Origin of the sequence: Polaribacter sejongensis, from assembly GCF_038024065.1 — a bacterium.
GTDB lineage: Bacteria > Bacteroidota > Bacteroidia > Flavobacteriales > Flavobacteriaceae > Polaribacter > Polaribacter sejongensis.
In genome coordinates this window covers 2,018,872-2,076,542 of sequence record NZ_CP150667.1, presented here as the reverse complement: position 1 = coordinate 2,076,542, position 57,671 = coordinate 2,018,872, and the positions used below count along the sequence as shown (strand labels likewise).

Here is a 57,671-nt window from a genome sequence, read left to right as displayed (position 1 = left end):
TTTTGTACATTATGATTCTCCGGATGATAGAGGGATTGATGTAGCACTTTTATACAATAAAGAAGTATTCGAATTGATAGACTCAGAACATTTTCCGTTGTATTTAGAAGGAGATGAAGGAAAGAGAGATTATACAAGAGATATTTTAGTGGTTTCTGGGAATTTAAAAGGAGAATTAGTCCATGTTTTGGTAAATCATTGGCCCTCTAGAAGAGAGGGAATAGAAGAGTCTGAACCAAAAAGAATTGATGCAGCAAAATTAGCAAGAGTAATTATAGCAGGAATACAAGCTAAAAATTATAATGCAAAAATTTTGATTATGGGTGATTTTAACGATGATCCAACCAGTAAATCTATTAAAGAATATTTAGTGACGGATGATTTTTACAATCCGATGGAAAAGATATTGGATAGAAATGCTATTGGTTCTTTAACCTATGAAGGTAAATGGAATTTATTTGATCAGATAATTATTACCAAGAACTTTTTAGATAAAAAAGAAGGTCAAATCTATTTTAAGCATGCGGAAGTTTTTAATAAGAAATGGCTTAAAATATTTAAAGGAAAATTAAAAGGAAGTCCGTTTAGAACGTATATTGGTCCTTGGTATCAAGGAGGTTTTTCAGACCATTTTCCTGTGTATTTGTATTTTAAAAAGGAAGATTAATAGAAATTTGATAGATATAGTCCTTTGGCCTTGTAAACTCTGATACTATTTTTTTGAAATTCACTTGTTGTGGAACGAGCGAGACGCTCGCACTAGCGTTTATGTTTTGTTCCGTTTTCGCTAACGCAAACGTCTCGCTCGTGTGAAAACTGATGCGTTCTTGTTTTTTTAACGCATTCATTTTGGTATACGGTAAAATTATTAAAAGGAGAACTAATTAATCCTTTCCAAAACCTTTAAAAGCGGCCTTTAATTTTTCATCATTTAAAATATACTTCTTGTATTTTCCATCTCTGTATCTGTAGTAAATAAAGAAAGGCATAAATAGAAAAGAAAAGTAAAAGACACCTAAGCCCATTACAATTTGTGCTTTTTCGTGACCTATATTTATAAGGTACATTCCAACTGCCATCCAAATTAAAAAGATGACAAACATTATTTTTAACATTAACTTCATATTGCAAAATTACAAAAGTTATATCTTTAATTGATATATTTTATAGAAATGAACTCAATTTCATTATTTTTGATTGGTTTGCTACTTTTTTCTTGCAATTCACCTAAAAAAGAAACGAATATGGATACTAAAATAGTGATTGCTCACAGAGGTGCTTCTGGTTATTTGCCAGAACATACTATGGAAGCCAAAGCGATGGCGTATGCTATGAATCCTCATTTTATTGAGCAAGATTTGGTGTTGAGTAAAGACAATGTACCTATTGTAATTCATGATATTTATTTAGATGATGTAACGGATGTTGCTGTAAAATTTGCTGATAGAAAAAGAAAAGACAATCGATTTTATGTGATAGATTTTACTTTTGATGAATTGCAAACGCTAAAGGTAACGGAGCGTTTTAATCATGAAACAGGCGAACAGTTTTACCCAAACCGTTACCCGAAGGGAAAAGGGAATTTTAAACTGCATTCTTTTGAAGAAGAAATAGAACTGATACAAGGTTTAAATAAAGCTACTGGAAAGAATATCGGAATTTATCCAGAAATTAAAGAACCAGCTTTTCATCAAAAAGAAGGAAGAAAGATAACCGAAATTGTTTTAGAGATACTTGCTGATTACGGTTACAAAACAAAAAAGGATAATTGCATTTTACAATGTTTTGATGCAGCAGAGCTAGAGAGAATTCGTGTAGCATTAAAATCTGACTTATTTTTGGTGCAATTAATAGAATTTGAAGAAGAAGCAAAACAATTGACACATTTTGCAACGTATGCAGACGGAATAGGTCCTTGGTACAAGCAAATATTAGATAAAAAAGTAGGAGAGAAGTGGCAGTTTACCACATTAGTTTCCGATGCGCATAAATTGGGTTTAAAAGTGCATCCTTATACTTTTAGAGCCGATTCTTTAGATGAGTTCACTACCTTTGACCAGATGATGGAAACACTCTTAATAGAAGCAAATATTGATGGTGCTTTTACAGATTTTCCAGATTTGGTAGTCAATTTTTTAAAAGAAAAGTAATTCAATGAACACTCATTTATATAAAATAAAACACTTTAATAATACTTTAGATCTTTTTTCATCCGAAGAAAAATTATACACATCTAAGTGGTTTATGGATTTTGGGAAGTTTGGTTCTGAGGTTTTTAATTCAGACGATAAAATAATTTATAAGATTACCAAACAATTTCAATTTTGGAAATGGAAAATGGTATTTACCATAAAAAATAGTCAGGACGTTTTAACCGAATTAATTTCTCAGAATAATAGAAAAACCATCTTTTCTATAGATGTTGATGAGGTTACTTATGAAACGAATATCCATTTTAAAAAGAAAATATCGATTCTAAAAAACGGAGAAAAGATTGCAGAAATTGATGAGTCTTTTTCTGATAATGATTTTAAAGACAGTATTAAATTACAGCTTTTAGATAAAAATGATTTAGCCGTTTGTTTCTTATTATTTTCTTGTTTAAAAATAGAAGCAACTGAGCAAGACTATAAAAGTATTATGCCAAGTCAGAAGCAATTAGAGCCTAATGAAGAGCCTTGGAACTAGTGTTTTAATTTTTTTTTAGTGCGAATTTTCTTGATAATAAATTTAGGTATTTTGCACTATTTTTCATAGAATCTTCTAAGTCCTTCGCGTAATTTATAACAGCATCGGTATATTGAATTCCAAAATCTTCTGGTTGTTTTCCGTCTAAATCTATAGCGCCACAAAAAGCAGCAACTTTTATTTTTTTGGCTACTGCGGAAGTCAACACGCCTTGAATTGTTTTGCCAGACATAGTTTGTGTGTCTAGTTTTCCTTCACCAGTAATAATCCAATCTGCACCTTCAATTTGAGCATCAAAATTTGCGATATTTTTTATCAATTGAATACCAGGTTCTAAAGTTCCGTTTAAGAATAATTTACTAGCAATTCCCATTCCACCTGCAGCACCAGCACCTTTTACAGACTGAACATCGATTGTGAAAATAGCATTTAGAATTTCAGGAAAATCTTGTAAGCCTTTATCTAACATTATAATTTCGTCTTTCGAGGCTCCTTTTTGTGAACCATAAACATAGGCTGCACCATTTTTTCCGTATAATGGGTTGGTAACATCGCAAGCTATTTTAAAATCTACAGCGCTTAATTTAGGATGAACATTAGTAACATCTATCGATTTTATATTCGATAAATTTGCGCCAATAGGTTTTACTTTTTTATTATTTTCATCTAAAAACTGATAACCCAAAGCCGTTGCCATTCCTATACCGCAATCGTTGGTTGCACTGCCTCCAATACCTATAATAATAGTTTTAGCACCCTTATTAATCGCTTCAACAATCATTTCTCCTGTACCTAAGGTAGTGGCATTTTTACAATCGAATTGTGCTGGTTTTAAAAGTTTAAGGCCAGAAGCTTCTGCCATTTCAATAAAAGCTGTTTTTGTTTTTTCTGAATAAATGTAAGTTGCATTTATAGTTTCAAAAAAAGGGTTATTCACTTTTACATTTATGGTACGTCCTTTTAGGTAGTATTCTACAATTTCAATAGTACCATCACCACCATCTGCTAGTGGTAATTTAAGAATTTCTGTATTCGGGAATTCTTCTAAAATTCCTTTTTCAACAATAGTGCAAAACTCTAACCCTGTTAAAGAGTTTTTAAATTTATCTGGAGCTAGTACTATTTTCATTTCCCTTCTTTTAATTTATTTAAACAGAAAGAAAGCTATTGTTCTAAATTTTGAGTTAAAAAAAGTAGGAAAATAAGAGCAAATACAATTAGCATAGAAATACCTAATATTTTCCATATTTGTTTATTCTGATGAACTAAATATTTTCCTAAATGGGTATTCCAGAAATATTCTGTCAACACAGCGTAACCTATAACATTCAATATTAAAGTTGTGAAAATAGATTTGGGTAGATAATTTAAAAGTATCGTAGAGCAAAGAGTATATACCAATCCAAAAATAAGAACTTGATTTCTTACTTTGGGCTTGTTCATCTGTTTTAAGTTTTGCATTAGTAAAACAGCACCAAATATGGTGGAAAAGAAAATGGTAAAACCGAGGATTGCATTTTTAGAATATAAAACAGGTACTTCTAATTCTTCAAAAGGACTCTTATTACTTTCTATTTTTTCTTTAGGAATAGGAGACTCAGATGCGGTGCTTTCTGTAGGCGTATCCTCTATAACAATGGTAGGTTTTTCTAATATGTTTCTATCCTCTAGTTCCCAGGTAACAGCTTGCAAAGCTTCTTCTGTATATTTATCTTTTTCAGTGAGAATGGTTGCTAACTCTTTGTTAGATTTTGTTCTCATATTTGTTGAAAAACTATTTTGCCTCATTTTCTTCTATAGTTTTATGACGTAACTTCTATTAGTTTATTTCTGTAAGCCGTTAATAATTTTGATTTAGAGATAAAACCAATATATTTTCCTTCTTTAACAACTGGTAAGTTCCAAGCACCACTTTCTTTAAACTTCCTCATAATATCTGTCATTTTATCTAGACCTATGATAATTATTTCTGGAGGATGCTGCATAATATCTCTAGCAAAAATGGTTTTATATAAGGTTTGATCAAACATAATAGGTCTTAAATCGTCTAGTAAAATAATACCTGTTAGTTTATTATTTTTCTTATTAATTACAGGGAAAATATTTCTGTTAGATTTTACAACTGCTTGTTTAACCATACTTTCTAAATCCATATCTGAATAAACAGGAACAAAATTATTTTCAATAACTCTATTAATATCCATTAAAGTTAAGACAGCATGGTCTTTGTTATGTGTAATTAATTCTCCTTTTCTACCTAACTGCATTGCGTACACAGAATATGGATGTACATATTTAGCTATTAGGTAAGAAATTGTAGCGGTTAGCATTAACGGAATAAAAAGTTCATAGCCTCCAGTTAATTCCGCAATTAAAAAGATAGCAGTTAAAGGAGCATGTAGCACCCCTGCCATTAAGCCAGCCATTCCTACCAAAGTAAAATTACTTTCAGAAACATTAGATAAACCAGTAGTATTAATTATTTTAGAAACACAATTTCCTAAAAGACTTCCCATAAATAAAGTAGGTGCAAAAATACCACCAACTCCACCTGCGCCAAAAGTTAAGGCACTTGCAATCACTTTAAATAAAACTAAGCCAAATAATAAGATAATAACAACCCAAACATTAGTTAAATCTAAGTTCATAAAGTTGTTTTTTAAAGCTTCTTGTGGGTTTCCTGCAATTAAATTATTAATAACCTCAAAACCCTCACCATATAAAGGCGGAATAAAAAAAATTAATACTCCTAAACCAATTCCACCAACTAATAAACGTTTTACTGGAGAGTCTATTTTGTCAAAAAGTTTCTGAATTCTATCATAAACCTCGGTAAAGTAAATAGAAGCTAAGCCTGTTGCTGTTGCTAAAATTAAGTAATAAGGAATGTTGCCAATTGTAAAAACATCCGTTATTTCAAACGGAAGTAAAACATCAGAACCAAAAAAGAAACGAGAGGTTATAATTGCAGATAATGACGCTAAAAGTAAAGGCATCATAGAGGCAATTGTTAAGTCTAAGCTAAATACTTCTATGGCAAAAATAATAGCGGCAATTGGTGCTTTAAATATGGCTGAAAGCGCAGCGGCAGATGCACAACCAATTAATAAGGTTCTTGAAGTCTGATTTAAATGAAACAACCTGGCAACATTAGAGCTAATTGCTGCACCTGTTGCAACAGTTGGTCCCTCTAGTCCAACAGAACCACCAAAACCAACGGTAATTGGCGCTGTTAAAATAGAACCAAACATTTGGTAACGCTTCATAATTCCTTTTCTTTTGGAAATAGCATATAGCGTAGAAGGAATACCGTGACTTACCTTGTTTCTAATCACATATTTTATGATAAAATATACAATTGTTAAACCAATAATCGGAAAAAGAAAGTAAAAAGCATGGTGATAATCTCTTACCAGATTTCCTTCTAAAAGATGCTGAAAAAAGTGTGTTAAATTTTTTAAAATAACAGCTCCAAAACCTGCTAAAAAACCAACAAGGATGCTAAGTATGTATATGAATTGCTTTTCAGAGATGTATTTATATCTCCAAATTAATATTTTTCTGTAAATGTTTTTTGTTGTTGGCACTTGTTTTATCGATAAAAAATTATTTATAAATTAGTTTTTTTCTTGATGCTTTACATCCTTTAATAAGTCCATCGCAAAGTAGGTTATTAAAACGCCTACAAAAATAATACAAACCCACATAAAAAAAGCCGTTTCCCAAAAAGGTTTCTCTTTTATAATTACAGGTGTTGCTTTGGTTTTAATAAAATTATTTACGGATACTTCTTCTTCTATAATTGATGTTTTTTCTGATATAAAATTACCTAAGTCATAAAAAGGTTTAGAGAAGGTAGTATCTATTATTAGTTGATATTGTTCCTTCTTTTTTAAGTCAGATATAATATAAACAGGCTTTTGTAATAAGGTAATATTCGTAATTTCTAGACTAGGGTTATCTTTATTTTCGATTTCTATAATAAATTCTTTTTCATTTAAATTATTTAAGAAAAAGGTGTTTTCTGTTTTAGAACTTAACTGAAAGTTAGAAATTACTTGTTGATCAATTTCTACTCTTTTCTTTATTTTACGTTCTTTATTTATAATTAGTTTTGCATTACGTTGATAAAAAGCGGTGTTAATATCAAATGAAATACTATTAATTTCATGAGATTTGTTAGCTGTAAATTTAATCTGTGTAACCTTTCTGTCTTTTAAAAGTGTAATTTTCTGACTATAATCTGTAAGTGTAATTGGTGCTTCAGAAAAATAGTTGTTGATGTATTTACCAACACCCAAAATGTTTATTGGTAAAGAATTTTTATCGTTAAAGGCTATTTTTAAGAACTGATACGTTGTTGTTGGGAAGTCTATCCTTTTTTCTAGGGATGATTTATTGGCAACGTTCTTAAAGTATAGACTGTTGTTAGATGTAATTCCAAACCATGTTTTGGCGTCATTGCTTCCATAAAGATGATATGTTTTAGAAATATCTGTATTCGCAACCTGAAGAATAAGGTTTGTTAATTTTTCGTTCGTTTTATTTTCTAGAATAACAGCAGTAATAGAATCTTTAATTCTTTCGTTTGATAAAATTTTGATAGGTGAAAAAGTAGAAAATAATTGATCTGAATGATATTTTAAAACATAAGGCACTTCTTTGTTTGCGCTATCTTTTATTCTAATAAAATTAAAATTATTTTTACTTGCAGACCTTATTTCTGGAGTCAACATTATTTTATGTAAACCGTCTTTTTCAACACTGTTTAAAGAGCCTTTATAATTCTGACTAAAACAAGTTAGTCCGATAAAAAAAACGATTAAAAAGCTATATCTCTTCATCTTCTTGAGTTTTGTCATTTACTAATTTTTTAATTTTCTGATACACAAACGAAATAATCAAGATTAAAACACCTAATAATATAAAGGCGACTATTTTTCCTGTTTCAGAAGCATTTTTAATATCGTACGCAAATAGTTTTATAATGGTTATTCCTAATAAAGAAAGTGCAATAATTCTTAAGTTTTTCCACTGTTTCTTAATTCCGATAATTAAGAATATAAAGGAGAAAATTCCCCATAAAATAGGATACCCAATTTTAATTATTTGGTCTTGTACTGCATCTATTTTGTTATCTATAATATCGTATTTTGAGTAATCATTTGTTTGTGCATTTAACTCAGTAATAATTGATGAATTATCAGAAAAATGAACTCCATGTACCATCACTTCATTACTTAATGTGTACACAATAGCAAATACAAATACCCAAGGCAGCCATTTACTTTGTTTCGGTTTTATGTTAAATAAAGTAGTTGTCTTTTTAAATAATTGAACTCCAAAATAAATAAGACATGCTAAAATTATATAATGCAAATAGAAAGCATAATTGCTATGTATAGAAAGGGCAAGGTTTTCTGCAACTTCATCTGTTGGTAGCTTGTAGAAGTTACCTATATAAACGAAAATTGAAATGCAACTGATTAATAAGATTGCTTTTTCTATGTTTTTCTGCTTTAATTTTTCTGTAAAAAATAGTAAGAGTGCCACAAATACAAAATGATATGCAACAGGAAAAGATAATGCAGATGCAGTGTTTTCTAAAAATTGATGAGCCTGATAATCAATTTCTAAAGCACCTGTAAAATACGCAACTAAAACAAAAGCAATAAATACAATTTTCTTGTAAACGTTTATCTTTAAAGTGAAATATTTAGTAACCATATTTCCTTCTTTTTTTAATAACCAATAGGTTAAAAATAGAGAGACACTAACTACAAAACCAGCTATAAATAACGGATTAAAAACTACCGATAATTCTTCTGAATACGCGTACAATTCCCAATCTAGCAGCAAACTAATAATAGATAAAACTTGTACTATAATTGCACCAAATTTAAAAGATTCAATTTTAGATTTTTTAGATAACCAAAATAATAAAACTACTTCTGCAGCCCAGAAAAGAGTAATCTGGTTTCCGTTAAACTGAATAGGAATGGTTAACGTAACAAATGTTAGTGCCAAACCAATTAGAATATAAATGGCGTTTTTGTCTAAACCGAATTTCTTATACAAAATAGTTGCATAAGCTACATTGTAAACTGCCAATAATAACGTAAATAATCCTGTGAAGTTAGACTCTAAATCTTTAAGAATTAACATTCCAATTCCGAAGAAAATAAATGTATTTGCTATTAAAATAAAATATTCAATTTTAGAAAATACACCTTTATTTTTTAAGTTATTTAAAACAATAGTAAGACTAAAAATAAAGTAAAAAATGGTAGCAAAAGTTAAAGCGCCATTATGTTCAAAATTATCTTTATTGATATTTAATAAACACCAACTACCAAATAAAATAATAGTAAAAGCAAAATCTACAATGGTTGCTATTTTCCACTTTTTAAAATAAGAAATAGCAAGAATACCTAAATTTAAAATACCGATATAACTAAATAACACCACATAATTTCCTTCTCCAGTACTTAGCATAAAAGGAGCTGCAAAACCACCAATTAAAGATAAGATTGCTAATTCTTGTCTGTTATAAGAAACGGAAACTAAGGCACTAAAAGCCGTAATTACTGCCATAATACAAAAAGCAACGGTCTGACTAAATAATTGGTATTCATGGAAAGCAATATAAATAGTAAGATAAAAAACACTAATTGCTCCGGCTACTAAAACAGAACTAAAGGAAGCATAATTTTTCTTTAATTTATGTGCAATCATCATAATTAAAGATCCACATAAAACACCAATTCCTACTCTTGCAGGTTCGTTAATCCAATCTTTATCAATAGCAAACTTTACAAAGAAACTAATTCCTAAAACAAGAATTAAAACTCCTATTTTGTTAATTAAGTTTTCTCCAATAAACTTCTCTAAATCTGGGTTTTTTTCTTTAAAAGCGGCTATCCAAGATTTTTTAGGAATCGCTTTTTCTTTCTTTTTCTCTTCTTTTGTATTTAATTTTTTATCAACAACTATTGGCGCAATTTTAGCATCAGTATTTAAAATAGGTTTTACTACTTCTGGTATTTCAGAAACAAAAATAATAGGTTCCTCTTTTGCTATAACTATTGTTTTTTCTAAAGGTTCCGGTTCTTTTTTAGAAACAGGTTCACTTTTAGTTTTTATAACCTCTTCCTTCTCTTCTTGTTTAAAAGTAGATTTTTGCTGTAGGTGTTGTAATTTATCATCTAATTGAAAAACAGAAGTTTGTAAATCTTTCAATTTAGAACTAATTTTTTTGTTTGTAATTAGTAGATAAATAACGATAAAAAGGAGTAGTACTATTTCCATACTTAAGAACATATTTTTTCTAGAATTAGAATAAAGTTAAGTGTTGCGTAGTCTTTATTTTTGTGATGATAAAATATCGGTTCCTAAATAACCATCATCTTTATTATAATACCAAGCTCTATTTTTGGGCATTTTAATATTGTTGATTGTTTCTAAACCAGAAAGTAAAATGTATTCGCCACTATCTTTTTTCTCTTTAAAAAACTGATACACTTCCATCGCATACGTGCTTGGATCAAAATAAAAGTACCAAGTATCCTTGCCAACTTCTTTAGAATACGTTGCTTTTAAAACCAAATATTCTTTTCCTTTAAATGTTTTCTTTGCTACTTTTTGATCAATAATTGTACCTTCATCCTTTAACTTCATCGGTAAACCGAACAAATACGTATAATAATTTTTATACATTTTGGCACGTTCAGCATTTAAATTAAATTTCTTTTTAATTGCTTCAGACAGATTGTTATCACCATTAAAAGTAAAACTAGAAATGCCTTTGTCTACAGTGTATTCTGTAGTAATTGTGTCTCTAGTTGCTTTTACAGAAAAATATTCTTTGGGTAAATTAATGCCTATTTTACTTTTTCTACTCGATTTTTCAGGAATTTCCATGGTAACAAAAAGTGTTCCATTAAAGGTATCCCAATTTCCGTTCGGATCATGAAATTGAATTGATTTTTCTAACAATTCATCACCTGTAATTTCTTGAGAAAAAGAAGCGATAGAAGTAAAAAGGAGTAAGAATATAATTAGTCTTTTCATAGCGGAAAGGATTAAAAAATCCCGCAAAAGCGGGATTTAAATTATTTATTTTTGAATGTTTAATTTCAAGCTTAATTCTTTTAGTTGATCATCATCAATAAATGCAGGCGCATCAATCATAACATCTCTACCAGAATTATTTTTAGGGAATGCAATAAAATCACGAATTGTTTCTTGTCCGCCTAAAATAGCAACCAATCTATCCAATCCAAAAGCCAATCCACCGTGAGGAGGCGCTCCGTATTCAAAAGCATCCATTAAGAAACCAAACTGCGCTCTAGCATCTTCTTCAGAAAAACCTAAATGTTTTAACATAGTTGCTTGCATTTGCTTGTCGTGAATTCTAATAGAACCACCACCAATTTCGTTTCCGTTTAAAACCAAATCGTACGCATTAGCTTTCACTGCTCCAGGATCTGTGTCTAACAGTTCCATTTGCCCAGGTTTTGGAGAAGTAAACGGGTGATGCATTGCATGGTAATGCCCAGTTTCTTCATCTAATTCTAATAAAGGAAAATCTATTACCCAAAGCGGAGCAAATACTTTAGGATCTCTTAAGCCTAAACGTTCTGCTAATTCCATACGTAAAGCAGATAATTGTGCTCTAACTTTATTTGTTTCACCAGATAAAACACACACTAAATCACCAGGTTTTGCACCCGTAATTTCTGCCCATTTTGCTAAATCTTCTTGATCGTAGAATTTATCTACAGAAGATTTAAAAGATCCATCTTCGTTTACACGCGCATAAATCATTCCTAAAGCACCAACTTGCGGACGTTTTACCCACTTAATAATATTGTCTATTTCTTTTCTTGTATATGCATTTCCTCCAGGTACAGCAATACCAACTACCAATTCTGCGCTATTAAAAACACCAAAATCTTTATGTTGTGTAACTGCGTTTAACTCGCCAAATTCCATTCCAAAACGGATATCTGGTTTGTCGTTTCCATACAATTTCATTGCATCGTCATATAACATTCTCGGGAATTTCTCCACCTCAACATTATTTACTTCCTTTAGTAAGTGACGCGTTAATCCTTCAAAAATATTTAAAATATCTTCTTGCTCCACAAATGCCATTTCACAGTCAATCTGTGTAAATTCTGGCTGTCTGTCTGCACGTAAATCTTCATCTCTAAAGCATTTTACAATCTGAAAATATTTATCCATTCCACCAACCATCAACAGTTGTTTAAAGGTTTGTGGAGATTGAGGTAACGCATAAAATTGACCTTCATTCATACGAGAAGGAACCACAAAATCTCTTGCGCCTTCTGGCGTAGATTTTATTAAATAAGGTGTTTCAACTTCAATAAATTCAGCATCAGATAAATACTTTCTAACTTCCATTGCCACTTTATGACGGAAAATTAAACTGTCTTTTACCGGATTTCTACGGATATCTAAATATCTGTATTTCATTCTAATATCTTCACCACCGTCCGTTTTATCTTCAATTGTAAAAGGAGGCGTAACAGATGCGTTTAAAATTTCTAACTTAGAAACCAACACTTCTACAGCACCCGTATCCATTTTAGAATTCTTAGCTTCACGCTCAATAACAGTACCAGTAACTTGTATTACAAACTCTCTACCTAAAGACTTTGCTTTTTCAATCATTTCTTTTGGCGTACGCTCTTCATCAAAAATAAGTTGCGTAATTCCGTATCTATCACGTAAATCTACCCAAACCATAAACCCTTTATCACGGCTTTTTTGTACCCAACCTGCTAAGGTTACCTCTGTATTTATATGCGATGCTCTTAACTCGCCACAAGAATGACTTCTATACATTTCTTTATTTTTATATTCTTATCTGCCATTTTCTAAAAGGCAGAAGTCTCATTAATTGAAGCTGTAAAAATAATCATTTTCTATTGAATATGAGTTTTTTGGGCGTTCATTTCTAAAGAGAAATATCCCGCTTTCCGCACTCGCTTTTTTTATTCCGAAAAAGAATAAAAAAGAGCTCAAACATTATTTTATACTGAGCGTAGTCGAAGTACTGCAATCGGTAACGCAAAATCCGTCTAATGCTCTTTATTTATGTAACGTATTGGTGCCTTTTTTTATAGATAAAGCTATTACACGTATCAATTTTTTTTATGAAATAAGAATTTTAAAAAGGACAATATTACGTGTAAAGCAACTTAATCTAAAATTATGAAATTAAATTTAAAATATTGATAATGAGTATTTAAGTTTAAAATGATGTGGCAGTATGACGAAAAAATGTTATCTTAAGGAATTGGAAAAATGAAAAGTTCAGACTAAAATAAATGTTTCCTATTTATTGAGATTACAAATATGCATTAGAAGGTCTGTATTAGTCATATAGAAAGTATAATCTTTTAAAATAGCATCTCATGAAAAAATTAGTCATCACACTTATAATTATTCTGTGTAGTTTTTCTATAAAGGCACAAAATCCGAATCTTGTTGGCAGCTGGCTTATAACCAAAGTAGAATCAGCTAACAATACGGAACATCCATTTAAGATTATAGAGTTTGCAAAAGGCGGAAAAACATTGATGAAAGGTAAATTGGTTGCAATTTGGCGTTACAATAGTAAAAGGAATGAAATTAAAATGAGATCTAATGTTGAGGTAGATTTTAATGGCATCAGTAAAATTGTAAGCAGTACCAACAAAGAGCTTGTATTAGAAAAAGAGGGCATAAGTACAACCTATTTAAAGTTGAATTTTAATGAGATTGCTAAAGAAAATGCAGAGTCTAAATTCATCGGAACATGGACCATAGTAAATGATTTTGAGGATACTCAATTGCTAAAAATGGAACTACCAGATACTTTTTCATTTTCTACAATTTCTTCAATAGGAAAATTAAAATCAACAATAAATGGTACTTGGATGTACAACTCTAAAGAAAAAGCAATCACTTTTATAGGCGAATCTAAATTGTTAAGGGGGAAAAGTTTTCTAAAAGAACAATCAGAAAATACATTTATACTAAATAAAAGCGGAAAAGAAATCACAGCTAAAAAAGAAAAAATTGCTGCAAAAGATATTTCATCCACTAGTTTAGAACGTTTAACTTTTAATATTAATAATTTTCCAGCAAGATCAAACGAAAGTTCTCCTTGGTCAGATTTTGATTCTTTATTAGTCAAATTAGAACATGTAAACTATTTAAAGTATAAACGAAGTATGTTAATACCAAGCACAAAAAGTTTTAAAGAAGATATTTTACTGTCTAAAATCACTATTAATAAAGAAAGAAAAAGTATCACCTTAGATAATTTAATCATTACCGAAAAGGACACTCTAAAAGATACTGAAAGTTTTAAAGGAGGTCTATTAAATATGAAAAATGATTTTTTTCCTCAAGAAGATCTAGGCCCGTTTAGAGTAATAGCCACAGAAACGATAAAAGTGTTTGCAGGAGAATTTAAATGTAAAGTTGTGGAAGGTTTTTACGGAGAAGCAAAACTTAAATATTGGATGATTATAGACAAACCAGGTGTTTACGCTAAGGTAATTCGTGAAAACATAAACATTTTTGATAAGTTAGATTATCAAATACTAGAGTTGATAGAATTAAAATAAGAGTAATAAATAGTTTATGTTTTTGTCGTTTAAATCACTTTCTAAAAAAGAGACAACTTATGTAAGTGCCACTATTTCTGTAAAAGTCTATTTAAATTCAACTATTTGTTTTTGAGTCCAATTTGAAACCTTAAATTTGAAACTTGAAACCGAAACAATGAGCAAATTATATTTAGTGCCTACTCCAATAGGTAATTTAGAAGACATGACTTTTAGAGCAATAAGAATTCTAAAAGAAGTAGATTTTATTTTAGCAGAAGATACACGTACAAGTGGTAAACTTTTAAAACACTTTGAGATTGCTACACAAATGCACAGTCACCACATGCATAACGAGCACAAGTCTTTAAAAGGAGTTGTACAAAGAATACAAAACGGAGAAACTTGTGCCTTAATATCAGATGCCGGAACACCTGCAATTTCAGATCCTGGTTTCTTACTAACCAGAGCTTGTGTAGAAAATAATATAGAGGTGGATTGTTTACCTGGAGCAACTGCTTTTGTACCCGCTTTAGTAAATTCTGGTTTGCCAAATGACAAGTTTGTGTTCGAAGGTTTTTTACCAGTAAAAAAAGGAAGACTAACACGTTTTTTACTATTGGCAGAAGAAACAAGAACCATGATTTTTTACGAATCTCCACATAAATTAGTAAAAACGTTAGGGCATTTTGTAGAGTATTTTGGTGCTGACAGACAGGTTTCTGTAAGTAGAGAATTAACAAAAATGTTCGAAGAAACGATTAGAGGAACTGCAACTGAAGTTTTAGCACATTATACTGCAAAACCACCAAAAGGTGAAATTGTGGTTATTGTAGAAGGGAAGAAGTAGATATTTTACTTACCTCAGGCCTCACAGGTTTTTAAAACCTGTGAGGTCTTTGAACAACATTTATCCATTTTTTATTGAAATCAAAAATGTCATTTCGAAATGAGTTTTTTAACGATTGAGAAATCTATAGATTCATTTTTGTAATATTACCTTTATCCTAAAAGGGTGTACCTATTTCTAAAGAATCAACCAAATTATTTCTAGAAACCAAATAATGAAAAGTAAAATAAGCTTTATCATTTTATTAAATTATCAGCCAAAGGCTGAGGTTTTTATTATTGTTTAAATAAAAAAGAAATTAATCTTCTTCAATATCAAACAAATACTCTACAGTTACCTCAAAAAGACGCGCCATTTTAATTGCTAAAGTTACAGACGGATTAAATTTATTATTTTCTATTGCATAAATAGTTTGTCTAGAAACATCAACCTTTTTTGCTAAATCAGCTTGAGTTAAATTATGTCTTGCACGCTCTACTTTTATTAAGTTTTTCATTTAGTAAATACGTTTTTTAAGTGCGAAAATTATGAGATAAAACCAAAGAAAAAGAATAATAAAATAATCTAAGGTTAACTTTATCTCTTCTGAAATTGAATAAGAAATTATAGTTATTGCTAATCCAATGAAAGACGTTAATTGAAATGATTCTAGTCGTAATTTATTGATATAATCATCTTCTATTTTTTCCCTAGACATTAAATATATAACCATACCTAGAATTGAGCCAATCTCTAATAGGTGAATAACTGAATTGGAAAATAAGTTTTCAAAATAATTAAATTTTGTGGCATCTAGTGCTCCAGTAAATCCCATCATAAAATCCTTATAGCCAGAAATTATAAAACCAACAGTAAATATTAATAATCCTAACTTTTTACACCAATTGGGTAACATTTTAATTTTCATAATGCTATTATTTTTATACAAATGTAAACAATACTTTACATTAAAATAATAAAAGTTGTCTTTTTTTGTTGTTTATGTTTGACGAATTAAAAAAAATAAGTGACCATCCAACAACTCAAAACAAAACTAAAAGTAAGTCCAATAGAAAATAATTTCACAGAAATACTGTAAAAAATTAAGAATTTCTATAATTTTACGACAAACACTTTTACAGGTATAATTATCAAAAAATATAATAAGAATGAATTACAGGAAATTAGGAAAAACGAACTTAAACATCTCAGAAATAAGTTTAGGAACCTGGCAAGTTGGTGGAAAATGGGGAAGTGACTTTAGTTTCTCGAATGCAGAAAAAATTATTAATACAGCCATTGATAATGGAATTAATTTTATTGATACTGCAGATGTTTATAGTGATAGATTAAGTGAAAAAGTGGTCGGTGAAATTGTACGTGCAAGTTCTGAAGAAGTATTTATTGCTACAAAATGTGGTCGTCAATTAAATCCTCATGTAAATGCATCATACACAACTGCTGCTTTAAGAAAATTTGTGGAAGATAGTTTATCTAATTTAGGCGTTGATAGAATTGATTTAATTCAATTACATTGTCCTCCAACAGAAGTATACAGTCGTCCAGAAATTTTTGGTTTATTTGATGATTTAACTACAGAAGGTAAAATTAGAAATTACGGAGTAAGTGTAGAGAAAGTTGAGGAAGCTTTAAAAGCAATAGAATTTGAAGGAGTAAGTACTGTTCAACTTGTCTTTAATATGTTTCGTCAAAAACCGAGTGAAATATTTTTTGAAGAAGCAAAGAAAAAAAATGTTGGACTTATAGCTCGTGTTCCATTGGCTAGTGGTTTGTTAACAGGGAAATTCACTAAAACAACAACGTTTAACAAAGAAGATCATAGATTCTTTAACCGTGACGGAGCTGCCTTTGATAAAGGAGAAACGTTTTCTGGTATAGATTATAATTTAGGTTTACAGGCTGTAGAAGAGTTAAAAACAATTTTTAATGAAGACGAAAGTCTTGTGCATAAAGCATTACAATGGATTTTGTCTTTTAATGAAATAAGTTGTGTAATTCCTGGAGCTTCTAGCGTAGAGCAATTAGTTTCTAACTTAAATACAAGTAGTATAAGTCCGATTTCGGATACCCAATTAGCGCAAACAAAAAGTATTTACGATAAATATATTAAAGCAGAAGTGCAAGATTTATGGTAAAATAGTTAGAACAAACCTAAATAGAATTAAACATTTTACAATCTTTAGATATGATAATACAAGAGTTTAAAACAAAACTAAAAGCAAATCCAACTTCAATCTTATTTGCAGATACGATGCAAGTAATTGAGGACAATTACAATTTTACTCCAACATCTTTTACAAACGGAGATATCAAAAACAAAGCAGGAGAGAATTCTGGTTCATGTAAGTTATTTGCATTTGCTAAAATTCAAAAAATGACAAAAGAAGAAGCTTTATTTTGTTTTGGAGAACACTATAAAAATGTTTTAGAAGATGAAAATGGAGACTCTCACCAAAATATCAGAAATTTTATGAAGTCTGGTTTTGAAGGTTTGTCTTTTGAAAAAGAAGCTTTAGAGTTAAAGTAAGATTTTTTTAGAGTTCGATTGTCATTTCGAAATGAGCTTTTCGCCTTTCGACTCCGCTCAAGATAAACTAATGAGAAATCTCATAGTATTGTTACTGTTTAGATTCCTCTTCCTTCGTCATTCGGAACGACATTCGTTTTTTCATTTAGACATGAGTTTTTTTGATCTTTCAACTCGGCTCAAAATAAACTAATGAGAAACCTCATATTATTACGGTTTAGATTGCTCTTTCTTTATTATTCAGAATGACATTCGAATTTGTCATTTCGAAATGAGTTTTTCAACGATTGAGAAATCTTATTACTCATTTAGAAAGATAATTTTGACTATTTTTATAAAATGCAAAGCCTTTTATCAGAAATAAAAAAATGCACTATTTGCGAACCGCATTTAGATTTGGGAGCAAACCCCGTAGTTACAGGTCATAAAAAATCTAAAATTGTAATTATTGGTCAAGCTCCAGGAACAAAGGTTCATAAATCTGGAATTCCTTGGGATGATGCAAGCGGGAAACAATTACGAAAATGGTTAAATGTTTCAAGTGAAGAGTTTTACAATGTAGAAAACTTTGCTATTGTACCGATGGGTTTTTGTTATCCAGGAAAAGGAAAAAGTGGAGACAAACCGCCTAGAAAAGAATGTGCTCCTCAATGGCATCAACAAATATTTGAGTTAATGCCAAGTTTAGAACTGATTATTCTAATTGGAATGTACGCTCAGAATTATTATTTAAAAGATAAAGCGAAACGTACTCTCACAGAAACGGTAGATAATTATCCGGAGTATTTGCCTAAATATTTTACATTGCCACATCCGTCTCCCAGAAATCGGTTTTGGTTGACTAAAAATCCTTGGTTTGAGAAAAATGTAATTCCGGAATTAGAAAATAGGGTTCAAAACATCATTAGGAGAAAATGAAAGAGAAAGTCTTGTTTTTCGATTTTCAATCTTTTGATATAAAGTATTAAAAAACTTTTGTCTTTCTACAGAGGCATCACCAGAAAGGTTGTTAGAAAACTCTATTTGCGTTTTAAAATGTTGTTCAATCTGGTTTGTTGTATTTTCATCACTTATTCTAAAATAACTTAAATTAGTATAGGGCACAAAAATCTTTTTTTGGGTTTCAGATTTCATAATTACCGTATTTAAAAGTGGAACTAAATTGTTGTGGTATAATTGGTAACTACTTTCACTATGGTTTCTTTTTTGATTTTTTGCTTGTTCTTCAATTACCTTTAAAGATTCTACCAAACTATCAGCAATCATTATTGACTCTGGTTTTGTGGTAAGACCTATGTCAAAAAAATATTGAATTTGATTTAAAATATTATCTATCGTAGAATCACTCCATATTTCTGTTAATGATATTTTATTGTATCCTTTTAAAAAAGTCTTGTGTTTTTTTAAAATTTCAGAAGAGGGCGTAAATCCCGAAAAAGGCATTTTTTTAATATTAGAATCTTTAGTAGATATATTAATTAAAGCAAATATTCTAAACATAGAAAAAAAACCACTGCCCGCATGATATAGAGGGTAGTCTTTAAGAGAGTTTATTAATAATGCTTCTCCCGATTCCTGTAATTTTTCAATTTCATTAGATGATTTATCTAAAAAAGTTTGTAAATAATCATCTTCAATTAAATGATGAGTTTTCTCTACAATAATCCTTTTACTATTATTGGTGGATAATAATAAGGTGTTTAAATCTATATTGTAATGATTTGCGAGTTTTAAAGTTTCAGCTAAATTTAATGCTGTTTTTCTATTAACTCTTCTATATGCAGCATCATAACTTAAATCTAAAACCTCTGCTATTTTATCTATAAAAGAAACGTTTTTAGGGAGTTTCTGTTTAATGTAATTAAATAATTCTTCTTCTGAACTTTTCATTTAGGCCTTTTTTTTCGTACTTAAAAATCACAAAAAAAACATTTATTTTTTGTGAAATACACAATTTTAAAACTAATGTTTTCTTTACTTTTGTGTACTAAATTTGAAAAGGTTGGGGGACCTTAATAATTTATTTTGAATCTCCTCACTTTTATAGTGAGGAGTTCTTTTTTTTTTTTGAAAAATAAATGTACTGCTTTTTATTGATGTTTACCAACTTCAAAACCATGTTTTCCTAAATATTGATCTCCGCTATCAATAGCATCTTTTTCTAAAGTTGTTCCCATAGAATCATTCCAACGATTTAAGTATCCAAAAAGGGAAATAACACCTAACATTTCTACAATTTCACCTTCATCCCAATACTTATATAATTCATTTTTAATTTTTGCATCCACTGCATTTGGCACCATAGAAGCAGCTAAAGAAAAATCTAATGCAGCGCGTTCAGCATCAGAAAAAGCAGGGTGTGTTTTGTATTCCCAAATATTATCTAATTGCTCTTGTTCTGCTCCGTAACGTTCTGCAGCTCTAATGGCGTGCGCTTGGCAATATCTACAACCGGTAGCATTACTAGAAACCCAAGCAATCATTCTTTTTAATGCAGATGTTACCCTGCCTTCATTTGCCATAACAGCCTTATTTAAGTTGATGAAAGCTTTAGAAATTGCGGGTCTGCGCTGCATTGTTAAAACAGAATTTGGGCAAAAACCTAAGGTCTCATTAAAGAATAGTGCTAATTCTTTTGTTTCTATATCGTGTTCTGAAGATAATGGGGTTACTAATGGCATATTTATGATTTTAAATTTATTTATGGAATTCTATTTTTATAACTTTACGATAAATATAACTGTAAAAAAATGGAAATAAAACTGCATTCTTATAATCTTCAATTAAAACACACTTTTACAATCTCTAGAGAGTCTCATGACTTTCAGCCAAGTTTAGTTGTAGAGTTAATTTCAGATGGATTTTCTGGTTTTGGAGAAGCAACTTCAAATCCTTATTATAATATTACTGTCGAAAACATGATGGCTACTATTCAGCAAAACTTACCTTTTATTAAGTCTTTGTCGGGAGAAGAACCTGCTGATTTTTGGCAAAAGTTACAACCTTTATTTGCTAAAAATATGTTTGCATTATGTGCTTTAGATATTGCTTTTAATGACTTAAATGCGCGTAAACAAGGAAAAAAACTATATGATGTTTGGGGTTTTAATACCGATAAAAACCCAATGACAGATTATACCATTGGTATCGATTCTGTAGAGAAAATGTTAGCGAAGATGAAAGAACTTCCTTGGCCAATTTATAAAATAAAATTAGGGACTAAAAATGATATTGAAATAGTAACTGAATTAAGAAAACATTCTGATGCAATTTTTAGAATTGATGCAAATTGTGGTTGGACTGCAGATCAAGCAATAGAGAATTCTTTTAAATTAAAAGAATTAGGTGTAGAGTTTTTAGAGCAACCTTTAAAAGCGGATGATATTGAAGGTGCTAAAAAATTATTCGAAAATTCTGCTTTACCAATTATTGCAGATGAAAGCTGTATTGTAGAAAGTGATGTAGAAAAATGTTTTGGTTTGTTTCATGGTGTAAACGTAAAGTTGACAAAATGTGGTGGGGTAACGCCTGGTAAAAGAATGTTAGAAAAAGCCAAAGAATTAGGCTTAAAAACAATGGTTGGTTGTATGACAGAGTCTACCGTAGGTATTTCTGCAATAGCACATTTATTACCGCTTTTAGATTATGTAGATATGGATGGTGGTTTGCTATTGAAAAAAGACATTGCTAATGGAGTTACCATAGATAATGGTGTAATTTCTTATGCTGATGAAAATGGAACTGGAGCTTCATTGTTATAAATATGCAATTAGAAAAAGTACCAACTACAACAGCTTTTTTAAACGGAAAAGAATACTTGTATTTTAGTGGCACTTCTTATTTAGGAGCTGCTGCTTTACCTGAGTTTCAAGAATTACTTTTTAAAGCTATTCAGAAGTGGGGAGTTTCTTACGGAAGCTCTAGAAGTGCAAATATAAAATTAGCTGTTTATGAAAGAGGTGAAACTTACTTGGCTAATTTTTTACAAACAGAAGCTGCTGTAACAGTTTCATCAGGTACTTTAGCAGGTCAATTTGCTATAAAAACATTAGGGACGTTTGTAGATGCTTTTTATTTTATGCCAAAAACGCATCCGGCAATTTTGCCAGAAAATGCGTTGTCTGTTTTTAGTGATTCAGAATTACACTCATCTTTAAAATCAATAAAAAATAAAAAAATAAGCATTGTTTTAGACGGAATTGCAGCATTTGAAACAACACCGTTTTCTTTCGGTTTTTTAGATGAAATTGATATTTCTAATACTATTTATTTGGTGATTGATGAATCTCATAGTTTAGGGGTTTTAGGCAAGAATGGAAACGGAATTTCAGAACTTGTACCAAAAAGAAAAAATATAAAAGTGATTATTAGTTCTTCTTTAGGAAAATCTTTTGGAGTTAATGGAGGTATAATTGCAGGAGATTTAAGTTTTATCAATCTTATCAAAAAAGACAATCTTTTTATTGGTTGCGCAGGTATGAGTCCTGCTTTTTTGGAGGTTTTTATAAATGCACAAGAAATTTATAAAAAGCAATTGGTAAAACTGAAAAGTAACATGGAGTATGTGTATCATCAATTAAAAGATAATACTGCCGTTACTATTGATAACTCTTATCCTGTTTTCTTTCATTCTGATGAAAAAATAGAACAAATTCTATTGGATAAAAATATTTTAATAACCTCTTTTTATTATGCTACAAGCACAAAAAAGTTTAATAGAATTGTTATCAATGCAAATCATACGAAAGCGCAATTAGATTTTTTAATTAACTCAATTAATATTAAAGTAAAATAATTAGCAATGAAAAAAATATACCTTTTATTACTGTTTATTAGTGTTGTTTCTTGTAAAGATGATCTTAAAATTATAGACAAGCCAATTGAGTTTGGAGAGTTAAGAGAGCAGTTAACTTTAGAGTACATGGAATCTCATTATGGGATTGTTCAAGATTCCCCAACAATTGAACCTAAAATGGTTGTGATCCATTGGACAGCAATACCAACATTAGAAAAATCTTTTGGTGCATTTGTAAATACCAAAATAGGGGACCACAGAACAAAAATTAATACAGCTAGCCAATTAAATGTTTCTTCTCAGTTTTTAGTTGATTTAGATGGAACTATTTATAGGCTAATGCCAGAAAACGTTATGGCAAGGCATGTAATTGGTTTAAATCATTGTGCTATTGGTATAGAAAATGTTGGAGGCACGGCATCAAAACCTTTAACCGAAAAACAATTAGAAGCGAATATTAAGCTTGTTACTTATTTAAAAAATAAATACGAAATTGATTACGTTATTGGTCATTATGAATATACTAATTTTGAAAACCATGAGTTATGGTTGGAAAAAGATAATGGTTATAGAACAGTAAAAACAGATCCAGGAAAAGATTTTTTAATGAAAGTTAAAAATGCTACAAAGAGCTTAGAGTTTAAAGAAGTTCCTGTTAAATAATATTTAGCAAAACAAATAGAAGAAAAAAAAGCATCAGAAATTATTTCTGATGCTTTTTCTATTTTACTTAATAAATTATAGTCGATTACTCAGCTACATTCCACCATACAGGTGTTGTTAATCGAACACTAGCTGTGTTGTCTGGCATGTTTTCGTAATTTCTATCCTCTTCATTATATTCATATACCATTGCTTGAATCCAATCATTTTCACCAGGGAAAATAGCTAAATTTACATTTATTGGTCTTTCTAAACCAGGATAAATTGTGTTACTATAATCCATTCTTCTTAAATCAACCCAAGTTTCTGGATCAAACAACAATGTAATGTATTTCTGAATCATAATATGTGATAATGTAACACCAGATTCTCCTACTTCAGCATCCATCTTAGCTAAATAATCAGTTGTCTCAGTAGCAGTTGCTTCTGCTTTTTCAAAATCTGCCTGAATTCCAGCTTTCAGAGCTGTATAAGCACCAGAATTATCTCCTTTTCTTAATCTAGCTTCCGCTTCTATGTATTTTACTTCACTATAAGTCATCATGTAAGTTGGCGCAGTAGGACTGGTGTAAAAACCACCATTTCCAACAGAATAATCATCACCACCATCTTCATTATTAGGTAAAGGACCTTCTCCAGTTCTAACACCTTGGTATCCACCATTTACAGCTTCTGGTACAATAATTTTAAGACGAGGATCTTCATAAGGAGTGTCTAAATCTAATGAGTTTTTTAATAATTCTACAAAAAAGTGAGAAAAATAATCTACTCTAGAGCTTCCGTAACCTCCTGTAGCGTATGGTTGACGGTCGTTTTCTGCTTCTCCACCACCATAACTTCTCATAGCATTATCTGCATTAGATTGTAAAGCTTTAGAACACGCTTCTATAATTGCATCTGCGTCATACGCCATGTCTCCAGAATTTTTCTTAGATAAATGGTTTAAATAACGAGCTTTTAAAGCGTAGGCTAATCTAATCCATTGTTCTTTATTTCCATTATAAAAAACATCACCACCATTGGAATTTAATTCAATGTCACTTGGTTGATTAATTTGTACAATTGCTTCATCTAACATTGTGATGATTCCTTGATACACCGCTTTTTGAGTTTCAAATTTAGGAGTTAAGTTTAATGAAGATTTTCCGTCATACGTTTCTGTAAAAACAATATCTCCATATTGGTCTGTTGTTGTACCAAAACCATACGCTCGTAAAATTTTACCAACAGCGATAAAGTTTGGAGAATTATGCTTTTCACCTAAAGCTATTAAATCTGCAGTATTTGGTAAAGAATACACGTATGCATTTTGCCATAAAAAGTAACTTCCTGTAGTCATAAAACTACTCCAAGTCTCTGAATAATAGTTGGGAACGTTTTGTGCACCGTGTTGAGTGATGCCTAAAACTTCTCTACTACCTCTATAGATAACACCAGTAAACATGTTTTCTATAGCACCTTTTATACGGTATTGAGGTTCTAATGACTCTGTTGTTGGTGCTGTTACAGAACTATTTACATCGAAATAATCTTCTGAACACGATAAAAATACCACACTAACTAATAGTATAAAAATTGTATATTTTAAATGTTTCATTTTTTATATTTTAAAAAGTTAATTTAAGACCAAGATCAAAACCTTTAGTATTTGGGGTACCAAGATTATCTACACCAACAGAACCAGCTCCAGGAACTCCTCCTCCAAATGCATTTATTTCAGGATCTACACCACTATAATTAGTAAAGGTTAATAAGTTTCTACCTGTTAAAGAAAATTCTAAGTTAGAAACAGGTAAACGCTCTAACAATTTTTTGCTTAACTTATAATTTAAACTTACATATCTTAAACGTGTATAAGAACCGTCTTCAACAAAGTTCTCTGAGTTTAAAGCATAATAATTTTGATAATACTCTTGGTTTTTTGTTACCGAAATATCATTTGCTGTTCCATCTGCTTTTACTCCAGAAATAATTGTTGTTTGCCCTCTATCTAAAGTACTTGTACCTACACCATAATAAGCCAATGCAGATGCAGTAGCATTATAAACAGTATTGCCTTCTACAATGTCTAATAAAAATGATAACCCAAAGTTTTTATATCTTAAAGTACTTGAAATACCTAATGTAAAATCTGGTTGTCTATCAACATCCGCATAGGTTTCGTCTGTTAAAGTTGGGTAACCGTCAGTTCCTATTAAAACTTCACCATTTTCGTTTTTGATAGCTCTCTTTCCTCTAAGCGAGAATAAAGACGCATCTAAAACACCTGCACCTGCAGCAGAGTTTAAAAATGTCCAAGAATCAGATAAATAAACCTCGTTTAGTTCTCCTGGTAAATCAATAACTGTTGTTACGTTACTACCAAAATTAAAATTCATGTCCCATTGAAATTCAGATGTAGATGGCATTAATTTTACAGATAATAACGCTTCTATACCCTTATTTTCTATTTCTCCACCGTTTAAGGTTGCGTAAAAAGTACCTGCTGTTGGAGGAACACGTATATCTGACAATATTTGATTATCTGAAATACTCTTATAATACGTTGCATTAAAACTTAATCTATTATTTAAGAAACTAGAATCGAAACCAAATTCCCAACTATTGGTAAACTCTGGTTCTAAAGCAGCATTACCAACATCTACTCCGTTGTATGCGTAACCTGTACTACCAAGTCCATTAATCTGAGTTACCAAGTAACTTTCTAATTGACCAATTGGTGCATCTTTACCTACTTGAGCCCAAGTACTTCTTAATTTTAAATAATTTAATCCATTACCTTCAGATTTAATATCAAATAAATCTGTAAGAACAGCAGATGCTCCTACGGAAGGGTAAAAGAAAGATCTACTCTTTGAAGGTAGTGTAGAAGACCAGTCATTTCTACCAGTAACATTTAAAAATAATGCATCTTTATAACCTAATTTTATTTCTCCGAAAACTCCCACATTTCTTTTTCTAGCAATACGCTCTAATATGGTTTGATTTTCTGTTGAAACATTACTGATATTATAAATACCTGGAGCTAAAAAACCATTACCAGTTAAGTAGTCTGTTTTTACATTACTATCTTCTATAGTATTACCCGCTAATAAGTTCAATTCAAATTTCTCTGATAACTTTTTAGTATACGTTGCTATAAAATTTGAAGTATATTTTTTATACAATCTTTCGTATTGAGAAATATAACCTTCATCTCTAGATTCGTTTAAAGAACCATTTGCGGTTATTCTTCTACTGTGTTGATCGTAAATATCTGCTCCAAACTTATAAGATAGATTTAAATTTTCGTTAATAGCATAATCTAGTCCTATAGAACCAATAAATCTGTTTAACTCATTTGTATTTGGGCTGTTATCTAAACTCCAATAAACATTGTCAGATTGTTGACCTGTATAAAAACCTTTTTGAGTACCGTTTGCATTTGTGTAATCATTAATATCTACATTAGAAGGATAATTTAATAAACTAGTAATACTACCACCAGTTGCATTTCCTTGTAGGGTACTTTTAATATTTGTTCTAACATAGTTACCTAAAACAGATAAAGTAAGTTTCTCTGAAATTTTCGAATTTTGATTAATTCTAAAAGTAGTTTTATTGTAAGAAGTAGATGGTATAATTCCTTGATTATCTAAATTACCTATAGAAAAATACGTATTTCCTTTAGCATTACCTCCTGTATAACTTGCAAAGTAATTTTGCGAAATTCCTGTTTTATAAAAGTCTTTTATATGGTTATATGTTTTTGTACCAGGAGATATTGCTTCTCCCCAAGAAAGTGGACTTTCTAAATTATAATTAACACTACCATCGGTCTGAACAATTTGTTCACCTTGACCATACATTTGTTGAATGTCTGGAGTTCCCATAACATTGTCTACAGAAAGAGATGAAGACAGAAAAACTTTACTCATACCTTCTTTTCCTCTTTTGGTTGTAATAATAACAGCTCCTTCTGCGGCTTGTATACCGTATAAAGCAGCAGCGGCAGGCCCTTTAAGAACCGTAATGCTTTCAATATCTTCTGGGTTTAAATCAGACGCTCTATTTGTACTTGCAACTTCAGAACTAGAATCTGTAGAATTGTCTATAGGTAATCCATCAACAATCATAAGTGGTTGGTTATTTCCTGTTATAGAAGTACCTCCACGAATCATAATTACAGCAGAAGACCCAGGTGCACCACCAGAACTAGTAACTGTAACACCAGAAACTTTTCCTTGTAAAGAGTTTACCATATTACTTTGGTTTCCTTCTAAAAGTTCTTCAGATTTTAATGCTTGTGCAGCGAAACCTAAAGATTTTTTTTGTCTTTTAACACCGAAAGAAGTTACTACTACCTCATTTAATACATTAGTATCTTCTTCTAATACAACATTTAATGTAGCGGAATTTACTTGAACTTCTTTTCTTTTAAAACCTAAAGAAGTAAAGACAATTGTTTCTCCTTTTTTTGCTGTAATAGAATACATTCCATTAAAATCGGTACTTGTACCTATTTTAGTGCCTTTAATTAACACACTTACCCCTGGTAATTCTCCTGTGTTATCTGTTACTTTTCCTTTGACATTAATTTCTTGAGATTGAATATTTAATGTAACCATAAAGATAAGTGAAACTGTAAAAAAAAGTTTTTTTATCATAAAAATGTTTTGTTGGTTAATATTTTGATAAAATTAGCTAAAAAAAAGATAATTCTCTTAAATAAATTAATAAAACAGCAGAAAAAAACAAAAAACAGCATTAAGTGTGCAAAAGGTCATGAAAAAATGAGAATCTTCTAAAAATAGACTTAAAATTAAGAGTTATTAAAAATAGCATAAAGACTGTACTTTTTAAAAGAAACATTCTAATTATTTTAACCATTAACTACTGTGTGTTTTCTTATTTTTGTAAGAATAAGCACAGATTACTATTTCAACTTTTAAAAATCTATACTAAAATCATTTAATATGACTACAAATATTGTAAGAACTACCTGGAAAGAAAACATGCAATTTGAATCTGATAATCCGAGTGGGTTAAATTTAACAATGGATGCTGGCGAAGAAAGTGGGGGAGAAGGAAAAGGGTACAGGCCAAAAGCTTTAATGTTAGCTTCATTGGCGGGGTGTTCTGGTTTAGATGTAGTGTCATTATTAACAAAAATGCGTGCAGAAGTTGCCGATTTTAAAATTGATATAACTGCAGAGTTAACAGATGAGCATCCAAAGTTTTATAATAAAGTAAAAGTAGATTATCATTTTACTGATACAGATTTAAAACCAGAAAAAATTCAGAAAGCTGTAAATTTATCGGTAACAAAATACTGTGGTGTTATGGAGATGTTTCGTCAATTTGCTGAGGTAGAAATTGAAATTCATTTACATAAAATTGAAAATTAAGAGATAAATAGCAATGAGATGGACGTTAAAACCAAAAGCAGATAAAGAAAAGGTAGAAAAATTAGCAAAAGAATTGCAGGTTGATAAAACCATAGCCGCAATTCTATGTCAAAGAAATATTGAAACTTTTGAAGATGCTAAAAATTATTTTCGTCCAAGTTTAGATGAAATTCATGATCCTTTTTTAATGAAAGACATGGATCTTGCAGTTGCAAGAATTGAAACAGCAATTGCTAACAACGAAAATATCTTAGTTTTTGGTGATTATGATGTAGACGGAACTACAGCAGTTTCTTTGGTTGCGTCTTATTTAAAAACGATTCATCCAAACATTGCTACTTATATTCCCGATAGATATGCCGAAGGTTACGGCGTTTCCTATATGGGAATTGATTTTGCTCATGACAATGATTTTTCTTTAATTATTGCCTTAGATTGCGGAATAAAAGCCATCGATAAAGTTGCGTATGCAACCGAAAAAAATGTCGATTTTATTATTTGCGATCACCATAAACCTGGTGATGAGATTCCGAAAGCAGTAGCCGTTTTAAATGCAAAAAGAGAAGATTGTAATTATCCTTTCGATGAGCTTTGTGGATGTGGAGTTGGGTTTAAATTGATTCAGGCTTTGGGAAGTTCTAGAGGTCAAACCATAGAAGATTTTGTTCCGTATTTAGATTTGGTTGCTACGGCAATTGCTGCAGATATTGTACCTATGAATGGTGAAAATAGAGTTTTAGCGTATCATGGATTACAGGTTATTAATAGAAGTCCGAGAAACGGAATAAAGGCAATTATTCATCAAACTAAAAAGTCTGAATTAACAATTACCGATGTTGTTTTTACCATTGCGCCAAGAATTAATGCGGCTGGTAGAATGAAGCATGGTAATTATGCTGTAGAATTATTAACAGAAATGGATTTTGATTCTGCCGTGGAGTTTGCTGCTGCCATAGAAATTTTTAATGCGGATAGAAAAGATTTAGATAAGAAAATTACAGACCAAGCTTTAATTCAGATTATTGATAATGAAGAAGAAGACCGTTTTACTTCGGTTGTTTTTCAAGAAGATTGGCATAAAGGAGTAATAGGTATTGTTGCTTCTCGTTTAATTGAAAAATATTACAGACCCACTTTAGTTTTTACCAAAAGTGGCGATAAACTAGCAGCTTCCGCTCGTTCTGTAAAAGGTTTTGATGTTTATAATGCATTGCATGCTTGCGAAGAGTTTATAGAGCAATTTGGCGGACATAAATATGCCGCAGGTTTAACTTTAGCACCGGAAAACTATGAGAACTTCAAAAATAAATTTGAAGAAGTTGTAAAAGCTACAATTGATAAAGAGTTGTTAACTCCGGAGATTTCTATAGATGCAGAAATAGATTTGTTAGAAATTACACCGAAGTTCTTTAGAATTATTCAGCAAATGGCACCTTTTGGTCCTATGAATATGCGACCGACTTTTAAAACAAGTTGTGTAAGAGATAATGGTTACGGAAAACAAGTTGGAGCGGATAAAACACATTTAAAACTAAATGTTTTTCAGGGTGATAATAAAAGAACTTTTAATTCTATTGGTTTTGGTTTAGGTGATAAAATGGAGTTTGTGCAAAACGATTTTGATATCGTATATGGCTTAGATGAAAATGATTGGAATGGGAATAAATCGATACAATTATTATTGAAAGATTTAAGATAGATAGCAATTGTCATTCCGACAGAGAGACGCAGGAACGACGAGGAATCTAGAGTTTTTTAATTATAGTTTTAGATTCCTCAATCGGCAAAAGGCCTCATTTCGGAATGACATGTTGAGTTTTTAAGTTTAATTTATCGTTCCAATGTCATTCCGAAAGAGAGACGTAGGAACGACGAGGGATCTAGAATTTTCGTAATTGTAATTTAGATTCCTAAATCGGCAAAAAGCCTTATTTAGGACTTACATTCTAACTTTTTAAATATTCATTTCAATAAAAAACCCACTCCTAAATTAGAAGTGGGAAAATTGCTATGAAAAAGAAAATGATAAGAAAGTATCTTACCATAATCAATAAGACGACCCTTTTTATTAAAACTTACACTTTATTTTAAAATAATTTAAATTAATTTTCCATTGACATTAAAACCATTCTTAACTCCATGAAAGTAAAAGATTTATCTACTTTCTCTTTTAGGTCTGTTAAGCTTTTAAACTCTGTATCTTCTATCGCATTTACAATCTTCTTATACTTTTTAGTGTCAATTAACTCTAAAATGTCAACATCTCCAGAAGGAATGTAACTAGCCAGGTGACTTTCTATAGTTCCGGTAGTTAAGCTTCTTTCTTTAACGATTTCTTTAATTGAAAGCCCAGATTTAAACAGCTCAAAAGTAATTTGTTTGGTAGGTTTTTTATCTTCTTTCTTTTGCTCGTTTAATTTATTGATTCCGTTTTTTTTACAATAATCTTCAATGACTTCTAAAATCTGCTCACCATATTTTGTTACACGAGTTTTTCCCATTCCAACAGTGCTTAACAATGCTTTTTCTGTTCTAGGTAAGTCATCGCACATGGCGTATAAAGCTTCTTGTGTAAATATTTGAAAATGCGGAATTCCTAAATCTTTAGAAATATCATCTCTTAGTTGACGTAGTTTTAACGCTAAAATTGGGTCGCGTTTAGAGGCTACTGTTTTCTTTTTAGTTGGAGCCGATTTTTGTAAAACAGCATTTGCTCTTACTTTTAAATAGTCTCGCACTTTAAAACCATTGTTTATTTTTTGAAGGGCAAACAGTTTTTCTAATAGCTTTTCTTGTAAGCTGTCAAACTGTTTGGTAAAATCACTTTTTACTGTTTTATTATCTGTAGAAAACTGAATTGCATTTAAAGGTTTTAGGATATTTCCTTTTGTTTGTGTTACAAAATAATCTACTGCTTTTGTAAAACGTTCTTGAATTTGAGAACTATTTTCTGGCAAGACATTGTCTTCACAAATTTGTGCTAATTGATTTTTAAACCCGTTAGAGACTTTCATTAAAGCCACAACACCATCATCTTTTATGGTTTGTAAATGATCTATAACATCTCCTTTTATACTTGTATGATTCTTGTAGAAAATATCTATCAATCTAGAAACGGGATATAAAAATGGCTGGTAATCGAATAACTCAGAAATTAAATTCAGCTGAAAGTGTTTTTCAGATTCGTTTAAAACATGTTCATCTGGATGATTTTCTTCTACACTTTCATTAAAAACACTAACCGTTCTGTCATTAATAATTGCACTGCTTGTAATTGGTGTTTTTAAAACCAAACCTTCTAAAGAAGTACATCTACTTAAGGCAACATACGTTTGTCCGTGTGCAAAAGAAGCTTCTGCATCTATAATGGCTTTTTCAAAGGTTAAACCCTGACTTTTATGAATGGTAATTGCCCAAGCCAATCGCAATGGGATTTGGGAGAAAGAACCAGAGATATCTTCTTTTATTTCTTTTGTTTCTTCATCAATAGAATAATTGATGTTTTCCCAGGTTTCTTTTTCTGTAACAATCTCATCAATTTCATTAGGACATTGTACCGTTACATTTTGTAGCGAAATATCTGTTATAATTCCTATTTTTCCGTTGTAATATCTTTTATCGGGTGATGAATCATTTTTGATAAACATTACTTGTGCTCCCATTTTTAACTCTAATTTTTCATCATTAGGGAAAGCGTTATCATTGAATTTACCAGAAACATCCGCTTTAAAAAAGTAGCTTTTGGTGTTCAGTTTATTTAATTCTGAACTGTTAATTAAATTGGCTCTATTGTTATGTGTTGTTAAGGTAATATAACCATCATCTTTAGTAGGAGAGAAGGTAGGATCGTAATTTCTATTTAAAATTTCAGCAGATTTTTCTGATAAGGTATCTGTTCTAATTTCATTTAAGATGGTAATGAAATCTTCATTTTTCTGACGATAAATATGTTTCAATTCTATGGAAACAACATCTGCTTCTTGATACGCTTTAGAACTAAAAAAGTATACAGTATTATAATGTTGTTGCAACAAACTCCATTCATTTGGCCTAACTACTGGCGCTAATTGTTGTAAATCTCCAATCATTAAAACCTGTGCACCACCAAAAACTTTATTTCTGTTTTTATAACGACGCATCACTTGGTCTATTCCGTCTAACAAATCGGCACGAACCATAGAAATTTCATCAATAATTATTAAATCTAACGATTTTATAATATCAATCTTCGTTTTAGAAAACTTACGTTGCTGGTTTGTATTTGCAATTTGATCTGGTAAAATAGGACCAAAAGGCATTTGAAAAAAAGAATGAATGGTAACTCCTTTTGCGTTAATTGCTGCAACACCAGTTGGTGCTACAATAACCATTCTTTTTAAAGATTCCTTTTTAATTTGATGTAAAAAAGTAGTTTTTCCTGTACCTGCTTTTCCTGTAACAAAGATATTTCTATCTGTTTTATCAATAAATTGTAATGCAAGTTCTAGTTCAGGATTTTTAGACATTTTTTACTTTTTGGTGCAAGGTAAATAAACATTATTATAAATAATAAAATAATTATTCTTGATTTAACATGTAATTTAATCAATTATAAAAGAATACTATTGTTTACTTTTTTTAATATTATAGTGATACACTTTAATGCTGTTTATTTTAGGTTGTTATGATATCGTTGTGAGAATAGCTAACAAACAAGTTTAGCCCTGATTGAGCCTTTCGTCAAGCTTAAGACAAGCTATTTGTTTGAGCTCTTTTTTGAGGAATGAAAAAAAAGTGAGTAGAGAAAGCAGGAAATGGCTTCAAATAAAAAATCCCAAGCAAAAGCTCAGGGTCTTGTTATAAATAAGTTGAAGGAGAAACGCTATTTATTAACATCTATAAATTTAAGTATCTCTTTGTAATTCTTATTCCATGGCCAAAAGAATTGGCTCATCATTGGTATGTGTTTTTTTGACTGAAAGTTGATGTTAACACTTGGTTGAAATTTATGTAACTTTTCTAGAAATTCTTTATTTTGAGAAATAATAGACGGGAATGTTTTTGTCCCAGTCATCATAAAAATTGGTGGTGTTTTTTCTGATACAAAATAAATGGGTGAAGCATCTTTCCAATTTTCTTCTTTGCTTGTCCAAGTTACATCATAATTATGTTCTTTAGTTGGTGGATATTTCTTTAAATAAGAATACATATCTAATCCTGCAGCATCATTTAAAATGATTCCTTTAACCATCTCTTTATTGTTTAAATATTTAGGATTCGTTCCTACCAATGCAATTAAATGTCCGCCTGCAGAATGCCCCATTAAAAATATTTGATCAGGATTCCCGTTGTACTTTTCGATGTTTTCATAAGTCCATTTTATGGCTGCAGTAACTTCTTCTGCCATCGTATCGTAACTACCATTAGGACTTAACGTATAGTTAGGAATAACGGTTACCACGTCTTTCTTTGCAAAATTTCTACCTAAAAATCCGTAGATTTCTTTTTTACCTTCATTCCAGTAGCCACCATGTATGAAAATTACAACGGGGTTGTCTTTAGACTTTCGAGTCTTGTATACATCTAATTCTGGAAAAGATGTTACTAAAGCTTTTGAATCTTTTATATAAGAAACATCACTTGTTTTCTTAGACGCACAACTAGATAAGAAAAGGATATAGAAAACAACTGTTAACACTTTAAAAAAAAACTGTATATGTATTGATGTCGTTAATTTGTTCATCATTTTTTATTTTGATAGTGTGTACATTATTCTTTTAAAACTATTAAAGAAGTTTTTTAATAATATTAAAGTATTTAAAAGGGATGTATTTTAAAGGTAAATCTATCCAAGTTGGGTTGGTTACAACCGCTCTTTTATGGCTAAAAGCAAAAAAACTGTATTGTCCGTGGTAGTTTCCTAATCCGCTATTTCCAACACCTCCAAAAGGTAAATGATGGTTGCTTACATGCATTAATGTATCATTTATACAAGCGCCACCAGATGAGGTTTTTGCTAAAATATCTTTCGCATTTTTGTTTTTTCCAAAATAATAGAAAGCCAAAGGTTTTTCATTTTTATTGATGTAATCTATAGTTTCATTAATATGACTAAAACTCATTACAGGTAATATTGGTCCGAATATTTCTGCTTGCATGATTTTAAAATCAGGCTGAACGTTATCAATAATAGTAGGAGCAATAAACTTCTCTTTCATATCGATTTCTCCACCTGTATGTATGGTTCCTTGATCTAATAAACCACTTAATCGTTCTACAGCACTTTGGTTTACAATACGTGGATAAAAACGACTTTGTTTAATATCATCACCATACATGTCTTTGATGTTTTTGGCAATTTTATTTAGTAATTCGTCTTTAATAGATTCGTGTGCAAAAAGGTAATCTGGCGCAATACATGTTTGTCCTGCATTGATTAATTTTCCCCAAATAATTCGTTTTGCGGCAATATCTATATTTGCATCTGCATCTACAATACACGGACTTTTTCCACCCAACTCTAAAACGACTGGTGTTAGATTTTCTGCAGCAGCTTTCATTACTACTTTTCCTACTCTTGGACTTCCGGTAAAGAAAATGATATCGAAACGTTGTGCAAATAATATGGTGTTGGTTTCTTTTCCTCCATGGACAACACTAATGTAACTAGAGTCAAAGTTTTCTAAAATCATCTCTTCCATAACCTTTGCAACGGTTGGTGTATCTGGAGATGGCTTAAGTACGCTACAACAACCTGAAGAAATTGCACCAACTAAAGTGTTAATTAGTAATTGAAAAGGATAATTCCAAGGCGCAACTATTAATGCTGTACCTAAAGGTTCGTAAATAATTTTGCTAGAAGCAGGAATTAAATGTAGCGAAGAGGTAACCTTTTTAGGTGCTGCCCATTTTTTTAAATGTTTAATATGGTTGTCAATTTCACCAATAACAATACTTATTTCTGTTAAATAAGCTTCTTCTGGTGATTTATGTAAATCTTTCCATAAAGCAGTTTCAATTTTTTGTTGATATTGAAGAATGGCTTTTTTTAACGTTTTTAATTGCGTTAATCGAAAGCTAATATCTTTTGTTTTATGTGTTGCAAAAAATGACTTATGTGCTGCTATGTTTTTTAGAATTATTTCTTTTGATGTTTCTTTCATGGTAATATATCTAATTACTGATTGTTGAAATATTTAAGAATTGTAAAAGCATTCTTTATCACTAAATTAAATAGAAATTAGTGGATTATGACTTTTAAATGCTACTATTATTTTTGTCGTGATTTAATTTTATTTATTACAGCCAAAATTGAGTTATGCTATTTAAACTTTATAAAAGGAAAAACTCTAGATTACTCGTTGTTCTTACGTCTTTCTTTGAGAATGACATTATCATTATAAAAGAATATTCAAACAAGTCTAGCCCTGATTGAACCTTTCGTCAGGCTCAAGACAGGCTATCTGTTTGAGCTCTTTTTTGAAAAATGACAAAAAAGCGAGTAGTGAAAGCAGGAAATAGCTTCAAATAAAAAAAACCTTTCTGATTTCTCAAAAAGGTTTTTAATATCTAAAAGTCTAAAAGTCTAAATTTCTAATTATCTAGAAATCGAACTTACATTTCTAATGCTTTTGCTGGATTGTTGTCCATCAATAACTCAACTGGGTTTTCTAAAGCTTCTTTAACAGCTACTAAGAAACCTACAGATTCTCTACCATCTACAATTCTATGATCGTAAGATAAAGCAACGTACATAATTGGCTGAATTACAATTCCGCCATTTACAGCCATTGGTCTGTTTACAATGTTGTGCATTCCTAAAATTCCACTTTGTGGAGGATTTAAAATAGGAGTAGATAACATAGAACCAAATACACCACCGTTGGTAATTGTAAAAGTTCCACCAGTCATTTCATCAATAGTAATTTGACCGTCTCTTGCTCTAATTGCTAAACGTTTTACTTCAGATTCTACACCTCTAAAAGATAAGTTTTCTGCATTTCTAATAACAGGAACCATTAAACCTTTTGGTCCAGAAACTGCAATAGAAATATCTTGAAAATCATTTTTAATTTGATAATCTCCATCAATCATAGAGTTTACATCTGGAAATAATTTTAAAGCTCTAACCACGGCTAAAGTAAAGAAAGACATAAAGCCTAATCCAACACCGTGTCTTGCTTTAAAAGCTTCTTTATATTCTGTACGTAAATCAAAAATAGGTTGCATGTTTACTTCGTTAAAAGTAGTTAACATAGCCGTTTCGCTTTTTACAGCTACCAAACGTTCTGCAACTTTTCTACGTAACATAGACATTTTCTTACGCTCTGTTCCTCTAGAACCACTAGCAGGTTGCGTTCCCATAGAAGGTACTGCTTTTACAGCATCATCTTTGGTAATTCTACCATCTTTTCCACTACCTTTTACAGCAGAAGGAGCAATTCCTTTTTCAGCTAAAACTTTTTTAGCAGCAGGAGAAGCTGTTCCAGTTGCGTATGTAGCAGCTTTTGGCGCTTCTTTTACTTCAACTTTCTTTTCTTCTTTTGGCGCTTCTGTTTTTGCAGGTGCATCACCTTCTGGTTTTGCAGCACTTGTGTCAATTAAACAAACAACTGCACCAACGGCAACAGCGTCACCTTCTTCTGCTTTTAAAGTGATAATTCCACTTTCTTCAGCAGGCAATTCTAAGGTTGCTTTGTCAGAATCTACTTCTGCAATAGGTTGATCTTTTTCTACATAATCACCATCTTCTACTAACCAAGTTGCAATTTCTACTTCTGTAATTGATTCCCCCGGAGAAGGAACTTTCATTTCTAAAACACTCATGCTTTCTTAATTTATTAATACCAAACTTAATACGGTACGCTATTTAATTATTTTTTTATTTTATTTATTTGGGCGTTTTAACAGGCTTTCCATTATATCTTTTTTACTTCTGTTCTCGATACAAATTTGCAAAAGAGCAAATTCACTCGAACTGACAGTAAAAAAGGATGTCATTTCAATCCTTAACGCTTTTACTCAGTATCAAAAACACTGTCTATAACAGCTTTATGACGTTTTTTAAATCTTGTACTAGAACCAGCTGCAGGTACTGCATAGTATTTACGAGAACGAACTGTTAATTTTACCAACTCAAAACGTTCTAACATATAACTCCAAGCTCCCATGTTTCTTGGTTCTTCTTGTGCCCAAATGTATTCTTCTACATTAGGATATCTATCTATTACTTTCTGTATTTTCTCTAAGTGTAAAGGGAATAATTGCTCTATTCTTACCAAAGCAATATCATCTCTTTTTAAATTTTCTCTTTCTTCAAGTAAATCATAATAGAATTTACCCATACAGAAAACTATTTTCTTTACTTTTTTAGGTGCTAGTGTGTCATCTATAACTTCTTGAAATTCACTAGTAGCTAAATCTTGAATCGTATTAACTGCTTTTGGATGACGTAATAAACTTTTAGGTGTAAATACAATTAAAGGTTTTCTATACGTACGTTTCATTTGTCTACGTAACAAATGATAAAAGTTAGAAGGTGTTGTACAATTTGCAACCGTCATATTATCTATAGCACATAATTGTAAGTAACGTTCTATCCTAGCAGATGAATGCTCAGAACCTTGTCCTTCATAACCGTGAGGTAATAAGACTACAATTCCGTTTTGTAATTTCCATTTATCTTCTGCTGCAGAAATATATTGGTCAAACATAATTTGTGCACCGTTAGAGAAATCTCCAAACTGTGCTTCCCAAATTGTTAATGTATTAGGGTTTGCCATGGCGTAACCATAATCAAAACCAAGTACACCGTATTCAGACAATAACGAGTTGTAAATCGTCATTTGTCCTTTATTATTAGGGTTTGTATTTAATAAGTTGATACGCTCTTCTGTAACCTCATCACGTAAGATAGCGTGTCTGTGAGAAAATGTTCCTCTTTCTACATCTTGTCCAGAAATACGAATGTTATATCCTTCTTCCATTAAACTTCCGTAGGCAAGTGTTTCTGCCATTCCCCAGTCTAAGTTATTCGTTTCAAAAGTCATTTTAGCTCTACCAGCTAAAATACGTTCTGCTTTTCTAACAAAGTTAGCTCCTTCAGGAACTGTAGAAACAATCTTTGCTATATTTTTTAACTTATCTTCTTCGTACGTTGTATTATCCGTAAGTAACATTGTGTCCAGGTCTTCACGCTCATATCCTTCCCAGGTAGATTGCATAAATTCCCTTACGATTGATTTTTCTACTTTCTTAGCCTCCTCAAATTCTCTTTCAAGCATTTGTTTAAATTCGGTAGTAATTTCCTTTAAGTAAGAGCCGTCTATAGAACCTTCTGAAAGCAATTGTTCTGCATAAATATCTTTTGGATTTTTATGTTTAGAGATTGCTTTGTATAATGTAGGTTGTGTAAAACGAGGTTCATCTCCTTCATTATGTCCATATTTTCTATAGCCTAATAAATCGATAAAAATATCTTGTTTAAACTTCATTCTAAATTCTAACGCCATTTCCATAGCGTGACAAACAGCTTCTGTATCGTCAGCATTTACGTGTAATACTGGCGATAAAGTTACTTTTGCTACATCTGTACAGTACGTACTAGAACGTGCATCTAAATAATTAGTTGTAAAACCAATTTGATTATTTACAACAATGTGAATTGTACCACCTGTTTTATAACCATTTAATTTTGCCATTTGAGTTACCTCATATGCAATACCTTGACCTGCAATTGCAGCATCTCCGTGAATTATAATTGGTAATATTTTGCTAGCATCACCATTATATTTTCTATCTATTTTAGCTCTTGTAATTCCTTCTGTTACTGCAGCTACAGTTTCTAAGTGCGAAGGATTTGGAACTAAATTCATTTTTATTTCGTTACCATCTCTAAAAGTTTTACTTAACGTTAAACCTAAATGGTACTTTACATCTCCATCGATGTCTTCATCTTCGAAATCTTTCCCTTCAAATTCACTAAATAAATCTCTAACAGGTTTTTTAAAGATGTTAACCAAGGTATTTAAACGGCCTCTATGCGCCATTCCTAAAACACATTCTTTAACTCCGTATTTTTCTGCGGCATCTCTTAAGATAACACTCATACCAGGAATTAAGGTTTCTCCACCTTCTAAAGAAAAACGTTTCTGACCTACATATTTAGTTTGTAAGAAACTCTCAAAAGTTACTGCTTGGTTTAGTTTTCCTAAAATATATTTTTTAGCCTCTATAGAGTAGTTTGGATGGTTGTCGTTTTTATTAAAACGTTCATGCCACCATTTTAATTTTTCTGGGTTACGCATATACATGTATTCTACACCAATAGAATCACAGTAAATACGTTGTAAGTTTTTTATAATTTCAGAAAGTTTTGCTTTTCCTAAGCCTAAAACTTCACCTGCAGAAAATTCTTTATCTAAATCGATTTCGGAAAGTCCAAAGTTTTCAAGATCTAAAGTAGGGTAATACTGTCTTCTATCTCTAACCGGGTTTGTTTTTGTAAATAAATGACCACGTGTTCTGTACCCATTAATTAAATCGACAACAAAAAATTCTTTACGAACTTCTTGAGGTATTTCTGATGAAACTTCTTCTTCATCTTTTAAAGAATAATTCTCATTTGCTAAATCATATCCCTGAAAGAAGCTTCTCCAGCTTGGTTCTACGGCATCTGGGTTTATCAAATACTTATCATATAAATCAGCTATAAAGCCTGTGTGTGCTGCGTTTAAAAACGAAAATTTATCCATATTATAGTTTCTACTTTTTTAAAGTATGTAATGCAGAATCAAAAATACAAATTTTGTAGTAAACCCGTATTATTTATTGATAATAATACAAAATACTTTTTTTTGTTTTTTTTTAATCTTTTTTTAAAAATTGTTTGGTGAAGTTAAAAAAGGATGTATATTTGCACTCGCAAAACACAATTATGTGTCGCAAACTCCTTCTTAGCTCAGTTGGTTAGAGCATCTGACTGTTAATCAGAGGGTCCAAGGTTCGAGTCCTTGAGAGGGAGCAAAAAAGTCTTATCTTTATTGATAAGACTTTTTTTTTTGTTCTAAACTTTTTTAGATTCAGTTTGTGTTGACTAAAGATCATAGATGTTTAGTGCAAAAAATGGATCAACACAAAAAGTTGTGGAGTAAACTAAAAAAGAAGAACTTTGACTTTTAAATTATTTCTATTTTGGATACTTCAATTGAACGAATCAAGTCCAAACATTGTATGACTTGATAATTTTGTATAAATATTAAGGTGCAAAAATTTATTGTCACTTTGCGTTTACTTTAGTCAGCTGAATAAATAGTGGTGTAGGATCTAGGAATTATGCATAAATATTAGAAAGTTAAAGTCGAGAGATTGTAGATTTTTTACTAGACATAAAATACTTTCTTTTTAGTGCAAAAAAAAATTAATAAACACTTGTGCAAGTAATAAAAAGATTTATATTTGCAGTCGCTAATCATATTATATGTGAAGCAAACTCCTTCTTAGCTCAGTTGGTTAGAGCATCTGACTGTTAATCAGAGGGTCCAAGGTTCGAGTCCTTGAGAGGGAGCTAAAAAAGTCTTATCTTTATTGATAAGGCTTTTTTTTTGTGTCTATATTTTTTAAATTTAGACCATTGTGGAGTGGTTGATTGCGTTATTTGATTTTATGCGAAGTGGTAAATGTTTTTATTTTTTTTAGTTTTTTTCTTTTAGGCCTTGTGTTCTTTGTAGAGTTTCTTATGAATTCAAAAGAAGATGATATTGATGATGGTGGAATAAGTGATCTATTAACTGAGGCTGATGAAGTGGTAGTGGTGAATAATAATTTACTATTAGTAGATGAGTCTATAAAAGAAGTAGAAAATATACCGTTAAAAATTTATACGTCAACTAAAAACAAATGGTTGAATCCGACAGATAATTTTGGGAAATTTGAAAAAGGAGTTGAGAGAGATTAAGTGAACACTTGATTAGTATAGTTTATGCTGATAATTGCTTTTGCTTACTTCTGTTTTTTATATTGAATACCGCGTGAAGGATAGTAATAAAAAGCCCGCAGTGAGGCACGATCGAGGACTTGTAATGGATAGCCTGACCATTTTTAAGCTAAATGTCTGTTGTTATAAATTATGTTCTTTTAAAAATGGGCACGCCCAAAATATTAGAGCTATTTTAAAATAAAAAAACTCATCAATAATTAAATTGATGAGTTTTGATATATTCTCGATACAATTCCGAAAATACGGAATCATTAGAGTTGATAGTTTGGATAAATTACATAGCAACTAAATCGCCTGTAACATCTTTAGAAGGTAATTCTGTTTTACCCATTAAAAATAAATCCACTTGTCTTGCTGCTTCTCTTCCTTCAGAAATCGCCCAAACAATTAAAGACTGTCCACGACGCATATCTCCCGCTGTAAAGATGTTTTTAACATTGGTTTGATATTTTCCGTATTCTGCTTTGTAGTTAGAACGAGCATCTGTTTTAAGACCTAATTTATCTGCTAAAGTACTTTCTGGACCTGTAAAACCTAATGCTAATAAAGCTAAATCACAAGGCCATGTTTTTTCTGTACCTGCAATTTCTATTAACTGAGGTCTTTGACCTGGAACCATTTTCCATTCTACATTAACTGTTTTTAAAGCAGTTAATTTTCCGTTTGCATCTTTAACAAACTCTTTGGTGTTAATTAACCAGTTACGATCTGCACCTTCTTTGTGAGAAGATGAGGTCTTTAATTGTAAAGGCCAAAAAGGCCAAGGAGTTGTTGGTGAACGGTGTCCTGGAGGTTTTGGCATAATTTCAAAGTTTACCACAGATTTTGCTCCGTGTCTGTTTGAAGTTCCAATACAATCAGATCCTGTATCTCCACCACCAATTACAATTACATCTTTATCTGTAGCTAATATTTGGTCTTTTACTTCTTTACCAAACACAACTTTTGTTTGTTGTGTTAAGAAATCCATTGCTTGTACTACACCATCGGCATCAATACCAGGGGTTGGTAAGCTACGTCTTTCTGTTGCACCACCACATAATACAATACTGTCAAAAGCTTTTAATTCTTTTACACTATAGTTAACACCAACGTTTACGTTTGTTTTAAATATAATTCCTTCTGCTTCTAAAATAGCAACTCTTCTATCTATAATTCCTTTTTCTAATTTAAAATTAGGAATTCCGTAACGTAGTAAGCCACCAACTTCATCATCTCTTTCAAACACAGTTACTGTATGACCTGCTCTGTTTAATTGTTGTGCTGCTGCTAATCCTGCAGGACCAGAACCAACAATTGCAATTGTTTTTCCTGTTCTGTTTTTAGGAGGTTGAGGTTTTATCCAGCCTTCTTTAAAAGCACGTTCTACAATGTTTTTTTCAATATTTTCAATAGAAACTGGGTCTTCAATAATACCTAATACACATGATTGTTCACATGGAGCAGGGCATAAGCGACCTGTAAATTCTGGAAAATTGTTTGTAGAATGTAGTATCCATGATGCTTTTTTCCATTCGCCTTGGTGTACCATATGATTGAAATCTGGAATTAGGTTTCCTAATGGACAACCACTATGGCAAAAAGGAATACCACAATCCATACAACGTGATCCTTGTTTTGTTATTTCTTCTTCAGAAAGAGGAACTGTAAATTCTTTATAATTTTTTACACGATCTTTTACAGAAGTGTATGTTTCATCCTGTCTTTCAAATTCTTTAAATCCTGTTATTTTTCCCATGACATTATGCTATTGTTAGTTCTTCGAACATTGGTTCTTCTGTTTCTATACGTTTTAAGGCTTTCTTGTATTCAATTGGCATTACTTTTACAAAGTTTTTTAAGCTTGTATCCCAATCGGCTAACAATTCTGCACCTTTTTTACTGTCTGTATATAAAACATGTTTTTCTATTGTTGCTTTTAATTCAGCAGCAACTTCTTCAGAGATTTCTTCGAACTCAATAGTTTCTGTATTACAAAGTCCGTTTATAAATGTATTGTTAGGGTCATATACATAAGCGATACCACCACTCATACCTGCAGCAAAATTTCTACCTGTTTTACCTAAAACAACTACTTTACCACCGGTCATGTATTCACAACAGTGATCTCCAACTCCTTCTACAACTGCTGTTGCACCAGAGTTACGAACTGCAAAACGTTCTCCTGCAATTCCGTTTATATATGCTTCACCGGCTACGGCTCCAAACATACAAACGTTACCAACAATAATGTTGTTCTCTGCTAAAAAGTCTGCTTTTGCAGGTTTCTTAACGATTAATTTGGCTCCAGATAAACCTTTACCTAAATAATCATTTGTATTACCGTCTAAAGTAAATGTTAATCCATGAGCTCCAAATGCTCCAAAACTTTGACCTGCAGAACCTGTGAAGTTTATGTTTAGTGTGTCTTCAGGTAAACCTAAATGACCATATATTTTAGAAATTTCATGACTTACAATTGCTCCAACAGTACGGTTTGTATTTTTAATTGGATATGCTAAATTCATTTTCTCTTTTCTATATAAAGCTCTGTGAGAATCTTTTAATATAGTAAAGTCTAAAACTCCTTCTAAGTTGTGGTCTTGTTTTTCAGTATTCTTAACAATCATGCTTCTATAAGCAGTTGGTCTGTGTAAAATACTAGATAAATCTAAACCTTTTGCTTTATAGTGGTTTATCGCTTTGTTTGCGTTAATTTTATGAGTCTGACCCACCATTTCGTCTAGTGTTCTAAAACCTAGTTGTGCCATAATTGCTCTTAATTCTTCTGCAATATAGAAGAAGAAGTTAATTACGTGTTCTGGTGTTCCTTTAAAGTTTTTACGTAGCTCTTTATCTTGAGTTGCAATACCAACCGGACAGGTATTTAAGTGACATTTACGCATCATAATACAACCTGAAGCAACTAAAGGAGCGGTTGCAAAACCAAATTCCTCAGCACCTAATAAAGCTGCAATGGCAACATCACGACCTGTTTTTAATTGTCCATCACATTCTACAACAATTCTACTTCTTAAATCATTAAGAACTAAAGTTTGTTGTGCTTCAGCTAAACCAAGTTCCCAAGGTAAACCAGCGTGTTTTAATGAGGTAAGAGGAGAGGCTCCAGTACCACCGTCGTAACCAGCAATTAGTACAACATCTGCTTTTGCTTTGGCAACACCAGCAGCAATAGTACCAACACCAACTTCAGAAACTAACTTTACGTTAATTCTAGCGTCTCTGTTTGCGTTCTTTAAATCGTAGATTAATTGTGCTAAATCTTCAATTGAATAAATATCGTGATGAGGAGGAGGAGAAATCAATCCAACAAAAGGAGTTGAGTTTCTTGCTGCTGCAATCCAAGGTAAAACCTTTGATCCAGGTAATTGACCACCTTCACCAGGTTTGGCTCCTTGAGCCATTTTTATTTGTATTTCTTTTGCACTAGATAGATAGTGAGAAGTTACTCCAAATCTACCAGATGCTACTTGTTTAATTGCAGAGTTTCTGCTGTCTCCATTGATGTCTTTTTGAAAACGTTTTCTGTCTTCTCCACCTTCACCAGAATTAGATTTTCCTCCAATTCTATTCATAGCAATTGCTAAGTTTTCGTGTGCTTCTCTAGAGATAGATCCGTAAGACATGGCACCCGTTTTAAAACGTTTTACAATATCTGTCCAAGGTTCTACTTCTTCTAATGGAATTGGATCTAAGTTGTCAAACTGAAACAAACCACGAATTGTCATTAAACTTTCTGATTGTTCGTTAATTGTTTTAGCGTATACATCATAACTCGCCTGATCACTTAAACGAACTGCTTGCTGTAGTTTTGCAACTGTCGTTGGGTTAAATAAGTGGCGCTCACCATTTCTTCTCCATCTATAATCTCCACCAACATTTAAACCTAAGTTTTTGTCAATTTGATTATCTGGATATGCTTGTTTATAGCGTTGGTCAATTTCTTTTTCAACTTCATATAAACCAATACCTTCGATTCTTGAAGCGGTGTATGGGAAATATTTTTCAACAAATTGAGAGTTAAAACCTACAATTTCGAAAATCTGAGAACCTCTATAAGAGTGTAAAGTAGAGATCCCTATTTTGTTCATTACTTTTAAAATTCCTTTACCAATTGCTTGGTTGAAATTATCAACAGCTTTTTGCTCGTCTATACCAGTTATGAAGCCTTCTTTAACTTGCATTCTGATAATTTCATTAACCATATATGGGTTTACAGCACTAGCGCCATAACCAAATAAAGTTGCAAAATGATGCGGTTCACGTGGTTCTGCAGATTCAATAATAATATCGAAATAAGAACGCTTACGTAAACGGTTTAATTGATGATTTACAAAAGAACATGCTAATAAAGCAGGGATAGGAGCAAACTCTTGGTTTACGCCACGGTCTGATAATATAATGATGTTGTTTTTTTCTTCAATTGCTTTTTCTACCTGAATAACAATTGCGTCTAAAGCATCTTCAAGTCCGTTTAATCCTTGTGCTTTTGGATATAAAATTTCAATAGTCTTCGCTTTGAAGCTTTCAATATCTATATTTCTTATTTTTTCTAAATCGGCATTAGAAATAACAGGGTTCTGAATTCTTAGTTTTCTACACTGTCTGTTTGTAATGCTGAAAATATTTCTGTCTTTTCCTAAATTTAAACTAATGTCAGTTACAATTTCTTCACGAATTCCATCTAAAGGTGGGTTTGTAACTTGTGCGAATAATTGTTTAAAGTAGTTTGATATTAATTGAGGTCTGTCTGATAAAACAGCTAGAGGAGTATCAATTCCCATTGATCCTAAGGCTTCTTTTCCAACAATTGCCATTGGTGTAATTACTTCTTGAATATCTTCAAAAGTATAATTAAATAAACGTTGACGCGTTTTTACGTCAATGGTTTCAATTGGACAAGTTTCACCATTATAAGGAACATCTTTTAAGTGTAAACGAGATTTGTCTAACCATTCTTGATACGGTCTTTCAGAAACAATTTTACTTTTTATTTCTTCATCCTGAATAATTCTACCTTCATTCATGTCTACCAAGAACATTTTTCCTGGCTCTAATCTTCCGTGTTCTTTTACGTCTTCAGGGGCAACATCTACAACACCAATTTCTGATGACATAATTAAGCTACCACTTTTTGTAACCGTATATCTAGATGGTCTTAAACCATTTCTATCTAATAAAGCTCCAATATAATCTCCATCTGTAAAAGGTACAGATGCAGGTCCATCCCAAGGTTCCATAATACAACCATTATATTCATAAAAAGCTTTACGCTCCTTAGACATGGTTTTATGTTTTTCCCAAGCTTCAGGAATCATCATCATCATAATTTCTGGTAATGAACGACCGGTGTGGGTTAATAACTCAACCACCATATCCATAGAAGCAGAATCTGATTTTCCTGGTAATATAATTGGGAATAATTTATCTATTTGTGGTCCAAAAACATCACTTTTCATGATTTCTTCTCGAACTCTCATTCTACTAACATTACCACGTAAAGTATTAATTTCTCCATTCTGACACATGTGTCTAAATGGTTGGGCTAACTCCCAAGTTGGCATTGTATTAGTAGAAAAACGTTGGTGTACTAATGCTAAACGTGTTACTAAATCTATTTCTTGTAAATCTAAATAATAAGGTCCAATATCTTCTGGCATAATAATACCTTTGTAGATAATTGTGGTGATAGATAAACTAGGAATGTAAAAATATTTGCTTTCAGAAATTTTAGATTTTCTGATAGTATGTTCTGCTATTTTTCTAGCAGCATATAATTTCGCTTTAAAGGTAGCTTCGTCAATTTCATCTGTTTTACCTACAAATAATTGCTCAATATTAGGTTCAGAGGTCAGGGCAATTTCTCCTAATTGAGAAGGGTCTACAGGAACTTCTCTCCAACCTAAAATGGCAAGTCCTTGTTGTTTTATTTCTTCTTCAAATGTGGTTTTACAGAAATCATATTGGTTACTAACCTTTGGAAGAAACACCATTCCAACTGCATATTCGCGTTGTTCGGGTATAGGAAAATTACAGACTCGTTTAAAGTAGTCGTGAGGTATGTCTATTAAAATTCCGGCTCCATCTCCTGTTTTTCCATCTGCACTAACACCTCCTCTATGTTCTAGTTTTACTAGAATTTCTAGGGCATCATGTATGATTTGATTTGTTTTATCTCCATTCAAATTACAGATAAAACCAGCACCGCAATTTTCGTGTTCAAACTCTGGTAAGTATAATCCTTGTTTCTCCATATTGTGTTCAATTATATATACAAATCTATGTATTTTATTGAAAAGGATTCAGTATTCTTGCTGTTTTAATGTGATTTTTATGATGAAAACAATAAAACCGTGTAAAAAGATTACTTATGACAATCTAAGGGAATTTTATTAGCATATTCATAAAATAAGAAAAAAAGTCCACAAATTTTTAAATTTGCAGACTTTTAACATCATTTTAATTAAGTGACTAGTGCTCGTTTAGACGAAAATCAGGGTATGCATCCATACCATGTTCATGAACATCTAATCCTTCTAATTCTTCTTTTTCACTAACTCTAATTCCCATTGTTTTCTTTAGAGTGTATATAATGATAAACGAAGTTGCTAAGCAAAATACTGCATAAGAAGCTACTCCAATTAGTTGACTAATAAATTGATCTACACCTGCAAGGTTACCAAATATACCTACTGCTAAAGTTCCCCAAATACCACATATTAAGTGAACTGCAATAGCACCAACCGGGTCATCTAATTTTAATTTATCTATTAAACTAACTGCAAAAACAATAATTGCACCAGCGATAGCACCAATTAAAATAGCATCTGTAGGAGACATTTGATCTGCTCCTGCAGTAATACCCACTAATCCTCCTAAAATACCATTTAAGAACATTGTTAAATCTAGATTTTTATACATTATAGTAGAAACAATAGCAGCTACAACTCCACCGGCAGCAGCAGATAAACAAGTAGTTACTAAAGTTAAAGATGTTAATCCTGGATCTGCAGATAAAACAGAACCACCGTTAAAACCAAACCATCCTAACCAAAGTATTAAAACACCAGCAGTTGCTAAAGGTATGTTGTGACCTGGGATTGCTTGTATTTCTCCTTTTTTAAATTTTCCTATTCTAGCTCCTAATAAGCAAACAGCTACTACGGCTGCCCATCCACCAACGGAGTGTACTAATGTAGAACCTGCAAAATCATAAAAAGGTGTTGCTAATTGGTCTAAAAATCCACCACCCCATTTCCAAGAACCTGCAATTGGGTAAACGATACCTACGTATATTACGGCGAATATCATAAATGGAAGAATTTTCATTCTTTCGGCAACAGCACCAGAAACTATGGTTGCGGCAGTTGCAGCAAACATTCCTTGAAATAAGAAATCAGTCCAATATGTGTAACCTTCATTGTAAGTAAGGTCTAAAGCGCCTTCTGCTGTTAATGGAGATGATAATCCAAATCCTGCAAAACCAAAAATTCCAGAAGAGCCTTCTGCGAAACCAGGGTACATTAAATTAAAACCTACCAATGCATATAGTAAAAGTCCGGTTGTTATGATGAATATATTTTTAAAAAGTATGTTAAGTGTGTTTTTCTGTCTCGTTAAACCAATTTCTAAGAATGCAAAACCTAAGTGCATAAAGAAAACTAGTGCTGTACAGATCATCATCCATACATTGTTAATTGTTAATAATTCCATGTTTTTTTATTTTGATTTTTTCTTTAAAGTTTCACCACCTTTTTCTCCGGTTCTTATTCTGTATACTTCTGTTACGTCTGATACGAATATTTTACCATCACCAACTTCTCCTGTTGCTGCTGATTTAAGTAAAGCGTCTATGGTTATTTGTTCGAAATCATCATTTACTACTATAGATACGTGTCTACGTTGTATGTCGCTAGTGCTGTAGCTTACACCTCTGTATACGTGTCCTTCTTTTTCGTTCCCTAAACCAGTAACGTCCCAATAAGAAAAGAAATTTACATCTACTGCGTGTAATGCTTCTTTTACAGCGCTGAATTTGGATTTTCTTATAATCGCTTCTATTTTTTTCATGATATAGTTAATTGTTAATTATTTATTTAGTTTATTAGCTTTCGTGTTAAAATCACACAACTTACTTTGGTAAGTTATGTGATTTTTTAAAAATAATAATAACTAAACTTTTATTTTGATATTTTATTTATCGTCAAACTCTCTTTGTCTAACTCCTGGGTATGCGATAGATCCATGTTCGTGAACATCTAATCCTTCGATTTCTACTTCTTTACTTACACGTAATCCCATTGTTGCTTTTAAAATTCCAAGAACAATAAATGATAAGCCAATTGCCCAAGCAGCATATGCTAATACTCCAGTTGCTTGAACTCCTAATTGAGCAGCGCCACCACCATTGAATAATCCAATAGCTGTATCTCCGTCAACTCCCCAAAGACCTATAACTAAAGTTCCCCATGCACCGGCAACACCGTGTACAGAAGCAGCTCCAATAGCATCGTCAATTTTTAATTTCTTTTCTATAATTTCAATTGCAAAAACTACAATGATACCTCCAATTAAACCAGCAAGTACAGCGCCTCCAGCGGTCATGTTTCCACAACCAGCAGTAATACTTACCAAACCAGCTAATACACCGTTAAGAGTTTGTGCTAAGTTAGGTTTACCGTACCAGATCCAAGTAGTGATTAATGCTCCTAATCCACCAGCAGCAGCTGATAAGTTTGTGATTAATACTACGTTTGATGCAGCAATAGAGTCAGCGCCACCCCAAGCTAGTTGAGATCCACCATTAAAACCAAACCATCCAAACCAAAGGATGAATACGCCTAAAGTTGCTAATATTTGATTATGACCAGGAATAGGTAATACTTTTCCATCTACATATTTTCCAATTCTTGGACCTACCATAAAAGCGGCAACTAAAGCAGCCCATCCACCTACAGAGTGTACAATTGAAGAACCTGCAAAATCGATGAATCCCATTTCTGTTAACCATCCACTACCTTGCCATTGCCATCCTCCAGAAATTGGATAAATAACAGCGGTCATTACAATAGAGAAAATAATATATGTAGAGTATTTTGTTCTACCTGCAATTGCACCAGAAACTATAGTTGCAGTTGTTGCAGCAAACATAGTTTGGAAAAATAAATCTGCTCCTTCACCTTGAAATAAACCGCTCCAGAAGAACCATCCGTTAGAAGTGTCTCCGTACATTAAAGAGTATCCAACTAACCAAAACGTTAATGAGCCTACACAAATATCTAATAAGTTTTTCATTGCAATGTTAACTGCATTCTTAGATCTTGTCATTCCAGATTCTACTAATGTAAATCCTGCTTGCATTAAGAAAACTAAGATACCTGCAATAAGCATCCAGAGCATTCCCATGTCTCCATTTATTTGTTCAACAGCTTTTGAAACTTCTGTAACTGGTGTGTCTTGAAATAGTGTTAAAAATAAGCTCATATAAATTTAAAGTTTTAGTTAGTAAGGTGATGTGTTGATCTTTGTTTTTTCTTAGAAAGAATATACCGCTGCCATTGTTAAGGTAGAAGTGTTTTTCTCTGTTGGAAAAGCTTCGATAATATAATCGTCAGAATTATCAAATCTTAAATCAGTTATAAACTTTAAGTTGCTTGTTAAGTTAATGTTAGAGGTTAAAGTGAAAGCTGTTACATTGCTATCTACACTTCCTGCGCTAGTTGTAAAAAGTTCTGGTCTTAATCCTAAAGAGAATTTGTCAGAAAAAGCATTTTGTAAGTATAGTGCTACACCTTGGTATCCTTCGTCGGCGTCACTAGAGTTTGCGTAAGCTGCATTTATACCTACGTAAAAAGTGTCTGTTAAATCGAAACCACCTGTGTAGTCTAAAAACATCCAGTCTGTTGCTCCTCCAGCACTTACTGCTCCAGTAATAAAGTTTAAGTATTGACCTTTGTATCCTACTTGAGCTCCTAATTGGGTGTCGTCAGTAAGGTTTCCGTCTGCACTGGAAATACCGTGTGCGTTTGTTACAGCTAACATGAAAGATAAGTCTTCAGAAACTGCGTAGTCTGCTTTTATTCCTGTGTGAGAAAAAGGACCTGCATTAAATAAGTAAGATACAGTGTAGTTAAAGTTTGCTGAAGGATTGATAACTTCATATCCTAAAAATGTGTTGAACTGACCTGCGGTAATTGTTAATTTATCAGATACGTTGTAGTAAGCATATAATTGATTAATTGCTCCTGCCATGTTTGCGTCATCTGCTCTTGGTCCAAAAGCGATATCTGCAACAACACCAGCTTTACCTTTTTCGTAAGCAAATACGGTGTTAGCAAATCCTAAGCCAAATGCATTTGCATTTTCTGGAGCTGCAATTAATATTCCTGGTGTTCCAGGGTCTCTTGTAAAGTTAGTTGTGCCGTATACATCTACTGTACCGCTTAATGTAAAAGTTCCTTTGTCTTCGTTTTCTTGAGCTGTAGTTATTAGGCTAGTAGCTAATAATAATGTGAAAATTACTTTTTTCATAATGTTTCTTCTTTTAGTGTTAAGTGATTTTTATATTAATTGAACTGGGTCAAAAGTAAATATTAAATTTAAACTGACAAGGGGGTGGTTTTTCAAAATAGTGTATTTTAGATGTTATACCCTCAAAAAAATAGGGGTCAAACTGAGATAACTTCATTTTAAGGTTTTTGAAGGGTTTGAAATATCGGGTATGTAAAAATGTGTATCATAATTTTAGGATATCCATAAAAATGTGCCTTTTGTGAAAAAAAATGCAATTATTGTATATTCGCACCTATGAAATATTCATTTTCTTATATAGTTAGGTTACAATTTCTTGGTTTCCGATTTTCTGGGTGGCAAAAACAAACAAATGCTAAAACTTTACACGATATGGTAGATAAAACCTTGTCTTTTGTTTTTGAAGAGACTCATTATAAGACTATTGGAGTAGGGAGGACAGATGCTAAAGTTTCTGCAAATACATACTATATTCAAATGTTTACAGATAAAATAGTGAAGGAAGATACTTTTATAGCGTCTCTAAATGCTAATTTTTCACCAGACTTTAGGGCTATTTCTATACAAAAGGTAGATAGAGGTTTTAATGTGATTAACGCTCCGAAGATTAAAGAGTACCATTATTACTTCTCTTTTGGTGAGAAAAACCATCCTTTTTCTGCGCCTTTTATTGTAAATGTTGATGGAAATCTAGATTTAGAAACGATGGAAGAAGCGGCGAGGTTGTTTGCTGGTGAGCATTATTTTCATAAGTACTGCACAAGGCCTTCAGAAAAAACGATATTTAAAAGAATAATTGACTCTTGTGAAATTATAGAGAACGATGTTTTAACGGCTAATTTTTTTCCAGAAAAGTCTTATATATTTAAGGTGAGAGGGAAGGGGTTTTTGCGTTACCAGATTCGATTAATGATGGCGACGTTATTTGAAGTTGGAAAAGGGAATTTAGATTTGCAGTTTATTGAAGCTTCTTTAAAAGAAGATAATGATAGAAAATATATGAGAAATAATGCGCCCTCCTCTGGTTTGCAATTGTATGATATTGAGTTGGAGTTGTAAAAGTGATATTTTTTGTTTTGTAATTAGCGTAAGTTGTTAATGGTAAATTCAGAATGACAAGATTGGTTAACTAAAAAAGAATTATGAGGTCTGGGATTAATATAAAATAGTTTTAGATAAACGAGTCTAATTTGAAAGGTTGTGTCCAAAAGAAAAATCCACCTTTTAAAAAGATGGATTTTTTGTATCTTATATATAAGGAGTGATTTAACCTTTGATAATTCCACGAGAAATTACAATTTTCTGAATCTCGGAAGTACCTTCATAAATCTGTGTAATTTTTGCATCTCGCATTAAGCGTTCTACGTGGTAGTCTTTTACAAATCCGTTTCCTCCGTGAATTTGAACAGCTTCTACGGTGTGTTCCATAGCGACTTTACTAGCGTAGAGTTTTGCCATTGCGCTAGACATGTCGTAGTTGTTGCCTTGGTCTTTATCCCAAGCTGCTTTCATAACCAACATTCTTGCTGCTTCTATTTCTGTGTGCATATCGGCTAATTTAAAAGCAATAGCTTGGTGGTTGCAGATTTCGGTTCCGAATGCTTTTCGTTGTTTAGAGTATTTTAAAGCTAATTCGTACGCGCCAGCTGCAATACCTAAAGCTTGTGCTGCAATACCGATTCTTCCGCCAGAAAGTGTTTTCATGGCAAACTTAAAACCAAATCCATCTTCACCAATTCTATTTTCTTTTGGTACTTTTACATCGTTAAATTGTAACGTGTGTGTGTCTGAACCACGAATTCCTAATTTGTCTTCTTTTGGGCCTACATGAAAACCTTCTGTTCCTTTTTCTACAATAAAAGCATTGATGCCTCGGTGTCCTTTTTCTCTATCGGTTTGTGCAATTACTAAATAAACATCTGCACGTCCACCACTTGTAATCCAATTTTTGGTTCCGTTAATTATATAGTGGTCTCCTTTGTCTATTGCAGTTGTTGCTTGAGATGTTGCGTCAGAGCCTGCTTCTGGTTCGCTTAGGCAAAAGGCGCCAACAAATTCTCCTGTGGCTAATTTTGTTAAATATTTTTGTTTTTGTTCTTCGCTGGCATATGCTTCTAATCCGTAACATACTAAAGAGTTGTTTACTGATACAATTACAGAAGCAGAAGCGTCAATTTTAGAAAGTTCTTCCATTATTAATACGTAAGAAATGGCGTCCATACCGCTTCCTCCATATTTTGGATCTACCATAATTCCTAGAAAACCAAGATCTCCCATTTTTTTTACCAACTCATTTGGGAATTCTTGTTTGTTGTCTCTTTCTATAACGCCTGGTAATAATTCTGTTTGCGCAAAGTCTCTTGCGGCATCTCGAATCATGATGTGTTCTTCTGTTAAACTAAAATCCATCTGTATGTATATTTGTTATATTCTTAATATTTGATTCCAAAGATATCGATTTCGTAACATATTATCAATAAGGATTTATTATTTTTACAGATATGAATATAAGTGAAGTTTTTATAATAGGATTAATGTCTGGAACGTCTCTAGATGGTATCGATTTGGTGTATGTGAAGTTTGATAAAGAAAACTATCAAAATTTTGATATTATACACTCAAAAACTGTTTCCTATTCAGAGAAATGGAAAGCTATTTTACAGGATGCGATTCATTTTTCTTCGGATGGTTTAAGTATTTTAGATGTCGATTATGGAAAGCTCCTTGGTAAGGAGATTACTGCTTTTGTTGATGAATTTCAGATTGAAAAAATCGATTTTATTGCGTCTCATGGGCATACAGTTTTGCATCAACCAGAAAATGGAATTACACTTCAGGTGGGAGATGGGCAAACAATTGCTGATGCAACGGGTCAAAAAGTTATTTGTGATTTTAGAACACAAGATGTCGATTTAGGTGGGCAAGGAGCGCCTTTGGTCCCAATTGGAGATGAATTGCTTTTTTCTGATTACGATTATTGCTTAAATCTTGGTGGTTTTTCTAATATCTCATTTCATGAGGATGGTAAAAGAATTGCGTATGATGTTTGTCCGGTAAATATTGTGCTGAATAAATATGCAAAGGAATTAGGTTTTGAGTATGATGATAAAGGACAAATTGCAGCAAACGGAACTTATTTAATGCAGTTAGAGTCAGATTTAAGATTGTTGGATTATTATCAGCAAAAACCACCAAAATCTTTAGGATTAGAGTGGGTGCAAAAAGAAATTTTTCCAAGATTAGAATCAGAGAAGCGAAAACCAGAAGATTTATTAAGAACATTTACAGATCATGTTGCTTGGGCGCTGGCAGAAGTGTTGCCTAAAAACGCGAGGGTTTTGGTTACTGGTGGTGGTGCTTTTAATGAGTATTTAATAAATAAGGTAAAAGAAGAAAAAGAAGTAGATCTTATTGTTCCTGGTCAGCAACTTATAAATTTTAAAGAAGCGCTTATTTTTGCTTTTTTAGGTTTATTAAAAAGTGAGGATAAAGTAAATTGTTTGAGTTCTGTAACGGGAGCAAGCAAAGATCATTCTTCTGGAGAAGTTTTTTATCCGAAGTTATAAAAAGATGTATTTATAAAAGCGGTTGTTTCAAGGTGTTTTAGGAGTCAATTCTTATTAAAATAAAAAATTTGAACAATCGTTTTTTTACTGTAAGTTTGTATAGTATCAGCATAATAAGAAATTAATAAAATTTTAAAAATGAATCAACTTTAACTTTTCCCCTGAAGGGGATTTTATAGCAAAAATAAAATTGTTTGAAAAAGCAAAAAGAAAAGTTCATCTATTTAAAATTTTATAATGAAAGAATTATTAAAAATATACGAGAATAAGCAGCCGGAAATTGTTTTTAATTGGAAAGATCCAGAAACGGAAGCAGAAGGTTGGGTTGTAATTAACTCTTTAAGAGGTGGTGCTGCCGGCGGTGGTACAAGAATGCGTAAAGGGTTAAATATGAATGAGGTTTTGTCTCTAGCCAAAACAATGGAGGTGAAGTTTACTGTTTCTGGTCCCGCAATTGGAGGCGCTAAATCGGGTATTAATTTTGATCCGAGCGACCCTAGAAAAAGAGGTGTTTTAGAGCGTTGGTATAAAGCAGTTACTCCATTGTTGAAACATTATTACGGAACAGGTGGAGATTTAAATGTAGATGCAGATAAAGATGTCATTCCTATTACGGAAAATTGTGGAGTTTGGCATCCGCAAGAAGGGATTTTTAACGGACATTTTAAACCGACAGAAGCAGATAAAATAAATAGAATTGGCCAATTGCGAATGGGTGTAATTAAGGTGATTGAAGATAAGGTTTTTTCGCCAGATTTATCTAGGAAATATACAGTGGCAGATATGTTAACTGGTTATGGAGTAGCAGAAGCTGTGAAGCATTATTATGCTATTTACGGAGGAGAAATAAAAGGAAAAAGAGCAATTATACAAGGGTTTGGAAATGTAGGTGCTGCTGCTGCTTATTATTTAACGCAGTTGGGTGCTAAGGTTGTAGGGATTATTGATAGAGATGGTGGTGTTATAAGTGAAGAAGGGTTTACGATGCAAGAAATGACTGCTTTGTTTTTGATGAAAAACGGAAATCAGTTAGTTTCTAATAATATGATTCCTTTTGAAGAGATTAATGAAAAAATATGGAGTTTGCCTGCTGAAATATTTGTACCAGCTGCAGCTTCTAGATTGGTTTCTCAAGATCAGGTTCAACGTATGATAGATACTGGGTTAGAAGTGATTTCTCCGGGAGCAAATGTTCCGTTTGCAGACAAAGAAATTTTCTTTGGTCCAATTATGGAATATACGGATAATCATTTAAGTTTATTACCAGATTTTATTTCAAATTGTGGTATCGCAAGAGTTTTTGCGTATTTAATGGAGGCGAAAGTAGCTTTGCCAATGCAGGATAAAGCAATTTTTAATGATACCTCTAATATTATAAAGAAAGCGTTGCAGCGAACTTTTAAAAGGAGTGCTTCTAAAACAAAAATTTGTTCAACAGCATTTGAGATCGCTTTAAAGCAATTAATATAAAGTTAATAGTTAGATTTGTATTCTAAAACTCGTTGTTTGTTTCTGTGAAAATCTGTTAATTCAATGTTTATATCAAAAGGTATTAAAGCGAATATTGTAGATGTTATTTAGAATATATAGCGGGTTAGTAAATAAAATAATTAAAAGAATGTCATTTTGTAATATGGCATTTTTTTTGATGTAAAATAAAGACGATTATTTTAAGTTGAAACAATTTAAAAATAGAAAGGTCGTTACTTAAGTAGAACTTAAAAATAGAATTAAATGTTGTTATTTTTTCAAGAGAATAAAGAGGTTTTAGAAGAGGTTGTTTCAGAAGAAAAAACACTTTCTATCTATAAATTAATTATGGATGGTGGTTTAGGAGGACAAATAATATTAGCACTACTTTTTGTGTTGTTGGCTATTGCGATGTACATTTATTTTGAAAGGTTCTTTGCTATAAAAGCAGCATCAAAAATGGATGAAAATTTTATGAATCAAATTAAGGATTTTGTTTCTAACGGGAAACTAGAGTCTGCAGATGCGCTTTGTAAAAGTAAAAATACACCAACAGCAAGATTGATTGGAAAAGGAATTTCTAGAATAGGGAAGCCTT

General features: G+C 31.7%; 44 protein-coding genes and 2 tRNA genes (2 of these 46 only partly in view). 20 read left to right on the top strand and 26 right to left on the bottom strand.

Going from position 1 to position 57,671, the window contains the following annotated elements; genetic code table 11:
- A protein-coding gene (locus WHD08_RS08640; RefSeq protein ID WP_208891102.1) for an endonuclease crosses the window boundary here: on the top strand, nt 1-667 show its 3' portion. Its footprint begins 311 nt before the window's first position; only the last 667 of its 978 coding nucleotides appear in the window; its start codon lies off the left edge, out of view; it ends in the stop codon at nt 665-667.
- Between the two features lie 217 nt (nt 668-884).
- Here WHD08_RS08640 and WHD08_RS08635 read toward each other — a convergent pair whose 3' ends face one another.
- Nucleotides 885-1,124 (bottom strand): hypothetical protein, encoded by a 240-nt coding sequence (locus WHD08_RS08635; RefSeq protein WP_208891103.1) that lies wholly within the window; start codon nt 1,122-1,124, stop codon nt 885-887.
- Nucleotides 1,125-1,172: 48 nt separating this feature from the next.
- Between WHD08_RS08635 and glpQ the strand changes: the two genes are divergently transcribed.
- Complete coding sequence (gene glpQ / locus WHD08_RS08630) at nt 1,173-2,150, top strand: glycerophosphodiester phosphodiesterase (protein WP_208891104.1); 978 nt, start codon at nt 1,173-1,175, stop codon at nt 2,148-2,150.
- A gap of 4 nt (nt 2,151-2,154) precedes the next feature.
- Nucleotides 2,155-2,688, top strand: a complete 534-nt coding sequence (locus tag WHD08_RS08625; RefSeq protein ID WP_208891105.1) for a hypothetical protein — start codon at nt 2,155-2,157, stop codon at nt 2,686-2,688.
- 4 nt (nt 2,689-2,692) lie between these two features.
- Here WHD08_RS08625 and WHD08_RS08620 read toward each other — a convergent pair whose 3' ends face one another.
- Genes WHD08_RS08620 through aspS form a run of 7 tightly spaced genes read right to left on the bottom strand, consistent with a single transcriptional unit; the run spans nt 2,693 to nt 12,558 of the window.
- Entirely contained in the window at nt 2,693-3,817 is a 1,125-nt protein-coding gene (locus tag WHD08_RS08620) for a glycerate kinase (protein WP_208891106.1), read from the bottom strand.
- Nucleotides 3,818-3,852: 35 nt separating this feature from the next.
- On the bottom strand, nt 3,853-4,449 hold the full coding sequence (locus tag WHD08_RS08615) for a hypothetical protein (RefSeq protein WP_244183337.1): 597 nt from the start codon (nt 4,447-4,449) through the stop codon (nt 3,853-3,855).
- Nucleotides 4,450-4,490: 41 nt separating this feature from the next.
- Complete coding sequence (locus WHD08_RS08610; protein WP_208891108.1) at nt 4,491-6,275, bottom strand: chloride channel protein; 1,785 nt, start codon at nt 6,273-6,275, stop codon at nt 4,491-4,493.
- 30 nt (nt 6,276-6,305) lie between these two features.
- Nucleotides 6,306-7,550, bottom strand: coding sequence for a hypothetical protein (locus tag WHD08_RS08605; protein ID WP_340833803.1), 1,245 nt, complete (start codon nt 7,548-7,550; stop codon nt 6,306-6,308).
- Complete coding sequence (locus WHD08_RS08600) at nt 7,519-9,996, bottom strand: DUF2339 domain-containing protein (RefSeq protein WP_208891110.1); 2,478 nt, start codon at nt 9,994-9,996, stop codon at nt 7,519-7,521. Before WHD08_RS08600 ends, WHD08_RS08605 begins: the two co-directional genes overlap by 32 nt.
- A 54-nt stretch (nt 9,997-10,050) precedes the next feature.
- Complete coding sequence (locus WHD08_RS08595) at nt 10,051-10,758, bottom strand: DUF6503 family protein (protein WP_208891111.1); 708 nt, start codon at nt 10,756-10,758, stop codon at nt 10,051-10,053.
- Nucleotides 10,759-10,803: 45 nt separating this feature from the next.
- A complete protein-coding gene (aspS, locus tag WHD08_RS08590; RefSeq protein ID WP_208891112.1) occupies nt 10,804-12,558 on the bottom strand; it encodes an aspartate--tRNA ligase in 1,755 nt (584 codons plus the stop codon).
- A 572-nt stretch (nt 12,559-13,130) separates the two neighbouring features.
- Here aspS and WHD08_RS08585 point away from each other — a divergent pair.
- Entirely contained in the window at nt 13,131-14,330 is a 1,200-nt protein-coding gene (locus WHD08_RS08585; RefSeq protein ID WP_208891113.1) for a hypothetical protein, read from the top strand.
- Nucleotides 14,331-14,487: 157 nt separating this feature from the next.
- Complete coding sequence (gene rsmI / locus WHD08_RS08580) at nt 14,488-15,159, top strand: 16S rRNA (cytidine(1402)-2'-O)-methyltransferase (protein ID WP_165733043.1); 672 nt, start codon at nt 14,488-14,490, stop codon at nt 15,157-15,159.
- Nucleotides 15,160-15,457: 298 nt separating this feature from the next.
- On the opposite strand, the gene WHD08_RS08575 is transcribed toward rsmI, so the two are convergent.
- Both WHD08_RS08575 and WHD08_RS08570 read right to left on the bottom strand, forming a co-directional pair.
- The gene (locus WHD08_RS08575; RefSeq protein ID WP_165733042.1) at nt 15,458-15,655 is read right to left on the bottom strand and encodes a helix-turn-helix transcriptional regulator; all 198 of its coding nucleotides are present in this window, start codon (nt 15,653-15,655) and stop codon (nt 15,458-15,460) included.
- Nucleotides 15,656-16,066 carry a hypothetical protein gene (locus WHD08_RS08570; RefSeq protein ID WP_208891114.1) on the bottom strand — a complete coding sequence of 137 codons (411 nt, stop codon included), beginning with the start codon at nt 16,064-16,066 and terminating at the stop codon, nt 15,656-15,658. It abuts the gene before it with no gap.
- 241 nt (nt 16,067-16,307) lie between these two features.
- Between WHD08_RS08570 and WHD08_RS08565 the strand changes: the two genes are divergently transcribed.
- The 3 genes from WHD08_RS08565 to WHD08_RS08555 all read left to right on the top strand — a co-directional run bounded on the left by WHD08_RS08565 (nt 16,308) and on the right by WHD08_RS08555 (nt 18,604).
- Nucleotides 16,308-17,294, top strand: a complete 987-nt coding sequence (locus WHD08_RS08565; RefSeq protein ID WP_165733040.1) for an aldo/keto reductase — start codon at nt 16,308-16,310, stop codon at nt 17,292-17,294.
- Between the two features lie 50 nt (nt 17,295-17,344).
- Entirely contained in the window at nt 17,345-17,686 is a 342-nt protein-coding gene (locus WHD08_RS08560; RefSeq protein WP_208891115.1) for a HopJ type III effector protein, read from the top strand.
- Nucleotides 17,687-18,025: 339 nt separating this feature from the next.
- On the top strand, nt 18,026-18,604 hold the full coding sequence (locus tag WHD08_RS08555) for a uracil-DNA glycosylase family protein (protein ID WP_208891116.1): 579 nt from the start codon (nt 18,026-18,028) through the stop codon (nt 18,602-18,604).
- Here WHD08_RS08555 and WHD08_RS08550 read toward each other — a convergent pair.
- Entirely contained in the window at nt 18,566-19,576 is a 1,011-nt protein-coding gene (locus WHD08_RS08550; RefSeq protein WP_208891117.1) for a hypothetical protein, read from the bottom strand. The genes WHD08_RS08555 and WHD08_RS08550 overlap by 39 nt on opposite strands.
- 200 nt (nt 19,577-19,776) lie before the next feature.
- Nucleotides 19,777-20,367, bottom strand: coding sequence for a carboxymuconolactone decarboxylase family protein (locus WHD08_RS08545; RefSeq protein WP_208891118.1), 591 nt, complete (start codon nt 20,365-20,367; stop codon nt 19,777-19,779).
- A gap of 69 nt (nt 20,368-20,436) precedes the next feature.
- On the opposite strand from WHD08_RS08545, the gene WHD08_RS08540 reads away from it, so the two are divergent.
- The 3 genes from WHD08_RS08540 to WHD08_RS08530 are packed head-to-tail and all read left to right on the top strand — an operon-like array spanning nt 20,437 to nt 23,144.
- On the top strand, nt 20,437-21,447 hold the full coding sequence (locus WHD08_RS08540; protein ID WP_165733035.1) for a dipeptide epimerase: 1,011 nt from the start codon (nt 20,437-20,439) through the stop codon (nt 21,445-21,447).
- A gap of 2 nt (nt 21,448-21,449) precedes the next feature.
- Nucleotides 21,450-22,481, top strand: a complete 1,032-nt coding sequence (locus WHD08_RS08535; protein WP_165733034.1) for an aminotransferase class I/II-fold pyridoxal phosphate-dependent enzyme — start codon at nt 21,450-21,452, stop codon at nt 22,479-22,481.
- 6 nt (nt 22,482-22,487) lie between these two features.
- Nucleotides 22,488-23,144 (top strand): peptidoglycan recognition protein family protein, encoded by a 657-nt coding sequence (locus tag WHD08_RS08530; protein WP_208891119.1) that lies wholly within the window; start codon nt 22,488-22,490, stop codon nt 23,142-23,144.
- 85 nt (nt 23,145-23,229) lie between these two features.
- On the opposite strand, the gene WHD08_RS08525 is transcribed toward WHD08_RS08530, so the two are convergent.
- Nucleotides 23,230-24,741 (bottom strand): SusD/RagB family nutrient-binding outer membrane lipoprotein, encoded by a 1,512-nt coding sequence (locus WHD08_RS08525; RefSeq protein WP_208891120.1) that lies wholly within the window; start codon nt 24,739-24,741, stop codon nt 23,230-23,232.
- A gap of 10 nt (nt 24,742-24,751) precedes the next feature.
- Nucleotides 24,752-27,790 carry a SusC/RagA family TonB-linked outer membrane protein gene (locus WHD08_RS08520; protein WP_205860260.1) on the bottom strand — a complete coding sequence of 1,013 codons (3,039 nt, stop codon included), beginning with the start codon at nt 27,788-27,790 and terminating at the stop codon, nt 24,752-24,754.
- A gap of 309 nt (nt 27,791-28,099) precedes the next feature.
- Between WHD08_RS08520 and WHD08_RS08515 the strand changes: the two genes are divergently transcribed.
- Together WHD08_RS08515 and recJ are read left to right on the top strand one after the other, a co-directional pair.
- Nucleotides 28,100-28,531 (top strand): OsmC family protein, encoded by a 432-nt coding sequence (locus tag WHD08_RS08515; RefSeq protein WP_165733031.1) that lies wholly within the window; start codon nt 28,100-28,102, stop codon nt 28,529-28,531.
- 13 nt (nt 28,532-28,544) lie between these two features.
- Nucleotides 28,545-30,230: a single-stranded-DNA-specific exonuclease RecJ gene (gene recJ, locus WHD08_RS08510; RefSeq protein WP_208891121.1), complete on the top strand. Its 1,686-nt coding sequence runs from the start codon at nt 28,545-28,547 to the stop codon at nt 30,228-30,230.
- Nucleotides 30,231-30,633: 403 nt separating this feature from the next.
- Here recJ and WHD08_RS08505 read toward each other — a convergent pair whose 3' ends face one another.
- The 5 genes from WHD08_RS08505 to WHD08_RS08485 all read right to left on the bottom strand — a co-directional run bounded on the left by WHD08_RS08505 (nt 30,634) and on the right by WHD08_RS08485 (nt 40,263).
- Nucleotides 30,634-33,036: a helix-turn-helix domain-containing protein gene (locus WHD08_RS08505; protein ID WP_208891122.1), complete on the bottom strand. Its 2,403-nt coding sequence runs from the start codon at nt 33,034-33,036 to the stop codon at nt 30,634-30,636.
- A gap of 356 nt (nt 33,037-33,392) precedes the next feature.
- The gene (locus WHD08_RS08500; RefSeq protein WP_244183339.1) at nt 33,393-34,256 is read right to left on the bottom strand and encodes an alpha/beta hydrolase; all 864 of its coding nucleotides are present in this window, start codon (nt 34,254-34,256) and stop codon (nt 33,393-33,395) included.
- Between the two features lie 40 nt (nt 34,257-34,296).
- Entirely contained in the window at nt 34,297-35,673 is a 1,377-nt protein-coding gene (locus WHD08_RS08495) for an aldehyde dehydrogenase (RefSeq protein ID WP_208891123.1), read from the bottom strand.
- A 451-nt stretch (nt 35,674-36,124) separates the two neighbouring features.
- The gene (gene odhB, locus WHD08_RS08490; RefSeq protein WP_208891124.1) at nt 36,125-37,336 is read right to left on the bottom strand and encodes a 2-oxoglutarate dehydrogenase complex dihydrolipoyllysine-residue succinyltransferase; all 1,212 of its coding nucleotides are present in this window, start codon (nt 37,334-37,336) and stop codon (nt 36,125-36,127) included.
- 191 nt (nt 37,337-37,527) lie between these two features.
- Nucleotides 37,528-40,263, bottom strand: coding sequence for a 2-oxoglutarate dehydrogenase E1 component (locus tag WHD08_RS08485; protein ID WP_165733025.1), 2,736 nt, complete (start codon nt 40,261-40,263; stop codon nt 37,528-37,530).
- Nucleotides 40,264-40,458: 195 nt separating this feature from the next.
- Here WHD08_RS08485 and WHD08_RS08480 point away from each other — a divergent pair.
- The 3 genes from WHD08_RS08480 to WHD08_RS08470 all read left to right on the top strand — a co-directional run bounded on the left by WHD08_RS08480 (nt 40,459) and on the right by WHD08_RS08470 (nt 41,465).
- Nucleotides 40,459-40,532, top strand: a tRNA-Asn gene (locus WHD08_RS08480).
- 469 nt (nt 40,533-41,001) lie between these two features.
- Nucleotides 41,002-41,075: transfer RNA gene (locus WHD08_RS08475), tRNA-Asn, on the top strand.
- Nucleotides 41,076-41,246: 171 nt separating this feature from the next.
- Complete coding sequence (locus tag WHD08_RS08470; protein WP_208891125.1) at nt 41,247-41,465, top strand: hypothetical protein; 219 nt, start codon at nt 41,247-41,249, stop codon at nt 41,463-41,465.
- Nucleotides 41,466-41,781: 316 nt separating this feature from the next.
- Here the strand turns inward: WHD08_RS08470 and WHD08_RS08465 are convergent, their stop codons facing one another.
- The 6 genes from WHD08_RS08465 to WHD08_RS08440 form a co-directional block, all read right to left on the bottom strand.
- Nucleotides 41,782-43,245, bottom strand: a complete 1,464-nt coding sequence (locus WHD08_RS08465) for a glutamate synthase subunit beta (protein WP_165733023.1) — start codon at nt 43,243-43,245, stop codon at nt 41,782-41,784.
- A gap of 4 nt (nt 43,246-43,249) precedes the next feature.
- Nucleotides 43,250-47,761, bottom strand: coding sequence for a glutamate synthase large subunit (gene gltB / locus WHD08_RS08460; RefSeq protein WP_208891126.1), 4,512 nt, complete (start codon nt 47,759-47,761; stop codon nt 43,250-43,252).
- Nucleotides 47,762-47,978: 217 nt separating this feature from the next.
- A complete protein-coding gene (locus tag WHD08_RS08455) occupies nt 47,979-49,220 on the bottom strand; it encodes an ammonium transporter (RefSeq protein ID WP_208891127.1) in 1,242 nt (413 codons plus the stop codon).
- A gap of 6 nt (nt 49,221-49,226) precedes the next feature.
- Nucleotides 49,227-49,577, bottom strand: coding sequence for a P-II family nitrogen regulator (locus WHD08_RS08450; protein ID WP_165733020.1), 351 nt, complete (start codon nt 49,575-49,577; stop codon nt 49,227-49,229).
- A 123-nt stretch (nt 49,578-49,700) separates the two neighbouring features.
- Nucleotides 49,701-50,990 (bottom strand): ammonium transporter, encoded by a 1,290-nt coding sequence (locus WHD08_RS08445; protein WP_165733019.1) that lies wholly within the window; start codon nt 50,988-50,990, stop codon nt 49,701-49,703.
- A 51-nt stretch (nt 50,991-51,041) separates the two neighbouring features.
- Nucleotides 51,042-52,037, bottom strand: a complete 996-nt coding sequence (locus WHD08_RS08440) for an outer membrane beta-barrel protein (RefSeq protein WP_208891128.1) — start codon at nt 52,035-52,037, stop codon at nt 51,042-51,044.
- A gap of 276 nt (nt 52,038-52,313) precedes the next feature.
- Here WHD08_RS08440 and WHD08_RS08435 point away from each other — a divergent pair, with 276 nt between their 5' ends.
- Nucleotides 52,314-53,096: a tRNA pseudouridine(38-40) synthase TruA gene (locus tag WHD08_RS08435; protein ID WP_208891129.1), complete on the top strand. Its 783-nt coding sequence runs from the start codon at nt 52,314-52,316 to the stop codon at nt 53,094-53,096.
- Between the two features lie 207 nt (nt 53,097-53,303).
- Here the strand turns inward: WHD08_RS08435 and WHD08_RS08430 are convergent, their stop codons facing one another.
- Nucleotides 53,304-54,446, bottom strand: coding sequence for an acyl-CoA dehydrogenase (locus WHD08_RS08430; RefSeq protein WP_208891130.1), 1,143 nt, complete (start codon nt 54,444-54,446; stop codon nt 53,304-53,306).
- A gap of 92 nt (nt 54,447-54,538) precedes the next feature.
- Here WHD08_RS08430 and WHD08_RS08425 point away from each other — a divergent pair, with 92 nt between their 5' ends.
- The 3 genes from WHD08_RS08425 to WHD08_RS08415 all read left to right on the top strand — a co-directional run.
- Nucleotides 54,539-55,603, top strand: a complete 1,065-nt coding sequence (locus tag WHD08_RS08425; RefSeq protein WP_208891131.1) for an anhydro-N-acetylmuramic acid kinase — start codon at nt 54,539-54,541, stop codon at nt 55,601-55,603.
- 237 nt (nt 55,604-55,840) lie between these two features.
- Nucleotides 55,841-57,073, top strand: a complete 1,233-nt coding sequence (locus tag WHD08_RS08420) for a Glu/Leu/Phe/Val dehydrogenase dimerization domain-containing protein (protein WP_208891132.1) — start codon at nt 55,841-55,843, stop codon at nt 57,071-57,073.
- Between the two features lie 264 nt (nt 57,074-57,337).
- Nucleotides 57,338-57,671 carry the start of a MotA/TolQ/ExbB proton channel family protein gene (locus tag WHD08_RS08415; protein ID WP_165733013.1) on the top strand. 356 nt of this gene lie beyond the right edge of the window, so the window shows 334 of its 690 coding nt (coding positions 1-334); it begins with the start codon at nt 57,338-57,340; the stop codon falls past the right edge of the window.

What these genes read in the sequence shown, in the direction of transcription:
- WHD08_RS08635 (WP_208891103.1), bottom strand. Translation starts at nt 1,124, where the DNA reads ATGAAGTTAATGTTAAAAATAATGTTTGTCATCTTTTTAATTTGGATG.
- glpQ (WP_208891104.1), top strand. Translation starts at nt 1,173, where the DNA reads ATGAACTCAATTTCATTATTTTTGATTGGTTTGCTACTTTTTTCTTGC.
- WHD08_RS08625 (WP_208891105.1), top strand. Translation starts at nt 2,155, where the DNA reads ATGAACACTCATTTATATAAAATAAAACACTTTAATAATACTTTAGAT.
- WHD08_RS08620 (WP_208891106.1), bottom strand. Translation starts at nt 3,817, where the DNA reads ATGAAAATAGTACTAGCTCCAGATAAATTTAAAAACTCTTTAACAGGG.
- WHD08_RS08615 (WP_244183337.1), bottom strand. Translation starts at nt 4,449, where the DNA reads ATGAGAACAAAATCTAACAAAGAGTTAGCAACCATTCTCACTGAAAAA.
- WHD08_RS08605 (WP_340833803.1), bottom strand. Translation starts at nt 7,550, where the DNA reads ATGACAAAACTCAAGAAGATGAAGAGATATAGCTTTTTAATCGTTTTT.
- WHD08_RS08600 (WP_208891110.1), bottom strand. Translation starts at nt 9,996, where the DNA reads ATGGAAATAGTACTACTCCTTTTTATCGTTATTTATCTACTAATTACA.
- WHD08_RS08595 (WP_208891111.1), bottom strand. Translation starts at nt 10,758, where the DNA reads ATGAAAAGACTAATTATATTCTTACTCCTTTTTACTTCTATCGCTTCT.
- aspS (WP_208891112.1), bottom strand. Translation starts at nt 12,558, where the DNA reads ATGTATAGAAGTCATTCTTGTGGCGAGTTAAGAGCATCGCATATAAAT.
- WHD08_RS08585 (WP_208891113.1), top strand. Translation starts at nt 13,131, where the DNA reads ATGAAAAAATTAGTCATCACACTTATAATTATTCTGTGTAGTTTTTCT.
- rsmI (WP_165733043.1), top strand. Translation starts at nt 14,488, where the DNA reads ATGAGCAAATTATATTTAGTGCCTACTCCAATAGGTAATTTAGAAGAC.
- WHD08_RS08575 (WP_165733042.1), bottom strand. Translation starts at nt 15,655, where the DNA reads ATGAAAAACTTAATAAAAGTAGAGCGTGCAAGACATAATTTAACTCAA.
- WHD08_RS08570 (WP_208891114.1), bottom strand. Translation starts at nt 16,066, where the DNA reads ATGAAAATTAAAATGTTACCCAATTGGTGTAAAAAGTTAGGATTATTA.
- WHD08_RS08565 (WP_165733040.1), top strand. Translation starts at nt 16,308, where the DNA reads ATGAATTACAGGAAATTAGGAAAAACGAACTTAAACATCTCAGAAATA.
- WHD08_RS08560 (WP_208891115.1), top strand. Translation starts at nt 17,345, where the DNA reads ATGATAATACAAGAGTTTAAAACAAAACTAAAAGCAAATCCAACTTCA.
- WHD08_RS08555 (WP_208891116.1), top strand. Translation starts at nt 18,026, where the DNA reads ATGCAAAGCCTTTTATCAGAAATAAAAAAATGCACTATTTGCGAACCG.
- WHD08_RS08550 (WP_208891117.1), bottom strand. Translation starts at nt 19,576, where the DNA reads ATGAAAAGTTCAGAAGAAGAATTATTTAATTACATTAAACAGAAACTC.
- WHD08_RS08545 (WP_208891118.1), bottom strand. Translation starts at nt 20,367, where the DNA reads ATGCCATTAGTAACCCCATTATCTTCAGAACACGATATAGAAACAAAA.
- WHD08_RS08540 (WP_165733035.1), top strand. Translation starts at nt 20,437, where the DNA reads ATGGAAATAAAACTGCATTCTTATAATCTTCAATTAAAACACACTTTT.
- WHD08_RS08535 (WP_165733034.1), top strand. Translation starts at nt 21,450, where the DNA reads ATGCAATTAGAAAAAGTACCAACTACAACAGCTTTTTTAAACGGAAAA.
- WHD08_RS08530 (WP_208891119.1), top strand. Translation starts at nt 22,488, where the DNA reads ATGAAAAAAATATACCTTTTATTACTGTTTATTAGTGTTGTTTCTTGT.
- WHD08_RS08525 (WP_208891120.1), bottom strand. Translation starts at nt 24,741, where the DNA reads ATGAAACATTTAAAATATACAATTTTTATACTATTAGTTAGTGTGGTA.
- WHD08_RS08520 (WP_205860260.1), bottom strand. Translation starts at nt 27,790, where the DNA reads ATGATAAAAAAACTTTTTTTTACAGTTTCACTTATCTTTATGGTTACA.
- WHD08_RS08515 (WP_165733031.1), top strand. Translation starts at nt 28,100, where the DNA reads ATGACTACAAATATTGTAAGAACTACCTGGAAAGAAAACATGCAATTT.
- recJ (WP_208891121.1), top strand. Translation starts at nt 28,545, where the DNA reads ATGAGATGGACGTTAAAACCAAAAGCAGATAAAGAAAAGGTAGAAAAA.
- WHD08_RS08505 (WP_208891122.1), bottom strand. Translation starts at nt 33,036, where the DNA reads ATGTCTAAAAATCCTGAACTAGAACTTGCATTACAATTTATTGATAAA.
- WHD08_RS08500 (WP_244183339.1), bottom strand. Translation starts at nt 34,256, where the DNA reads ATGATGAACAAATTAACGACATCAATACATATACAGTTTTTTTTTAAA.
- WHD08_RS08495 (WP_208891123.1), bottom strand. Translation starts at nt 35,673, where the DNA reads ATGAAAGAAACATCAAAAGAAATAATTCTAAAAAACATAGCAGCACAT.
- odhB (WP_208891124.1), bottom strand. Translation starts at nt 37,336, where the DNA reads ATGAGTGTTTTAGAAATGAAAGTTCCTTCTCCGGGGGAATCAATTACA.
- WHD08_RS08485 (WP_165733025.1), bottom strand. Translation starts at nt 40,263, where the DNA reads ATGGATAAATTTTCGTTTTTAAACGCAGCACACACAGGCTTTATAGCT.
- WHD08_RS08470 (WP_208891125.1), top strand. Translation starts at nt 41,247, where the DNA reads ATGAATTCAAAAGAAGATGATATTGATGATGGTGGAATAAGTGATCTA.
- WHD08_RS08465 (WP_165733023.1), bottom strand. Translation starts at nt 43,245, where the DNA reads ATGGGAAAAATAACAGGATTTAAAGAATTTGAAAGACAGGATGAAACA.
- gltB (WP_208891126.1), bottom strand. Translation starts at nt 47,761, where the DNA reads ATGGAGAAACAAGGATTATACTTACCAGAGTTTGAACACGAAAATTGC.
- WHD08_RS08455 (WP_208891127.1), bottom strand. Translation starts at nt 49,220, where the DNA reads ATGGAATTATTAACAATTAACAATGTATGGATGATGATCTGTACAGCA.
- WHD08_RS08450 (WP_165733020.1), bottom strand. Translation starts at nt 49,577, where the DNA reads ATGAAAAAAATAGAAGCGATTATAAGAAAATCCAAATTCAGCGCTGTA.
- WHD08_RS08445 (WP_165733019.1), bottom strand. Translation starts at nt 50,990, where the DNA reads ATGAGCTTATTTTTAACACTATTTCAAGACACACCAGTTACAGAAGTT.
- WHD08_RS08440 (WP_208891128.1), bottom strand. Translation starts at nt 52,037, where the DNA reads ATGAAAAAAGTAATTTTCACATTATTATTAGCTACTAGCCTAATAACT.
- WHD08_RS08435 (WP_208891129.1), top strand. Translation starts at nt 52,314, where the DNA reads ATGAAATATTCATTTTCTTATATAGTTAGGTTACAATTTCTTGGTTTC.
- WHD08_RS08430 (WP_208891130.1), bottom strand. Translation starts at nt 54,446, where the DNA reads ATGGATTTTAGTTTAACAGAAGAACACATCATGATTCGAGATGCCGCA.
- WHD08_RS08425 (WP_208891131.1), top strand. Translation starts at nt 54,539, where the DNA reads ATGAATATAAGTGAAGTTTTTATAATAGGATTAATGTCTGGAACGTCT.
- WHD08_RS08420 (WP_208891132.1), top strand. Translation starts at nt 55,841, where the DNA reads ATGAAAGAATTATTAAAAATATACGAGAATAAGCAGCCGGAAATTGTT.